The organism is Actinoplanes derwentensis, from assembly GCF_900104725.1.
GTDB classification, from domain to species: Bacteria; Actinomycetota; Actinomycetes; order Mycobacteriales; family Micromonosporaceae; genus Actinoplanes; species Actinoplanes derwentensis.
Genome location: NZ_LT629758.1, coordinates 4,407,843 through 4,465,513 on the forward strand (window position 1 = coordinate 4,407,843; position 57,671 = coordinate 4,465,513).

Below are 57,671 nucleotides of genomic sequence, written 5' to 3' on the forward strand. Positions count from 1 at the left end.
ACGCCGCCCCGAACCTGACCGTCGCCGCGTACTTCACCTCCACGAAGCTCCTGGAGTCGAACCCGGACGTGGTCAAGCGCTTCACCGAGGCGGTCAACGAGTCGCTGACCTACGCCGACTCGCACCCGGACGAGGTCCGCGCGATCCTGGCCGACTACACCAAGATCGACGAGAAGCTCCGTGCGTCGCTGGTCCTGCCGAAGTGGCCGACCCAGATCAACGAGGCCTCCGTGCAGACCCTGTCCGACCTGGGGTCCAAGGACGGCATCTTCACCGGCGCCCCGGACCTGGAGAAGCTTCTCCCGTGACGACGGTTCGCCGTGACGGCCCGGCCCGGCCCGGCGACCCCGTACTGCTGGGGGTCGCCGGGCTGGCCGGGTTGCTTCTCGTAATGGAACTGGCGCCGCGACTCGGCCTGGTCGACGACCGGTACCTCCCGCCGGCCAGCCGGATCGTCGCCGCCCTGGTAACCGAGGCCGGCACCGCCGTGTTCTGGGCGGCGCTGTGGGAGACGCTGTTCGCGTGGGCGCTCGGGCTGACGATCGCGGTCGCCGCCGGGGTGCTCGCCGGCCTGGTGATCGGCTCGGTGCCGGTGCTGCGGGCGCTGACCGCCTCGACCATCGAGTTCCTGCGCCCGATCCCGTCGGTGGCGCTGATCCCCCTCGCGGTGCTGCTCTACGGCACCGATCTGGGCTCCACGCTGATGCTGGTCTGCTACGCCGCGTTCTGGCAGATCCTGGTGCAGGTGCTGTACGGGGTGGCGGACGTCGACCCGGTCGCGTTCGAGACCGCGCGCAGTTTCCGGTTCTCGGCGTGGGCCCGGATCCGGTACGTACTCTGGCCGACCGCTCTGCCGTACGTCTTCACCGGTGTGCGCCTGGCCGCGTCGGTGGCCCTGGTCCTGGCGATCACCGCCGAACTGGTGATCGGCTCGCCCGGCCTCGGTCAGGAGATCGCGAACGCGCAGGCGTCCCAGGCGATTCCCACCATGGACGCGCTGATCGTCGTCACCGGCGTGCTCGGCGTGCTGATCAACCTGCTGGCTCGTACCGGCGAGCGCCGCCTGCTCGCCTGGCACCAGTCAGTCCGTGGTGAGGTGACCCTTTGAACGGCGTACTCAAAGCTCTGGCCCTGCCTGTCGTCCTTTTCACCGGCTGGTGGGTGCTCAGCGCGGACAGCGAGAGCTTCTACGCTCCCCCGCTGTCCCAGATCCTGACCGCGTTCGGTGACACCTGGACCCTCGAACAGCTCAAGGCCGACGTGCTGCCCAGTCTGCTGCGCCTGTTCGCCGGTTTCCTGCTGGCCGCCCTCATCGGTGTCGCGGCCGGGGTGGCCATCGGGTCGAGCCGGCGGTTGCGTGCCGTGACCGAACCGGTTCTGGAGTTCTTCCGGGCCATCCCGCCGCCGGTCCTGGTCCCGGTGATCATGCTGTTCGCCGGGATCGGCGACGCGATGAAGGTGATCGTGATCGTCTTCGGCTGTGTCTGGCCGATCCTGCTGAACACGGTGGAGGGTGTCCGTGCCGTGGACAGCGTGGTCCTGGAGACGGCCCGCTCCTACGGCGTCACCGGCACCGCCCGGATCACCCGGGTGATCCTCCCGTCGGCGAGCCCGCAGATCGCGACCGGACTGCGCCAGGCGCTGTCCATCGCGATCATCCTGATGGTGATCAGCGAGATGTTCGCGGCCAGCAACGGCCTCGGCTTCACCATCGTGCAGTTCCAGCGCAGCTTCGCGATCCCTGAGATGTGGAGCGGGATCATCCTGCTCGGCCTGCTCGGCTTCGGGTTGTCGCTGCTTTTCCGGCTCGCCGAGCGGCGGGCGTTGCGGTGGTACGAGGGCCTGCGTGCTGCGCAGCGGTCGAGCTAAGCCGTTGTCGAGTGGTCTTCTCGACAGCGGCCCGGGCTGTAGATCTTTATCGAAGTCAGATGGAAGGCGCCGATGCTTGAAGTAAAGGGCCTGCGCAAGGTCTATCGGTCCGGCGAGCGTGAGGTGGAGGCGCTTCGCGATCTCACCTTCACGGTGGCGCAGGGCGAACTGGTCTGTCTGGTCGGCCCGTCCGGGTGCGGCAAGACGACCCTGCTGCGCTGCGTCTCCGGCCTGCTCGACCCGACCGGTGGCGACGTGCGCGTCAACGGCAAAGCGGTCGACGGGCCGCCGCTGGGCATGGCGGTGGTCTTCCAGGAGTACGGGCGCAGCCTGTTCCCCTGGATGAGTGTGCGCGACAACGTGGAGTTGCCGCTCAAACAGAAGCGGGTGCCGAAGCAGCGCCGCAACGAACTGGTCGAGCAGTCGCTGGACGCGGTCGGGCTGTCCGGCTCGGAGTCGGCGTACCCGTGGCAGCTCTCCGGCGGCATGCAACAGCGGGTGGCGATCGCACGGGCGGTCGCCTACGAACCGCAGACGTTGCTGATGGACGAGCCGTTCGCCGCGGTCGACGCGCAGACCCGCGCCGACCTGGAGGACCTGGTCCGGCAACTGTGGAAACGGCTCGGCGTGACCATCCTGTTCGTGACCCACGACATCGACGAGTCGGTCTACCTGGGACAGCGGGTGGTGATGCTGTCGTCGTCGCCGACCGTGGTCCAGGACGACCTGATCATCGACCTGCCGGCGGAACGGGACCAGCTCACCACCCGGGCCGACCCGCGGTTCATCGAGTTGCGGACCAAGGTCTACCAGCAGATCCAGTCCGCCAAGAAGAACGCGGGCTCGCGCTGAACTGCGGAGTCATCCGAGAATAGGTATTGATTGGTATGACTACCGAGCGGTAGTCCGGTGCGATGCTCGCCACGACCGTTCCCCTCAGTACACGGAGGACCACCCCGTGCGAGCACTCTCCGTCCTCGGCGTGGCCGGGCTGATCGCCGGCGGCATCGCCGTCGCCAGCCCGGCACAGGCCGCAGCGGCACCGGACATCCCGGTCGCCAACGTGAAAGCCCACCTCACCCAACTCCAGAGCATCGCCACCGCCAACGGCGGCAACCGGGCCCACGGCCGCCCCGGCTACCTGGCCTCGGTCACCTACGTGAAAGGCCTGCTCGACGCGGCCGGGTACACCACCAGCCAGCAGTCGTTCACCTACGGCGGCGCCACCGGATACAACCTGATCGCCGACTGGCCCGGCGGCGACACCACCGACACCCTGATGGTCGGCGGGCACCTGGACAGCGTCACCGCGGGCCCCGGCATCAACGACAACGGCTCCGGCTCGGCCGGCATCCTCGAAGTCGCTCTCCAGGTCTCCCGCTCCGCCTTCCAACCCGACCGGCACCTGCGTTTCGCCTGGTGGGGCGCGGAAGAACAGGGCCTGCGAGGATCGACCGCGTACGTCAACTCGCTGACCACCGCGCAGAAGGCGAACATCGGCGGATACCTGAACTTCGACATGATCGGCTCGCCGAACCCGGGCTACTTCCTCTACGACGGCGACAACTCCGACAACACCGGCTCGGGCCCCGGCCCCACCGGATCGGCCGAGATCGAAGCCAACCTGGCGGCCTACTTCACGTCGATCGGCGTACCGACCCGCGGCACCGACTTCGACGGCCGCAGCGACTACGGCCCGTTCATCGCGGCCGGCATCCCGGCCGGCGGCATCTTCACCGGCGCCGAAGGCACCAAGACCGCCGCGCAGGTCACCCTCTGGGGCGGCACCGCCACCCGCTTCGACCCCTGCTACCACGCGGCCTGCGACACCACGACGAACATCAACGACACCGCCCTGGACCGCAACAGCGACGCCATCGCCAACTCGGTGTGGACACTGTCCGAGTCCGGCGGCACCACCCCGCCGCCCGGAACCACCGTCTGGTCCGACGGCCTGGAGACCGCCACCGCCTGGACCACCAGCGGCACCGCCACCGCCGGTCTCTTCGAACGCGGCAACCCGGAAGCCACCACCAGCTCCGGCGTCGCCACCCAGCTCGACGCGGCGGCCGGCGGCAGCTACGCCCTGGTGACCGGGGCCACCGCCGGAGCCAGCGCCGGCGCCAACGACTTGGACGGCGGAATCAGCACCATCACCTCGCCGGCGATCACCCTGCCGTCCAGCGGCACGCTGACGCTGAGCCTGTCCTGGTACCTGGCCCACCTCAACAACGCCACCACCGCCGACTACCTGCGGATCCGGGTGGTCTCCGGCACGACCACGACGACGCTGCTCACCACGACCGCCTCGGCGGCCAACAAGGCGGCGGCGTGGACCACGGCGACCGCCAACCTCACGGCGTACGCCGGGCAGTCGATCCGTATCCAGGTCGAAGCGGCCGACGCCGGAACCGCCTCACTGATTGAGGCGGCCGTCGACAACCTGGCGATCACCAGCTCCTGAGTCCCGTTCCCGAGACGTCCCGCCCGCCGGCCTCAGCCCCCGGCGGGCGGGATCCTCATTCCCCGCGCCACCCTCACAGCGCTTCACCCTTCGCGGCGCCTCACCTTCCGCGGCGGAAACCCTCAGCCTCGTGTGCGCCCGGCCGATCAGGGACCTCAGCCCCCCGACCACGGCCAAAGGAGCAGATAGATGACGCAGCCCGCCGGATGGTATGCCGATCCGAGCGGCCTGCCGGCTCGGCGCTGGTGGGACGGCAGCCAGTGGACCGACCACATCCAGCCGGGTGGCGCCCCGATGCCGCCGCCCAACGGCTACTTCCCACCGGTCCCACCGAGCGGTCCGGCCACACCCGGCGCGCACACCGACAAACCCGAACAGTTCCCGCTGTACGCGTCCCAACCGGCTGCCTTCCAGCAGAGCGGCCCTCCGGCCGGGCCGATCGCCCAGCCGGCCGCGCATCCGGACGCCCCAGTCCAGCACCCGGAAACCCCGACGCTGCACCCGGACGCCCCGGCCCCACCGCCCAAGGCCCCGGCCCCACATCCCGAGGTGCCGACCGAGCCTTACACGATCCCGCCGGTCGACGCGGTCCCACTCCCGATCCCAGCACTCAACCTGACCGCGCCCGATCCCGGCACGCCCGGCCCCACCGAGCCCGGCCCGGCAGCCGTCGACAGCGGCTTCACCCGGCAGCAGCGGACCGCCGGGTTCATCGGGCTCATCCTGATCGCCGTCCTGGTCCTGGCGCTGACAGCGGTCATCCTGTTGGCGTGATCGCCGCGCACGGCCGGCCTCAGTCGCCGCTCAGGTCGCGGCTGATCGCCCACGCCGCGGGCACTGCCGCCGCCGCGGTCCAGCCCAGCAGCACCAGCAGGGCTTTGGTGTTGCCACCGGCCGCGAGCATGAACGACGCGAACGGCAGCCCGCCGTCCCCCTTGTTGATCAGCAGCTCGGCGAAGAGCACCCAGCCGAACAGGCCCGCGAACAGCCACAACGGCCGACGGACCACGGTCACACAGAGAGTCCCGAAGATCGACATAACCGGCGACACCAGAACCGTCGACCAGTACTGCCCGGCGTCGGCGTCGATCAGCACGGCCAGCCCGCTGCCGGCCGCAAGCACCAGCCCGTACAGGGCCGACACCAGACACTGGGCGGCCAGCACTCGCCAACGGTGCGGGCGGCTCAGGAACAGCAGAATCGCGGTCCGGTGCTGATAGTGCTGCGCGGTCACGATCGCCGCCAGCCCGAACGCCCCGATCCCGGCGAACAGCGACCAGAAGTTCTTGTCGAACCACCCCATCAGCGCGGCCAGCAACGCGAACCCGAACAATGCCAGCCACGACGACTGAATGCTCACCCCGCGGTACAGCTCACTACGAACGACGGCGATCATCGGCCCTCCGCCACACTCAAGAAGACGTCCTCCAGGTGCTGGGTCTCGGCCATCAGCTCATAGACCGCGACCTGCACCGCCAGTGCCAGATCACCGGCCTCCTCGGGAGTCAGACCGGAAACGATCAAAAGATCATTTGCTGGTACGACCGTCGCGCCCGCTTTCTCGTACGCCTCCGCAAGCCGCGTTTGATCTGAGCCCCGCACCCGCAGCCGCGCGGTGCCGGACAGTTCGGCCAGCGGGGCGGACGCCAGGATCCGGCCCTGGCCGATGATGACCACGTCGTCGACGACCTGCTCCAGTTCGGCCAGCAGGTGGCTGGAGATCAGCACGGTGCCACCGTTGTCGGCGTGCGCCCGCAGCATCTCCCGCAGCCAGGCCATCCCCGGTGGGTCGAGGCCGTTCGCCGGTTCGTCGAGGACCAGCACGTTCGGCTCACCGAGCAGCGCCGTCGCGACCGCCAGCCGCTGCCGCATGCCGAGCGAGTAGTCGCCGGTCCGTTTCGTCGCGGCGTCCTCCAGGCCGACGTACTCCAGCAACGCCCCGACCCGGTCCCGGCCGACGCCGCCGAGCAGCGACTGGGTGACCAGGTGGGCGTAACCGGACTGGCCGGGATGGCTCAGCCCTTGTTCCAGTACCGCGCCGACATGGGTCAGCGGCCGGTCCAGGTCCCGGTACCGTTTGCCGTTGATCAGCGCGGAACCGCCGGTGGCCCGAGTCAGACCGAGCAGAATCCGCAGCGTGGTACTCTTCCCGGACCCGTTCATCCCGAGCAGCCCGGTGACCCGCCCCGGCTCCGCGGTGAACGTGACATCACGCACCGCGTCCATCCGGCCGTAGGTCTTCGTCAATTCCTTGATCTCGATCATCGCGGCGATTCTCCCGGAACCTGTCAAGCGGCAGCGCCCCATCGCCCACCAGCACCAGCCCTCCCCGCCACCCGGGACGACCGTCTCCGGACACCCTGGGCAGCCGCCTCCGGCCGTCCAAAGTGACCGATCATGGATAGAGGGCTGTTTCCCGGCTCCCGGAGCGCTAACGTGGCCCACCACGCTGTTCGGTATGTCCCGGCCACCGCACGGAAGGACCTCATGTCCGGAAACGGTCCACCGGCTCACCGCGCTGCGGGCCCGGCACAGCGCAACCGGATCATCGCGGTCGGCGCGGGCCTGCTGCTGGCGCTGATCCTGCTCTTCTCGCTGCTCGCCTTCTGCACCGACATCGGCGGCGACGATCCACCGATCGCGGGACCGGGCAGCAACTCGCCTTACCCGCCCGGCACCAGCCCCGGAAACGGTGGCCCAGGAAGCAGTCCTGGTACCGGCGGCCCCAGCAACGGCAATCCTGGGACCAGCCCTAGCAACGGCGGTCCGGGCAGCGGCGGCCCAGGCAGCAGTCCGGGCAACGGCGATCCTGGTACCAGCAGTCCTGGTACCAGCAGTCCTGGTACCAGCAGTCCTGGTACCAGCGATCCTGGCCCCGGCCCCGGCAACGGCGAGCCTGGTACCGGTAGTCCTAGCACCGGCCCGGGCAACGGCGACAACGGCGAGCCGACCACCGGACCGGGCAAGTCGCCGACGCCGTCCGGCGGAGTTGATGCGGGCGGTGGTGGCGAGATTCCCGGACGGCGGATGGCATTGCTGGTGACGGGTGTGTTTCTGCTGCTGACAGCGGCCTCTGCCGCCGCGTACGCAATCCGCCGCCCTCTGCACCACCGCTGAACCGCGACATGTCCGACAATGATCAACCGGCGGCCCGGGCCGCGGTCTCTGCATCCGCACCCGCTCACCCGGCCCGGGGTGGTTCGTTCCGGATCCGGGATCCCCGGGCCGCGGCGCTCGCCGTGGTGCTGGCGGTCCTGGGCACGCTGACCACCACGCTCGGGCTGACCACCGAGGACTCCGCACCACTTCCGGTGGCCGTCGCCCCCACCGAGGGTCCGAAGAGACCGACCGATGGTGCGGAGAGACCGGAAGACCCGGTGCGACGCGCAACCGGTTCAAACTCACCAGCAACCGGTTCAATTCGACCACCGGCCCAGGCCGGGACCGGGATGGGACGGTCGGTTCCGGTGCGGCTGCGGATTTCGGCCATCGAGGTGGACACCGAGATCATGACGCTGGGGCTGCGGGCGGACGGGACGCTTCAGGTGCCGCCGTTGCGAGGGGACGCGCCGGCCGGCTGGTACCGGCATTCGCCGACGCCGGGTGAGGTGGGCGCGTCAGTGCTGGCCGGGCATGTGGACACGGCGCGGGACGGGCCGGCGGTCTTCTTCCGGTTGCGGGAGCTGGCGGTGGGCGATCCGATCGAGGTACGCCGCAAGGACGGCACCGTGGCCCGCTTCGCCGTGGCCCGGGTGGCGGTCTACTCGAAGCAGGACTTCCCGACCGGCGAGGTGTACGCGCCGCTGGATCGTCCGGGGCTGCGGCTGATCACGTGTGGCGGGGTGTTCGACCGTGGTGCGGGCAGTTACCGGAGCAACGTCGTGGTGTTCGCGGACGCGGTCACGTAACCGGTTCCGCCCGCCTTTTCCGCCGGTCGGGTTCCGGAACCCGAGGGGTTCGCCCGGATAAGACCGGCTTACCGGATCGGTCTGTTTGACATGGACCGTCGGCGATTGGTTCTGTGACGGGCATCATTGCGATCTTGTTACGGAAGGAACGCCAACCGCATGACGAGACTCCGCCGTTCCGCCGCGGTGGCCCTCGCTGCCGGGCTCACGCTCGCGGTAGCACCGGGCCTGCCGGCCTACGCCCACGGCGCGGCCGGCACTCCGAACCTCGGCCCCAACGTCACGGTCTTCGACCCGAGCCAGCCGGTCGCCGACATCCAGGCCACTCTGGACGCGACCTACGCGAAGCAGGTCGACAACGAGATGGGCACGGCCCGGTACGCCTACCTGTTCAAACCCGGCACCTACGGCACCGCCGAGCAGCCGTTGCAGATCAAGGTCGGGTACTACACCGAGATCACCGGTCTCGGGGCGAACCCGAACGACGTGGTCATCAACGGCAAGGTGGAGGCGTACAACCGCTGCCTCGGCTCTGATCCGGCCAACCCGAACTGCATCGCCCTGGTCAACTTCTGGCGCACCCTGTCGAACCTGACCGTGCACGTCAACGGCACCGGCCAGGACGGCTGCCGGCAGACCGCGAACTTCTGGGCGGTGTCGCAGGCGGTCTCGCTGCGGCGCACCCAGTTCACCGGCGGCACCCTGTCGCTGATGGACTACTGCACGGCCGGCCCGCAGTACGCGTCCGGCGGTTTCATCGCGAACTCGAAGCTGCCGGCCACTGTCAACGGCTCACAGCAGCAGTGGCTGACCCGCGACAGCGAGGTCGAGAGCTGGTCGAACGCGGTCTGGAACCAGGTGTTCGCCGGGGTGAAGGGCGCGCCGAGCGAGGCGGACTTCCCCACCACGCCGTACACCACGCTGGACACCACTCCGGTCAGCCGGGAGAAGCCGTTCCTGTTCGTCGACGGCAAGGGCAAGTACCAGGTGCGGGTGCCCGCGGCGAAGCGGAACACCAGCGGCACCTCGTGGGACGACAGGTCCGGCCGTACCATCGCGCTGTCGGAATTCTATGTAGCCAAACCCGGTGACTCGGTCGCGAAGATCAACCTGCAGCTCGCGCTCGGCAAGAACCTGCTGCTCACCCCGGGCGTCTACGACATCGCCCGCAGCATCAAGGTGTTCCGCCCGAACACCGTCGTGCTCGGCCTCGGCCACGCCACTCTGACCGCGGTCGACGGTGCGATCCCGCTCGACGTGGCGGACGTACCCGGCGTGATCGTCGCCGGGGTGACCATCGACGCCGGGCTCAAGGAGTCGCCGGTGCTACTGCGTGTCGGCCGTCAGCACGGTCTCGGGATCAGCAGCTCGTCCAACCCGACGACGCTCAGTGACGTCTACTTCCGGGTCGGCGGCCCGCACATCGGCAAGACGAACATCGCCCTGGAGGTCAACAGCGACGACGTGCTGATCGACCACACCTGGGTGTGGCGCGGCGACCACGGCGTCGAAGGCTTCACCACCGGCGTGAACGGCGACACCGACCGCTGGCGCACCAACACCGGCCGCTACGGCGCCGTCATCAACGGTGATGACGTGACCGCGACCGGCCTGTTCGTCGAGCACTTCCAGAAGTACAACACCATCTGGAACGGCGAACGCGGCACCACGGTCCTCTACCAGAACGAGTTGCCGTACGACCCGCCGACGCAGGCCGACTGGGCCAACGGCACGGTCAACGGTTACGCCGGCTACAAGGTCGGGGCCAAGGTCAAGAGCCATCGCTTGTACGGCGGTGGCGTCTACGTCTTCAACCAGAACAACCCGTCCATCCGTACGGAGAACGGTTTCGAGGTCCCGAAGACCCCCGGCGTGAAGCTGCACCACATCATGACCGTCAACCTGAGCGCCGGAGTGATCGACCACGTGGTCAACGGCGTCGGCGCGGCGGCGGACATGACGAAGGTGGGCGCTCCGGTCTACGTGACCGACTACCCCGCGGTCCCGTAGACCGGCGCTGGTGGTCACCCGGTTACGGGGCGGGTGACCACCAGCGTTTCGCCGCCACCCAGCCCGCATGTCACGCAAGGTGCGCGTAACCTCACTGATCCGCAGTGGACCGATTTCGGGGAGCGGACGTGACGTCTTCTGTTTCTGCTTCGGATTCCGATTCCGATTCCGCCGGGGAACCGGAACTCAACCGGGTCATCGGCCCGGCGTTGTTGCTGCTGTTCGTGGTCGGCGACATTCTCGGCACCGGCGTGTACGCGCTGACCGGCAAAGTCGCCAACGAGGTCGGCGGCGCGGTGTGGCTGCCGTTCCTGCTGGCGTTCGCGGTCGCGCTGCTCACCGCGTTCAGCTATCTGGAACTGGTCACCAAATATCCGAAGGCCGCCGGGGCCGCGCTCTACACCCACAAGGCGTTCGGGCTGCACTTCCTGACGTTCATGGTGACGTACGCGGTGATGTGTTCCGGGCTGACGTCGGCGTCCAGTGCGTCCAAGGCGTTCGCGGGCAACTTCGGCTCGGCCTTCGACCTGTCCCCCGGGTTCTCCAGCGGTTTCGCGGTCACCGCCGTCGCACTCGGGTTCATCACCCTGGTAGCAGTAGTCAATTTCCGGGGTGTCGGTGAGAGTGTCAAAGCCAACGTGGTGCTCACCTGCGTGGAACTCACCGGTCTGCTGATCATCATCGGGATCGGCGCGTGGGCACTCGGCGGTGGCGACGGCGACCTGTCCCGGCTCACCGACTTCAACACCCCACCCGGCGAGAGCGTCGTGCTGTCCGTGACCGCCGGGACCGCCCTCGCGTTCTTCGCCATGGTCGGTTTCGAGGATTCGGTCAACATGGCGGAGGAGACCCGCGATCCGGTCCGGAACTTTCCCCGCGTGATGCTCCTCGGCCTCTGCGTCACCGGGGTGATCTACGTGCTCGTGGCGATCTCCGCGGTCGCCCTGGTCGCCCCCGCCGAACTCGGTGAAGGCGACACTCCCCTGCTCAAGGTGGTCGCGGCCGGAGCGCCCGGATTCCCACTGTCGGTGTTCGCCTTCATCACCATGTTCGCGGTGGCCAACTCGGCACTGATCAACATGATGATGGCGAGCCGGCTGCTGTACGGGATGGCCCGGGAACGGGTGCTGCCGTCGGTGCTCGGCCGGGTGCACCGCGGTAGACGTACCCCATGGGTGGGGATCGCCATCACCACTGTCATCGCCTTCGGCCTGATCTGGTTCGCCGACCTGACCGCCCTCGGCGGAACCACCGCTCTGCTCCTGCTCTGTGTCTTCGCCGTGGTCAACGTGGCCTGCCTGGTACTGCGCCGCGACCCCGTCGAGCACCGGCATTTCCGGGCACCGACCGTGATCCCGGTGCTGGGCGCCGCGGCCTGCGCCTTCCTGGCGAGCCCGCTCTCCGGCCGGGCCACCGCCGACTACCGGGTGGCGGGCGTGCTGCTCCTCATCGGAGTGGCGCTGTGGGTGCTCACCTACGCCGTCAACCGTTTCGTACCGGGCACGGTCTCCCGCCCCTGACCCTGCCCTCACCAGCACAATCCGGGCAATCACCACTGTCATCGCCTTCGGGACGTCCCACCCAGGCCAGCCTCAGGACCCCTCGTAGTAGCAGCTCAACAGGGATGTGGAAAGCTGCCCGCTACACCTGCACCCTCCTCTCCAGTCCGGAGGCCCAATATGGCATCATTCCTCTACCTTGTCGCCGGGCTCGCGATCGGCGTGATAGTCGGATGGCTGGTCTGGGGTCGACGCTCCGGCGCCACCACCCCGACCACCACGACCACGCCGGCCAGCTCGAAGCCCGCGACCTCGACGACCACCGCTTCCTCGGCTCCGGCGAAGTCCGCTGAGGACAAGCCGGCCGGTGTCACCGACACCGAGAAGACGGCCGTCATCGCGCCGGTCATCACCGAGCCGCTCACCGACACCACCTCGGCAACCGAGCCCGCCGCCGACGCCGACGCCGACAAGACTTCTTTCCTCTCGCCGGTCACCGACGCTGAGACGGCACCCGCCGCCTCGGCCGATGCCGACAAGACCACCGTCATCGCGCCGGTCGCCGAGCCCGTTTCGGAGCCCGTCGTCGAGCCCGTCGCGGACTTCGACGCCGACAAGACGGCGATCATCGTGCCGGCCACCGCGACCGAGACCAGCACCGACGCCGAGGACACCGCCGACATCACACCGGTTGCCGAAGCCGACAAGACCACGTTCCTCACGCCCGCCACCGTCACCGAGCCGACTCCGGTCGCCGAGGCTGAGTCCGACAAGACCACGGTCATCGAGCCCGTCTCGGCCGTTGCGGACGACGCGGACAAGACCACCTTCCTCACGCCCGTCGCGCCGGCCGACGCCGACGCCGACAAGGCCACCGTCGCCGAGCCGCTTCCGGTCGCCGAGCCTGCGGTTGTCGAGGAGGAGAAGACCGCCGTCCTGGCGCCGGTCGCGGTGGAGGCCGACAAGGAGCCGGTAGCCGGGACGGCCACCGTCACCGAGTCCGTCGAGGACGAGAAGACGGCCGTGTTCGAGCCGGTCGCCGCTGGTGAGCCCGCGCCCGCCGTGGTCGACGAGCCCGATTTCGAGGACGAGAAGACCGAGGTCATCGTGCCGGTCGCCGCTGAGGCGGTCACCGCCCCGGAACCGGTCGCCGCGCCCGAGCCCGTCGCCGCACCCGAGCCGATCGCCGCGCCGGAACCGGTCATCCCGGCTCAGGCGATCATCACCGCCGAGCCGGACCTCGTGGGTACGCCCGCGCCGGTCGCCCAGCCCGACGACCTGACGAAGATCCCCGGCATCGGTCCGAAGGTGGCGATCGCCCTGGCCGCGGCCGGCATCACCACCTTCGCCAAGCTGGCCGACGCCGACGTCATCAGCCTCAAGGCGGCGATCAACGCGGCCGGCATGCGCGGTTCGGCAAGCATCGCCACCTGGCCGGGCCGGGCACGCGAGCTGGTCGCTTCCGCTAGCTGACATCAGAACCACCGCGACAGAGGGCGTGGTCAGGTGCTCCCGGAGAGCACCGGCCACGCCCAGCGTGTTTCCGCCGGCATGTGGTAGCCGGCGAACCCCAGGCGTGGGTGGCGGGTTCGGGGTTTCCGGGGCGGCTCCGGACCGGTTGCGGTGAGGTTGTTACACAGGTCACTCACAGAAGTTGCAAGTCGGGAGTGCGGCGGACGATGTAACCGGCTGTCCAGCGAGTGATCGCTACCGGAGAGCAACGGAGGAGCCCCCGATGCAGGTGAATGCCGCAACCTTCTCGGAAAGCAACAGCCACGCCGCCTACAGCCGTCTGGCCGCCGCTCGCGCGCAGCTCATCACCGACCAGATCCCGACCGCTGCCCACAGCAAGGTGATCACCGCCGACCGGGCGGCGGTCGCCGACGCCGAGGCCGAGGTGGTCCGGATCGAGGCAGAGGTCTCCCGGGCGGGTGCGATGCAGGCCGGCGAGAACGCCAGCTTCCTGCGTAGCGGCCGTTTCATGGACGTCTACGCTTAGCCGGCCGACGGCCATCCCCACACGGGGATGGCCGTCGCCACACGGGTGCCCGTCGTCGCGCTGCGTGTTCGTGATCCGGGGCCGAGACTCGAACGTGGTCACCCGGCCGACACTGGATCCGGTGAAATCTGCACGGCCGCCGTGACTATGGCACGTTTGCGGGCAGAGCATGGATCGACACCCTTCCACTCCCGCGGTTCGGCAACATCACCGCAGGTAGATCGTCACGTGCGCATTCCGGATCGGACACCGCGCAATCGAGATCAACAACAGTGTGTCGTCAAATCACAGCGGTTCGTAATCAACTCGGGGTTTCGTGGGCGGCTTCGGCGTCGCACCATGGATGACGGGTGATGCAATCGATGAGCGGGCGACGACTGGCAGTGGTCATTAGCGTCGAGCAGCACGACGACCCCGTGTTGCGCAGGTTCGCGGTGCCGTCGGCTGATGTTCCGGCGTTCGTGGACGTGCTCGGGGAGCAAGCGCTCGGCGGGTTCGAGGTGGAGTTCCTGCGAGATCCCGGGGCGCGGGAGGCGTGGGGCCGGGTCAAGTCCCTGTTCGAGGGGCGTGACCAGGACGATTGTGTGCTGCTCTACTTCCGGGGTGTGATGCTGACCGGGCCGGGTGGCGGGCTGTATCTGGCCGCCGCCGACACCGTCATGGGCCGCCCCGCGGACACCGCGCTCGACGTGTCCCAGGCCGCGTCGCTGATGCAGCGCAGCCGCGCCGGGCAGGCCGTGGTGATCCTCGACGGCCGGACCGGCGGTCCCGTCGACGCCGGTCACCATTTCCGGGCCGCCCGCTCCGCCGAGTGGCAGAGCCGTGTCGTGATCGCCTCGACCGCCCGGCCCGAGCCCCCCACTTTCGCCGGGCTGATCGCCGACGGCGTCACCAGCGGCGCCGCCGACCGTGACCGCGACGGCTGGATCGGCATCAGTGAACTCTACGACCACCTGCGCGAACGCGACCCCAGCGCCCGGCAGTGGGTGTTCGGCTCCGGCCGGCAGCCGTGGCTCTCCCGGATCCGGCGCCCCGGCAGCGACCAGATGGCGTCGATCGCCCAACTGGCCGTCGCCGCCGCCGGCACCGACCTGTCCCGCGCTGTCGAAGCCCGCTCCGCCCTGCACGGCCTGTCCACCGGCGAGGGCCGGGTGGCAGCCGCCGCGACCGCCGCGTTGCGCCGCACTTCGGTCCGCCTGGCCGAACCCGCCCTCGACTTCGGCCGGGTCGCCCCCGGCACCCGCCAGCTGGCCGCGGTCGTCGCCGTGCAGGGCCCCCCGCTGTCCGCGGCGTCAGCAGTGACCAGCTCGACGGAGGGCTTGCACGCCCGCCTCGAAGGCGGCACGCTGCGGGTCTCCTGGTTCCCCACGGTGGGCCGTTTGAACGGCGCCGTCACCTTGGACGGCCCAGCCGGCACCGCACGCCTCACCGTCACCGGCGAGGTCTCGGAGGACTTCGACGTAGTCACCGGCGGCTGGATCCCGTCCAACGGCACCGGCGCTCAGGCTCAAGCCCTCCCACCCGGCCCCGGCGGTTCACCCACGGCCCGCCCCGAGGCGGCCACACCCGGAACAGCACAGCCATGGCCCACCCCAGTCTCTGGCGTCGGCTCTGGCGCTAGCCTCGGCCCCGGCTCGGTCACCGGCCCCACTTCTTCACCGGCCACCGGAACGCAGCCCTGGTCCACCCCCGAACCGGCATGGCACGGCCCTGACAGCCCGGCCCCGTCGCACAGTCCAGCATGGTCCGGCGATGCCGGGCGAGCCTCACCACCGGGCGGTGGGCAGGCCTGGCCGGGTGAGACCGTCGCGGCGTGGCCCGGGGAGATGCCGGGACCAGCCGAGGCCTGGCCCGGGGAGACCGGCGCATGGTCCAGCGAGGCCGTCGGCGCCCCCGGCTGGCAGGACGCGGCCCGGCAGACACCACCGCCGATCCCCGACGGCCCGGACCAAGTCCCGGTCGCAGAAGGCAGCAGGCAACTACTTGACCCCGACCTTTCCGGTACGACCGGAGCACCCCGATTCGATCCGCACGCACCGACCAGCGGATCCGCTGCCCCGAGCCGGTTCGATCGGGATGACGCTCCCACGCCCGGATCAGGCACTCGGCCAGGCACTCCCTACGGCAGTCCCGCTGTTCCGGGAACACCAGCCGACGCCCCGTCCGCGAGCACTTCCCCATGGGCACCCATCAGCGGCCCACCGGCCACTCCCTCATACCGGCCCACGGGGCTCCAGCCGGGAGTCAGCCGACCCACAGGGCTCCAGCCGGGAAGCGTTCAGCCACATCGGCCCACCAGTAGTCAGCCCGGAGGCATCCGCCCCGCCAGCAGCCCGCTGGAAAGCAGAACACCGACTGCAGCCGGGAACTCCGATGACGAGCTACTCACCGCGCCGAAGGCCACAGTCCGGGGGACGTTTCCGCTCGCCGGAACAGCCGGCACCGGCCACCGCGGCGATCCTCTCGCCGAACGCACGAACGATGCTCCCGCTGAACGCACGAACGAGACTCTCGCTGGCCACCCGGGCGAATCTGCCGTTGGTACCGACTCGGCGAGCGACTCTGTCTCCAGGCCCGATGAGACGGTTGGCCCAGATTCCACCGCCACGCCGGTCGTAGTCGGTGATCCCCCTGAGGCGGAGGCCCCGGGGAACAACACGGGTTCGGAGACTGCGGCCAGGGCAAACGACACCGGGGAACCAAAAGCCGACACCGGTCCGCACACTCCGAGCGGCGCGATTTCAGGCAATGGTTCGGGGCCTGACGGTCCTATGGCGGAACCGTCCACCCGTGGCGTTTCCGAGACCATGTTCGGGACCAGTCCCTGGCCCGGCTCCGAGTCTCAGCAATCCACCGATGATTCGCGCAGCGCGGCTGTCTCCGAACGAACGGACACCTCCGCCCCGGACCTCAGCGGTTCGGGTGACGAACCGGCCGATGAGCCGGAGGCCTCGGATTCGAACAACATCCGGCAGCCGCAGGATGAGGCTTCGAGCGACACCGGGCAGCCGACGGACACCGCTTCCAGAAACAGCGGGGCGGACGGGCCGAGTCTGACGGAGCCGGGCAGTGAAGAACGTTCCCGGGAACATGTGGTCGATGCCGGGACCTCTGGATCGCTGCAGAGTTCGGCATCGGATCAGGGTGACGTCAGACGGGACACCGGATCGGCTGCGGGAGGCTTCGTCGGCTCGTGGTCCACAAGCTGGGGAAAGACCGACCCGGCCGGAGCATGGCCGGCGGCTGGCCGGAAGCCGGGCCAGTCTCCGGAACAGTCGGCTGTCTCTGAGTCGTCGGCCGCCATACCCGCCACCGAACGCGGCACGATCTCCGAATCCACCGAGACCAGCAGCCCTGAGCCCACCGCGCCCAATACCGACGCGGCCGAGGCCGGCACGTCTGAACGCGGCACGTCTGAAGGCGATGCGGACAGGGTCGGGCGTCGTGAAGCAGTGGATGGCGGCATAGCGGGAGGCTTCGCTGGAGATGGCGGGCATAGCCCGGCCGGGCCGTGGCCCGGCGGCGGATCGTGGCCTGACCGTCCAGCCGGAGCAACCGGAACGGCTGGAGCAACCGAAGCAACCGGGAATGGTGTGGCCATTCCGGCTCAGCGACGGCCCGCGGAGGATGACCGGCCGTCTGGTGGCAGCGCGTCGGCGGAACAGGACGGAGCAGGTCAGGGCTGGTTCGCGGGGACGAGAGCCGGCTCGCCGGTGAATGCCGACGCGGCCAGTGACACGGAAGCAGGCGACGGTTCGCGGTCGAGTACCACTCCGGTGGAACCGGTATCTGGAACAGATGAGGAACCCGCGATTTGGGCCACTCCGGATGCCGACGATCGGGCTGGGGCTGAGACCTCGAGGACGGCTTCCGGAAGCGCGGCAGGAGTCTCGCCTGGAGACGGACCGGGGGAGGCTACTGCCGGAACCGGAACCGAACCAAGGATCGCGGAAGACGCCGCCGAGAGCGGAACGGGTGTGGAGGCTGGGCCCGGTATCCAGCGTGGCGGGGTGGCTGGACCGTGGGGATCACTGCCTCCGCGAGCGGAGACCGGAACAGGGGCAGGGGCAGGGGCAGGGGCAGGGGCAGGGGCAGGCAACCATGGTCGGTCAGCGGATAGCTGGCCGGATTCGGATGCCACCATGGCCTGGGCCGAGGAGCGGGCTCCTTCATCCGGTGTGCCATGGCCGGGCTCGACTTCGGAAGCCGGCCAGCCAGGACAACCGGCGCACTCGGGGCAACCGGCCGGCGATCCGGAGGCCGCTCGGCAATGGCCCGGCGACCGGGGCGGAAGCGGACAGTGGCCCGGCGATCCGGAGGCCGCCCGGCAACGGCCCGGCGGCCGTGGCAGTGCCGGGGAAGGGCACGGCAAAGACCAGGCGGATGGCGGCGGTTCGGCTGGAGGTTGGCCTACCTCGCCGGTGGCGCCTTGGCCGAGTTCTCCGGCGGGGGCCTGGCCGGCTACGGATTCGTGGGCTCAGGGACCGGGGGGTGCTACTCATCCGCAGGGCGACGATGTTCCGGAACAGCCGGGAGGTGGCTATCCCCGAGGCCGCGAAGACCACGAGGCTGCCACCGGCCGGTTCGGTGGGAACTTCGCTGCGGGTCCGGCTGATGGTCCTACCGGGGCCGGCGGATTCGGGGCGGGAATAGCGGGAAGCGGCTTCCCGGCAGCACCCAGCGAAACCGGCTATCCCCGCGGATCACATGGCGCCGATGCCGGTGGGTATTCCGTGGGGGCGGGCGTGGGTCCGTACCCGCAAGGGGTTGAGGAGAAGCGGAAACCGGGACGGCGGCGCATTGCTGTTGTCGCGGGGGTGGTGGTGGTTCTTCTGCTGATTGCCGGTGGGGCGTTTGCGGGGGTGCGGTTCGCGCGGGATCGGGCGGAGACAGCGGCTGCTCCGGGGGATCCGGCGCCCACGGTGACCGCGACTGAGGACGAGCAGCCCGCCGGGGAGGAACCGACTGCTCCGGCGACGGATCCGGCGGGGACTCAGTCGCCGGTGGCCAGTCTGGCGAAACCGGTGGTGCTGGAGCAGATCAAGCTCGGCCGGGAGCCGGAGGGTGTGGCGGTGTCGCCGGACAACCGGACGCTCTATGTGGCTGATCAGGGTTCCAAGGACGTGCATTTCGTGGATGTCCGGTCGCAGAAGAGCAGTGCCATCAAGGTGCCGAACACGCCGCGATTCCTGGCTTTGTCGGCGGACGGGAAGCGGCTTTATGTGTCGCTGTTCGAGGACAACTTCACCGGTAACGGGATGGCGGTCATCGATACCGTGAACCGGTCTCTGGTGAAGACGATCCGGACTGGACCGCGGCCGTTCGAGCCCGCGGTGGCGCCGGACGGCAAGGTGTGGGTGCCGATTCACAACGGGGCCCGGGTGGAGATCTATGACGATCAGTCGCTGACGGAGGCGGCGCGGATCTCGGTGCCGCCGAACCCGCATTGGATCGTGTTCACCCCGGACGGGAAGACTGCTTTCACCGCCAATCACGAGTCGAGTCAGCTGTCGGTGGTGAACGTGGCGGACCGGTTGGTGCTGAAGAACTTCAAGGTCGGTAAGTCGCCGCACGCGCTGGCGGTGACGCCGGACGGCGCGCAACTGGTGGTGACGAACTACGACCTGGACACGGTGGAGGTGTACGACTCCGGTGATCAGCGCCTGGTCCACAAGATCAAGGTGGGTAAGGAACCGCAGGCGGTGATGATCTCCTCGGACGGGAAGCACGCCTACATCGTGAACGAGGGTTCGGACAGCCTGTCGGTGATCGATCTGGGCACCGGCAAGGTGGTGTCGACGGTCGACGTGGGCGACAGTCCGCGGGTGAACGCGCTGTCACCGGACGGTCTGCGACTCTATGTGACGGACGGACGGGGCAAGACGGTTACCGTTCTGCGAACGACCAAAGAGTGACGATTCCCTGGTAGCGTCGCGCCATGTCGACGGATTCCGGGGTTTCTCGCGGTCTTCTCAGCACGTTGTCGGGGCGGGAGCTGGCCACCTACGCCGACCGTCATCGCGGTTCGCGGGCGGCCTACACGCGGGCGGATCACCTGTTCGGCCGGGTTCCGATGACCTGGATGAACAAGGCGGCCGGGCATTTCCCGATCTACCTGGACACCGCGCGCGGGAACCGGATCACCGACGTCGACGGCAACGAGTTCATCGACTTCGCCCTGGGTGACACCGGTGCGATGGCGGGGCACTCCCCCGGCCCGGTGGTCGAGGCCGTCACGCGGCGGATGGCGGATCTGGGCGGGCTCAGCACGATGCTGCCGACCGAGGACGCGACGGTCGCCGCTGCCGAACTGGCGCGTCGTTTCGGCGTACCGAAGTGGAGTTTCGCCCTGACCGCGACCGACGCCAACCGGTGGGCGATCCGCCTGCTCCGGGCTGTCACCGGGCGTTCGAAGATTCTGGTCAACAGCTACTGCTATCACGGTTCGGTCGACGAGTCGCTGATCGTTGTCGGTCAGGACGGGCGCGGGGTGAGCCGGGAGGGCAACGTCGGCGCGCCGGTCGACGTGACGATGACGAGCCGGGTCGCCGAGTTCAACGACCTGGCCGGGCTGGAGCGGGAGCTCGCGCACGGTGACGTGGCGGCGGTGCTGATGGAACCGGCCCTGACGAACATCGGCATCGTGCTGCCCGACGACGGTCATCTGGCCGGGGTGCGGGCGCTGACCAGGAAGTACGGCACCTATCTGATCAACGACGAGACGCACACGTTCTCGGCCGGGCCGGGTGGGGCGACCGCGTTCTGGGGACTGGATCCGGACGTAGTCACGATCGGTAAGGCCATCGGTGGCGGGGTGCCGGTCGGTGCGTACGGTCTCGCCGACGACCTGGCCGAAGCGCTCGCCGGGCGCGGTGACCTGGACCTGATCGACATGGGTGGGGTCGGCGGCACCCTGGCCGGCAATCCGGTGTCGATGGCCGCGACCCGCGCGACGCTGACCGAGGTCCTCACCGCCGAGGCGTTCGACACGATGATCGCGACGGCTTCGGCATTCGCCGACGGACTGATCAAAATCATCAGCGGGTACGGGTTACCGTGGTCCGTCAGCCGCCTCGGCGCCCGGGTCGAGTACCGGTTCACCAGTCCCGCCCCGCGCAACGGCACCGCCTCGGCGGCCGGAGCGGACGCCGAGCTGGAGGATTTCCTGCACCTCTACCTGGCGAATCGGGGTGTGCTGCTGACGCCGTTCCACAACATGGCGCTGATGTGCCCGCAGACCACTCTCGCCGACGTGAACCGCCACCACGAGATCTTCGACGCGGCTTTGACGGAGCTGACGAGCTGAAAGCGGTGAAGGAGCCGACGAGCTAGAAGCGGTTCAGGGTGAACCGGGGCTCCGGGGCGGCGTCGCCGATCGCCAGGGCCGCGGTCATCTCGCCGGTCAGGGCGGCGAACTTGGCCCCGTGGCCGGAGCACGGCGAGAAGGCGACCGCGACGCGGATGTCGGACCTCGGATCGCTGCTCATCGGGCCATTCTGGGGCGTCTCGCGATCCGGGACTGTGGCAGGGTGACGGCATGGGATTTCGTGACTTGCACTCGGCCGGGACCTTCCTCATCCCCAACGCTTGGGACGTGGGTTCGGCCCGGTTGCTGGAGTCGTCCGGATTCTCCGCGGTGGCCACCACCTCCTCGGGTCTGGCCGCCAGCCTCGGCAAACTGGACCAGCAGGTGACCAGGGACGAGCTGGTCACGCACGTGGCGGCGGTGGCGGCGGCGCTCACAGTGCCGTTGAGCGTCGACGGGGAGCGGCTGTTCGACGACATCACCGGGACCGTCGAGCTGCTCGCCGAGGCGGGGGCGGCCGGTGTCTCCATCGAGGACTACGACCCGGCGACCGACACGATCGACGAGTTCGAGGCGGCTGTCGAGCGGGTCGGCACGGCCGCCGAAGTCGCGAGGAGCAATGGGCTGGTGCTGACCGCGCGGGCCGAGAACCTGTTGTACGGGCGGACTGATCTGGACGACACCATCGCGCGGCTGGTGGCGTTCCGGGACGCGGGCGCGGACGTGCTGTTCGCTCCCGGCCTGGTGTCGGCCGGCGACATCGAGCGGGTGGTCACAGCGGTCGCCGCGCCGGTCAACGTTCTGATCTTCCCGGGCACCCCGAGCGTGCCGGAGCTGGCGAAACTCGGGGTGCGGCGGGTGTCGACGGGTGGTTCGCTGGCGTGGGCGGCGTACGGCGCGCTGCGGGACGCGGCCACCGAGCTGCTGGAGTCGGGGACGACCGGTTACCGCGCCCAGGGCCTGACCTCTAGCGAGGTGCGGGCGGCGTTCGGTCGCTGACCCGGTTCTCGGACAGCGCGAGTCCGGCGCGGTGCAGCAGGGTGTCGGCGTCGGTCTCGCCCGGTTCGGCCACCGCGACGCCGAATCCGGCTCGGGGCTGCACCATCAGGTCACCGATCAGCACCGGCTCGCGCATGGCGTCCCGGATCCGGGTGACGACGGCGTCGGCCTGTGCCGGGTCGTTGATGTCCTGCAGGACGATCGCGAACATGTCGCCGCTGATCCGGGCCACCAGGTCGGTGCCGAGGACGTTGGCCCGCAACATCCGGCCATAGGCCCGGCGCAGCTCGTCGCCGTACTCGGAACCGTCCAGATCGGTCAGCACCACGGCGACCGTCTTCGGGCCGCGGGCGTTGCGGGCCAGTGCCACGGACAGCCCGGTGTGCAGGCCCCGCCGGTCGAACAGCCCGGTCAGCGGGTCGGTGCCCGGTTCGGGGATGTCGAACCGGTCGGCCGCGGCGTCCCGGAGCTGGGCCAGCGGCGCGAGGGCGAGCAGGAAGTGGGCGACCAGCAGGCAGGAGTCCACCAGATCACCGCCGGGGCTCTGCCGGACGCTCAGGTAGACCTCGCCGCCGACGGTGGCCAGCGCGGCCGCGGTCAGCAGCCAGGACCGCCAGGTCAGCCGGGACAGGCCGAACACCGCGACCGGGACGAAGGCCAGCAGCGCCACGTCGGCCGGTGACGGGAACGGGTAGTCCTCGGCCGGGAAGACCTGCCGCAGCAGCCCGGAGGTGGCGAGCAGCGCGAACGCCACCGCCATGATCCCCCAGCCGCGGCGGGCCGCCGGATGCCGCCAGGCGACGACGGCCGCGGCCATCGCGGTCACGTCCAGGGCGAAGAGGGTCAGCGCCACCTGTGTCTGTGTGCCGACCATCTCCGCCTCGGCGTGCACCGAGATCAGGGTCGCGGCCAGGCCGATCCCCAGCAACAGCGTGAATGCTCCGAGTCGGGACATCGCACCTCCCATGCAGGACTTTTCGGGCCGCTCATCGGTGTCCCGGGTCCGGTCATGAGAAGTTCTGGGCGCGGGTCGTGTGCGCGGTCACAAAATCCAGGTCGACATCAAAACCCAGACCAGGCTTGGTGGGTACGTCCACCAGGCCGCCGTGGCAGACGATCGGCTCGGTGGTCACGTCGCGGGCGTAGTACTTGGCCGAACCGGAGACGTCGGACGGCAACGTGAATCCGGGCAGCGAACTGAGGGCCACGTTGGCGGCCCGGCCGACACCGAACTCGTGCATGCCACCGCACCAGAGCGGGATGCCGTGCCGGACCGCCAGGTCGTGGGCTTGCAGCGCGCTGGTGAGACCGCCCATCCGGGAGACCTTGAGGTTCACGATCCGGGCCGCGCCCAGGTGCAGTGCGGTGGCCAGGTCGCCGACCTCCTCGATCGACTCGTCGAGGCAGATCGGGGTGGTGATCCGGTCCTGCAGTGCGGCGTGGGCGAGCAGGTCGCGAGGTGCGTAAGGCTGTTCGATCATCGACAGTCCCCGCTGATCCAGTTCGCCGAACACCGACATCTCGCCCGAGGGGTAAGCGCCGTTGGCGTCGACGTGGAGCAGCAGGTCCGGATATCTCTCTCGCACTGCCGTGACCGGTTCCACGTCCCAGCCGGGAGCGATCTTGAGTTTGACCCGCCGATAGCCCTCGGCCACCCGCAGCCCGACCTGTTCCAGCAGGTCGTCGATGGTCGGCTCGATCCCCAGTGACACGCCGGCTTCGACCTTCACCCGCTCTCCCCCGAGGGCGGTCGCCAGCGGTACGCCCCGCACCCGCGCCCACAGATCCCAGGCGGCCATGTCGAACCCGGCGCGGGCGAAGTAGTTCCCGCGCACCACCGGCAGCTCGGACGGATGCTCCCAGGCGGCCTTCAGGATCATCGGCGCGAGATGGTCCCGGGCCACCGCCCAGCAGCTCTCCACCGTCTCGGCGCAGTAGAACGGCCCGCTCGGCGACGCGATCTCACCCCACCCGGTGGCGCCGTCGGTGTCGATCAGGGTCACCAGGATGTGTTCCAGCTCCCGCTTCGCGTGCGAGCTGGTCTGGAAGCGGTGCACGAGCGGCAGCCGGACCCGTCGCAGTTCCACCCGCTCGATCATGTGGTCTCCACGTAGAGTCCCAGGCCGGCCGCGAGAGCGTCCCGGTCGCGCAGCCGGCGGCCGGCGCCTTTCGAGCTGGCGATGGTCAGGGTGGCGAGCAGGTGCAGGGCGAGCGCGACCGAGGTGGGCGAGTTCGCGAAGGAGGCGCTGTCGGCGCCGATCACGATGCTGGTGGTGGCGACTGCGGCCAGGGGTGCGTCGTCGGCGTCGGTGATCAGGACGAGCTGGCCCTCGTTGCACACGTACGCCTCGGCGACCTCGACGGTCTCCCGGCGGTAGCGTGACATCGACACGGCCACGAGCAGGTCACCCTGACGGACGTCGCTGAGCACGTCCAGGGCCCGCAGTGAGCCGTCGCCGACCAGGTGCACGCCGGACAGCCCGGCGCTGAGGTCGGTGGCGAGCATCGACGCGTACGCCAGCGACTTGCCGTAACCGAGCAGGAAACGGCGCCGGGCCGACACGATCAGGGCGGCGGCCTGCTCGATCGCGTCGTGTTCGGCCGCCCAGGCCAGGGCTTTCTCGAACTCGGCACGCTGTTGTTCCAGAACACGCTGCTTGAGCACCTGCGCGGACCGCCGCTGCACGTGCCGGTCGAACCGTTCGGACGGGCTGGTCACGACGCCGCCTCGAACAGGTAGGTGGCCCGGCCGGACGCCTGGACCACCCCGGTCAGCCGGGCGCCGGAGGCGAATCGCTCGCGCAGCCGGGCCCGCAGAGCCGCCCGGTCGGACCGTCGCGGCGCGGCGATCCGGGAATCGGCCGGGGTGTCCACCGGCGGGAGCGGGGCGCCGGGTTTACGGGCGTGCCACAGGTCCCAGCTGACCAGGACACGGTCGGTGTCGTCGCCGTAGTAGTCGGGCCGGAACCGGATCCCGGCCGCGCCGAGGACGGCCAGATTGAAGTGGGCGTTGCGTAACGCGTACGGATCGAAGGTCCATCGCATGGTCCGCGCGCCGGTCGCCCGCGCCACCTCCGCCTGGGCCTGTTTCAGCTGGCGGCCCACCCCGGAACCCTGGGCGGCGGGGGCGACCACGGCGGCCTGCGAGTAGTGGTACAGCTCGCCGCCGTCGACGGCGGCGAAGCCGTAGCAGAAGCCGATCACCGTGCCGTCAGAGCCGAGGGCTCCGATGACCGAGCCGGAGTTCTCCCGCAGGGCGGCGAGCAGGCGCGGGTTGACCCCGAACTCGGGCTGCTGGTAGCCGAAGACGGATCGGTAGAGCGCCGACGCCGCGGTCCACTCGGCAGCCCCGTCGAGCTCGCGTACCACCACTTCCATGACCGCCCCCCGTCAAAGATACGAAACGTATAACCATCATCGTGGCAATATCCACGCTCGTTGACAATGGGTTCGGTGCGACTTAGCGTTCGGATATGCTGGAGACGCTGCGCCGGTACACGTTGCTCGAGTCGCCCACCGGAGACGCCCGGCGACTGGCCGCCCTCGCCGAGGCGCTGGAGGCCGACGCCGCGCGGGCCGGTCTGCACACCGCCCGGGAGGCCCACCCGACCGGCGACCATCTGATCTGGACGCTACCGGCGCGCGACGTCACCGGGCCGCCGCTGCTGTTCCTGAGCCACTACGACACGGTGTGGCCGGTCGGCACTCTCGCCGAGATGCCCTGGTCGGTGACGGGTGACGTGGTGCGCGGGCCGGGGGTCTACGACACCAAGGCCGGTCTCGTCGCCCTGCTCACCGCGATCTCCCAACTTCAAGGTCCACATCCGGCGGTACGAGTGATCGTGGTCGCCGACGAGGAGATCGGCTCGCCGACCGCCGGTGACCTGGTGCGCTCCGAGGCGGCGAAGTCGTCCGCGGTGCTCGGCCTGGAACCACCGCACCCCGGCGGCGACCTGAAGACCGGCCGCCGGGGCAGCACCCGGGCCCGCATCGCGGTGACCGGAGTGGAGGCGCACGCCGCCCTCGACCCGGACGCCGGGGCCAGTGCCATCGACGAGCTGGTGGACCAGCTGATCCGGGTGCGTGCGCTGGTGTCGGCGCGCCCGGTGCTGCTGAACACCGGAACGATCGCCGGTGGCGGCCGGACCAATGTGGTCGCCGGCCGGGCGCACGCCGACCTGGGATTACGGTTCACCGACCCGGCCGACGAGGAAGCGGTGCTCGGCGCGCTGCGGGCCCTGGACCCGATCCGCCCGAAGGCGTCGGTCACCACCGAACTACTGTCGCATCGCCCCACCTGGCAGCCCGGCCCGGCCGGTGCGGCACTGCTGGACCGGATCCGGGTGATCGCGGCCGGTGCCGGGCAGACTCTGAACGGCCACCCGGCCGACGGTGCCGCCGACACGAACACCACCGGTTCGCTGGGCCACCCGACGGTCGACGGTCTGGCCCCGTGGGGTGGGGGCGCGCACGCCCGTACCGAATGGGTCTCGGCGACCGGTTTGGCCGCCCGCACCACCCTACTGGCCGCGATATTGACTGATCTCGTTTAATGATGTGAACCGCGGGTAATCCCCGGACGGCTACTCCGTCATAGGGGGCATCCATGTTGAGTGACGACGACCGTCGCGTCATAGCCGAGCTGGAACAACGGGTCATCCTCAGCGACCCGGACTTCGCCGCGCGGATGGCCGAGCCACCGTCGGAGGTCCGCTTCCCGGCCGTGGCGGTACTCTGCGCCGGCCTGTTCGTCCTGGTCCCACCGGTCATGCTGCTGTTCGGCTGGCCCGGCCTGATCATCGTGGTCGACCTGTTCATCGCCGCTCTGGTCGCGGTGCTGATGCGCCGCCGGCATCGCTGAGCGCCGGTTCTCATCGGGTTCTCATCGACCTGTGTTTCGATGACAGCACCATGAACGCCCACGTCCTCGTCGTCGACGACCAGCCCAACATCCTCGACCTGCTGCGGACCGTGCTCACCTTCCACGGTTTCACCGTCGGCACCGCGGCCACCGCCGCCGAGGCCGTCTCCGTAGCCACCGCCCACCCGCCCGACCTGGTGCTGCTCGACGTCATGCTGCCCGACGGCAACGGCCTGGACGTGTGCCGGCGGCTACGCGAACAGGGTTGCGACGCCGGGATCATCTTCCTCACCGCGCGGGACGGCCGCACCGACCAGCTGTCCGGGCTGGCCTGGGGCGGCGACGACTACGTGACCAAACCCTTCGACGTGGAAGTGCTGCTGGCCCGGGTGCGCGCGGTGCTGCGCCGGGTCCGGGGTGGCGAGCCGACCCGGACCGACCCGGTGCTGCGCTACGCCGACGTCGAGCTCGACCAGGAGACCCTGCAGGTGCGCCGGGCCGGGGAACAGGTGACGCTCTCCCCCACCGAGCTGCGGCTGCTGCGCTACCTGCTGGCCAACCCCGGCCGCGTGCTGTCCCGGGCGCAGATCCTGGACGCCGTGTGGGAATACGACACGACCGCGGTCTCCAACGTCGTCGACACCTACGTCGGCTACCTGCGCCGCAAACTCGACCGGTTCGGGCCGCCACTGATCGTCACCCACCGCGGCTTCGGTTACGCGTTGCGCCAATGAGCCGCCGTTCGCTGCGGTTCACCCTGATCGCCGGAGTCGCGGGACTGACCGCGGCGGCTCTGCTGATCACCTGGCTGACCGCGGCGGTGGCGCTCCGGTCGTACCTGATGAAACAGACCGACGAACAACTCGCCGCCGCGGCCGTCCTGGTCCGGCAGCGTGCCGCGCTGATCCCGCCCGGCGGTGACGGCTCCGAACTGCGCTCGGCGATCTCCGTCACCGAATACCTGATCGAGTTCCGGCGCACCGACGGGCACACCGTGCGGCTCTTCGGCGGCACTCCACTGCCCGCGACGCCACTGCTGGACCACGCCGCGACCGCCGAGGCCGGACCGCAGACCGTGCAAGGTTCCTACCGGGTCCAGGTAGTGCCGGTCGCCACGGGTCTGGTGCTGCTCGGCCTTCCCCTAGCGCCGGTACGGGACACCGTGACCCGCCTCGCCCTCACCGCCGCGATCACGTCGACCGTGGTGTTGATGCTGCTCACCGTACTGGCCCGCTGGCTGGTGGCCCGCCGGTTACGCCCGCTCGACGAGATCGCCGCGACCGCCGGGGCCATCGCCGGCGGCAACCTGGACCGCCGGGTCGGCGCGCCCCCGCCCGGCTCCCCCGAAGCCCGCACCGAAGTCGGGCGGCTGTCGGTGTCCGTCGACGGGATGCTCAGCCGGATCCAGGCCGCGATGGCCGTGCGGGAACGCTCCGAACAGCGGATGCGTGCCTTCGTCGCCGACGCCTCGCACGAACTGCGCACCCCGGTCACCTCGATCAGCGGCTACCTCCAGCTCATCCGCACCGGCGTCGTCGACCTGGCCGACCGCCCGGACGTGCTGCGCCGCCTGGAGCAGGAGGCCGGGCGGATGGGCGCGCTCGTCGACGAGCTGCTCTACCTGGCCCGGCTGGAGTCCGATCCCCCGCCCCGCCGCGGCCCGGTCGACCTGGCGGCACTGATCCGGGACGCGGTCGCCGACGCCCGCGCCATCGAACCGGACCGTCCCCTCGACGTCACGGTCACCGGCCCGGTGACCGTCACCGGCGACGAGAGCACGCTGCGGCAGGTGCTGGCCAACCTGCTCGGCAACATCCTCGCCCACACCCCGGCCGGCACACCCGCGTCGATCACCGCCCATCTCGTCGGCGGCCCACCCGAGTCCGCCGTCACCCGCCCCACCGGCGGCACATCCGAGTCGGGCGCCGGTGGCACACCTGGCTCGCCGTCTGCCGGTATGCCGGGTTTCGGGGTGCCCGCGGTGCGGGTCGAGGTCACCGATCAGGGGCCGGGTCTGCCTCCGGCGTCGGTGGCCCGGGCGTTCGAACGCTTCTGGCGGGCGGACACGTCCCGCGCCCACACCGGTGGCGCCGGCCTGGGCCTGGCCATCGTCGCCGAGGCGATCCACGCCCACCACGGCACCACCGGAATCACACTCGGTGACCCGGGACTGACGGTCTGGTTCGAGGTTCCCATCTGACTCTCATCCGGTTCGCATCGAGCCGTCACCGGCCGCTGATGCCATGGGTGACGTGCGAAAACCACTGATCATCATCGGGGTGACGGCCGGCTGCCTGCTCACCGCGACCGTCGTCGCCGACCGGGCGGCCGCGTCGATCGCCGCCGGGCGCCTGGCCGCCCAGGTCCGCTGCGCGGCGGGCCTGTCCTCGGACCCGTCCGTCTCCTTCGGCGGCGTACCGTTCCTGGACCAGCTGGCCCGCCGCCGCTTCGACAGCGTCCGGCTGACGGCCGACGCGGTCCCGGCGGGCCGCTTCCGGTTGTCCGTCGAGGTCGACGCGGCACAGGTGAGCCTCCCGGCGACCGGCACACCGTCCGCAGAATCCATCAGGGCCACGATCACCTTGCCGTACGGGGATCTACACGCCCCCGCCCCCACGCCCTCCATCTCCCCCATCGCGATCACGGCAACCTCCGCCTCCGCCACCAGCTCCCGATTCCCCGCCGCAATCCCGCCGGTCTCCTCTTCCTCCCATTCCTCCCTTTCCTCCTCGTCTTCCGCCGCCGCCTCGACTTCCGCCTCCGCGGCCCCGAGTCCTGCCGTGATTCCGCCGAGTTCCGGCGCTGCGGATTCCGGCACCGTTCCGGGCCTGCTCTCCGGTCCGTTGTCCACGGACGGCGCCGGGCATCTACTGATCCCGATGACCCGGACGATCCTGGGACGCGAATTGCAGGTGACCGTGATCGCCACCCCGGAGATCACCGACGGCCGGCTGCGGATCCGCCCGGACGAGGTGGAACTGCCGGTCGCCGGTATCCGGTTGCCCGCCTCCCGTTTCGGTGACGGAGCGAACGCCCCCACCATGGACCTGCCCGAACTGCCCGCCGGGCTGGCCTACACCGGTGCCGAGGCCGCGATCACCGGCCTCCGCCTCACCATCACCGGCGACAACGTGACAGCCGATGCCCTCACCGGCGACGCTGTAACAGCCGGCGCTCCCACCGGCGGCTCCTCCTGTTCCACCGAGGGCGGGGTTGCCGGCAGGTTCGGTGTGGGCGAGGGTGTAGGCGGCGGCTCGGGCCGCTACTCCGGAGGTGCCGCATGAGTGCCGCTCGTGCGGGAGGCCGGATCCATCGGCTGTTCACCCGGGCCGGCTGGTTCGCGGTTCGGCGGCCCTGGTGGACGGTCGCCGGATGGCTGCTGGTCACGGTGGCCGTCGCCGGGTCGGTGCTGGTGTTCGGGTCAGCGGTGGACGACGACACCACGTTGCCGGGAACCGCCGCTCAACACGGGCGGGATCTGCTGGACGAGCATTTCCCCGGAGCGGGCGGCGCGAACGGCACCGTCATCCTCCGCTCGGCCGGCGGACCACTGGACCCGGCCTTGACGGCCGCGGCGGCGGACCGGATCAGCGGACTCGACCACGTCACTTCGGTGACGCCGCCCAGTGTGGGGGCCGGTTCGCTGACGGCGGACGGCGGCACCGGGTACCTGGCGGTGCAGTTCGACGTGAGTCCACGCGACATCAGCGAAGAACTGATCGGTGAGGTTCTGGCCGCGGCGGAACCGGCGGCGGACACCGTGTTTCCGGGCGGGACGCTGGCCCGTGGCGAGGCGGACACCCGGCGCAGCGAGGCCCTCGGCATCGGGGTGGCACTGGTGGTGCTGATCGTCGCGTTCGGCGGGCTGGTCGCGGCCGGACTTCCGCTGCTGACCGCGCTGCTCACCCTGGTCTGCGGACTCGGTGTGATCGGGCTGGCCGGGCATCTGACCGCGATCCCGGCGGTGGCCACCACGGTGGCCACGATGATCGGGCTGGGCGTCGGCATCGACTACGCCCTGTTCATGATCACCCGCTACCGCACCCTGCTCACCGACGGTGTCCCGATCCCGGAGGCGATCGTGGCCACGGTCGTCTCCTCGGGCAGCGCGGTGGCCTTCGCCGGCGGAACGGTGATCGTCGCCCTGGCCGGCCTGGCCGTAGCCGGAGTACCGATCCTGGCCACCCTGGGCTGGACCGCCGGCCTGATCGTCCTGATAGCGGTAGCCTCCTCGATCACCCTCCTCCCCGCCCTGCTCGCTCTACTGGGCCCCCGCGTCAACGCCCTCCGCCTCCGCCGCCAGCCACCGGCTCCACCCCCTCCCGTCACCACCCCCGCGCCCGCCTCCACACCCACCTCCGCGTCCACACCCGTGTTCGACTCCGCTCCCGCACCCACTTCCGCTTCGGCCTCCGCCGCCGCGACGGATACCGGGCGTGGTTCGGCGTGGGGAAATCTGGCGGACCGGGTCACCCGGCGACCCTGGCCATGGGCACTGGTCAGCGTGGCTTTGCTGTTGGTGGTGGCCGCACCGGTGACGGCGATGACGTTGGGCCAGACGGACGCCGGTGACGATCCGCCGGGCACCGCGGCCCGGGCCGGATACGACGTCATGGCCGAGGAGTTCGGGGCGGGCGCCACCGGCCCGATCATCGTGGTCGCCGAACTCTCACCCGCCATCCCGGCACCGGCGGCGGGCAGCACCGCCACCACACCCACCGGCGGCACCATCACCCCACCACCACCATCAGCAACCGTGAGCAGCGCAACCGGGACCGGTGCCACCGCACCGTCAATGCCCGCGAGCAGCAGCGCCACCGCACCACCCGCCGCTGACGGCAAGACCCTGGTGGATGCTCGGGTGGAGGCGTTGTCCGCGGCCGTCGCGGCAGTGCCGGGTGTGGTGCGGGTGCAGCCCGCCCAGGTGTCGGCGGACGGGTCGGCCGTGTCGGTGCGGGTGATTCCGGCGGACAGTCCCGGGGATCCGGGGGCGGTGGCTACGGTTCGCGGGCTGGAGCAGGTGTCCGTGCCGGGAGTTCGGGTCTTCGTGACCGGGGCCACGGCGGCCAAGGCTGCGCTGGCCGAACGGGTCGGGGACCGGATGCCGTACGTCATCGGTCTCGTGGTGGTCCTTGCCGCCCTGCTGGTGCTGGCCGCCTTCCGGGCGCCGGTGGTCGCGGTCAAGGCGGCCGTGATGAATCTGTTCTCGGTGGCCGCCGCCTATGGAGTGCTGACCGCGGTGTTCCAGTGGGGGTGGGGTGTGACGCTGCTGGGGCTGGACGGGCCGGTGCCGATCGAGTCCTATGTGCCGATGCTACTGTTCGCGCTGCTCTTCGGGCTGTCGATGGACTACGAGGTCTTTCTGCTCACGGCGGTGCGGGAGTCGTGGGACGCGACCGGCGACAACCGGCGGTCGGTCCGGGAGGGTCTGGCCGGCACCGGCATGGTGATCACGTCAGCGGCGTTGATCATGGGGTGCGTGTTCGCGAGCTTCGTGCTTGACACCAGCCCGATCGTGAAGATGACCGGGCTGGGGCTGGCCGTCGCGGTGGCGATCGACGCCACGGTCATCCGGGGTGTGCTGGTCCCGGCCACGATGGCGCTGATGGGCCGGGCCAACTGGTGGACACCACGGTTCAGCCGGCGGTGACCGTGGTGGCCGTGATGACGCCTTCGGAGTCGGGGACGCCCTGGACGGTCACGGCCACGCCGGCGAGGAGCTTGTCCAGGGTGACAGCTTGGCTGAGTTTCACCGTGGTGGTGCCGGCGGTCCGCACGGTCACCGTCTCACCGGCCGCCGTCTCCAGGTAGAGGGTGGTGCCGTCCACCAGCTTCACCGTCCCGGTGGTGCCGACGGGGGTGGCCGGGGCGCCGCCGGGAGCACCGGACGCGTTTCCCCGGCCACCACCGAAGCCGCTGGGCATGCCCGCGCCGCCGGGAAAACCGCTGCCGGGCTGCGCCGACGTGGACGAGGTGGTGCCCCAGCGTTCGTGCGCCTGGACACCGCCGAGGAAACCGCCGATCAGCAGGGCCGCGCCGAGCAGGGCGATGGTGGTGCGGTTCCACCATCGGCGCGGGGCGGCCGCGGCCAGGGCTTCGGTCAGGCCGGACGGGGTTTCCGGGCGGGACAGGACCTCGGTGTCGTGGTCGGAGGAAGTCACGGCTCGGGCCCCTATTCGTAGCGGAGTGCGTCGATCGGGCGGAGGCGGGCGGCGCGGGCGGCGGGCAGGCCGCCGAAGAACAGGCCGATCACCACGGAGACTCCCAGGGCGAGCGCCACCGAACTGGGCACGATCACCGGTTGCACGCCGACGATCGAGAACCGGCTGCCGATCATCGCGGCGGCCACCCCCAGGCCACCGCCGATGACACTGAGCAAGGTGGCCTCGATCAGGAACTGGGTGAGGATCACCCGGCGCGGGGCGCCCAGAGCTTTGCGGATGCCGATCTCCCGGGTCCGTTCGGTCACCGTGACCAGCATGATGTTGGTGATGCCGATGCCGCCGACCAGCAGACTGATCGCGGCCACCGCACCGAGCAGCGTGGTGAACGTGTCAGCGGTCTCGGTCTGCGTCGCCAGCAGCTGGGAGGCGTTCTGGATGCGGTAAGCGGTACCGTCGGTGGTCGCCGGGACCCGCTGATCCAGGACGGTGGCGATCTGCGCCTGGACGGTGTCGACCTTCGACGAGTCGTCGGCTTCGACCAGGATCGAGTTGAGTGACCCGTACCCGGAGAGGACCTGGCGGACCGCACTGATCGGGGCGACCGCGGTGTCGTTGGCGTCGCTGAACCCGGTGGAACTCTTCTCGTCTAGCACCCCGACGACGGTGAACAGCGCGCCGCCGACGGTGACCTGCAGACCTACCGGGTCCACCCCGGAGAACATCTCCTCGGCGACGGTCTGCCCGATCACCACCACCCGGCGGGCCTGGGCCTCGTCGTCGGCGGTGAAGACCGCCCCCGCCGCGACCGGGAAGTTGGAGGCGGCGAACCAGGCCGGGGTGGTGCCGACGAACGTGCTGACGGCGTGTTCGTCGCCCTCGTAGGTGAGGGTGGCAGCGGTGCTGACGACCGGCGAGACCGACCGGACGTCCGGAGCGAGATTCGGATCGGCGAGGGCGTCGGAGACCCGCATGGTCAGGCCACCGCTGCCCCGGCTGGTGCTCATCACGGTCAGGGTGTTGGTGCCCAGAGCCTCGATCCGGGTGGCGATCGCCTGAGCGGAACCGTTGCCGACCGCGACCAGCAGGATCACCGCGGCGACCCCGATCAGGATGCCCAGCATGGTGAGGGCGGACCGCAGCTTGTTGGCCCCGATGCCGCGCAGCGCGAACCGGACGATCTCGGCGAAGTTCATCGGGTGGCTCCCGCCGCGTGCCGGCCGGCCGGCTGCTGTCGCGAGTCGGCGGTGACCCGGCCGTCGCGGAGCTTGATCAGCCGGTCGGCGCGGGCGCCCACCTCGTCCTCGTGCGTGATGATCACGATGGTCCGGCCGGCCGCGTTCAGGTCGTCGAGCACCGCCAGGACCTCCTCGGTGGCGTGACTGTCCAGGTTTCCGGTGGGTTCGTCGGCCAGCAGCAGCGCCGGTTCGGTGACCAGCGCGCGAGCCACCGCGACCCGCTGCTGCTGGCCGCCGGAGAGCTGGTTGGGCTCGTGGTCGGCGCGGTCGGCGAGACCCACCAGGTCCAGGGACAACAGGGCGCGGCGGCGCCGCTCAGGACCTTTCATTCCGGCGTACGCCAGGGGCAGCTCGACGTTCGCGACCGCACTGGTCCGCGGGATCAGGTTGAACGACTGGAAGATGAAGCCGATCAACCGGTTCCGGGCCAGGGCGAGCTGCTCGTCGCTGAGCCGGCTGACGTCCACCCCGTCGAGCAGGTAGCGGCCGGTGGTCGGCACGTCCAGGCAGCCCAGGATGTTCATCAGCGTCGACTTGCCGGAACCGGACGAGCCCATCACCGCGACGTACTCGCCCTTGTCCACCGACAGGGTCACGCCGTCGAGGGCGCGCACTTCGGTGTCGCCGACGCCGTACACCTTGGTCAGCGCCCGGACGTCCAGGACCGGCAGCATGGTCAGCGCCCGCCCGTTCCGCCGCCGGGCGGGCCACCGTTGCCGCCGGTCCCGGGGAACCCGCCGCGCGTGTTCGTGGTGGTGGTCGTGGTGGTGCTCTCCGGGATGACCACCCGCTCGCCGGCGGTCAGCCCTTCGGTGATCTGCGAGGCGTCGTCACCGGCCAGGCCGATCTTGACCTGGCGGACCTCCTGCTGACCGGCCGTGGTGAGGACGGTGACGGACTTCCGGTTGCCGGTGGTGCTGATCGCCGCCGAGTTGACCATGACGGCGTCCCCGACGGTGCCGGTGACCACCGCGACGGTCACGGTCTGACCGGGTTTGACGCCCGCCGGCGGGGTCGGCAGGCTGATCGTGACACCGTAGGTGACGACACTGTTCGTGGTGGTCGCGGTCGGGTCGACGGCGGTCACCCGGCCGGTGGCGGTGGCGCTCTGCAGCGCGTTCCACACGATGGTGGCGGTCTGGCCCACCTTCAGTTCGGTGGCGTCCGCTTCGGGGAACGCGGCGGTGATCTGCAGCTTCGACAGATCCACCAGGTCCACGAAACCACCGGTCGAATCCTGCCCGGAGACCGTCGACGATCCGCCCAGGGTGCCGTTGATCGCGACCACGGTGCCGGCCATCGGGGCGACCAGACGGGTCCCGGCGACCGCGGCCTCCGCCTCGTCGACGGCGATCTCGGCCTCGGCGACCGCGTTGGTGGCGTTCCCGGTGTCGGTGCCCGCGGTCTCGGCCCGGTCCAGGGAGTCCTCGGCGGCCTCCCGGTTCGCCTCGGCGAGCGCCAGGTCGCGCTGGGCGTCAGTGGGGTCGACCCGGGCGAGCAGCGCTCCGGCGGCCACCGCCTGCCCCACCTTTGCGGTGATCTTGGTGACGGTGCCCGCGGTGGTGAACGTGGCGGTGGCGGTGGCGGCACTGGCCACCGAGCCGTCCGCGGTCACCGTCTTGGTGACGGTGCCCTGCGAGACGGTCACCGTCCGGGTCCCGGAGGCGCTCACCAGGGTCGTCTCGGAAGTGTCCCGCAGCAGGACCCAGCCCCAGAGCCCCGCACCGACGATCAGCAGGGCCAGCAGGGCGTTCACTGCCGTACTGGGACGGCGAAGCGCTTTCACACCCTCATCATGCCTTCCGGGCGGTTCGTGCCGCTTGTTATCGGAAAGGGTTCACCAGGAACGGACGACCTGATCGCCCACGGACAGCCCGTCGAGGATCTCGGTGTACTGATCACCGCGGAGCCCGACCGTCACCAGCCGCTCGGCCGAGCGGTTACCGCTGCGCACCAGGACCGTCCCGGCACCGGTGGAGACGTCGTGCACGGCCGTCGACGGCACTCGCAGTGCGTCGGCCACCTCGCCGGTGCGCACTTTGACCTGGGCGCTCTGGCCGACGAGCAGACCGTCCGGCGATGCGGCGAAGGCGAGCAGGACGCCGTACCGGACCAGGGTGCCGTCCGACGTCCCGGCCGGATCGACCTGGACCACGGCGGCGTCGAGCCCCGCGTCCGCACCGGCCAGCGTGACGGTGGCGTTCTGCCCGACCGCGAGCGAGCCGGCGTCCGCTTCCGGAAAGTCGGCCCGCACCTGCATGGTGTACGTGTCGGCCAGGCTCACGAATCCGGCACCGCTCCGGACCTGGTCACCGACACTGCCGGAGACCGCGACCACGGTGCCGGCGATCGGGGCGGTGATGGTAGCGCCGGCCCGCGCCGTCGTCGCCTTCTCGACAGCGCGGGCGGCCCGGTTGACCTGCTGCTCGGCGGTGAGAACCGGGTCGTTGCCGCGGTCCGGGAACCCCTGGGTCGCGCAGGGCGTCGCGGAGACGGCCGAGCCGAGATCGATCTCGTAGGTGGCAGTGACTTCGACGTCGGCGGCAGCAGCGGCAACGTCGGCTGCGGCGGCAGCATCGGGGGCAACGGGGACAGCTGCGGGGGCAACGGGGAGAGCGGGGACAGCGGCGGCAGCGGCGGCCGGGGTGGATCTGGCCGGGCGGGCGCAGGTGGTGGCGCTTGCGGTGGTGTGGGCGGTGACCACCTTCGCGGCGGTGAGCCGGGTTCGGGCCTCGGCCAACTGGGACTGGGCGTCAGTGACGGCGTCGGTGGTGTCGGTGCCGTCCAGCGTGGCCAGTTTCTGGCCCTTGACCACCCGGTTGCCGGGGCGTACCGGCACTGCGGCGACGGTGCCGCCCACCCCGAACGACAGGGCTCGGGTGGTGGCGGGTTCGACAGTGCCGGTGGTGGCTACGTCGAGCGTGATCGGGCCGCGGTCGGTGACGGCGACCACGATGGCCGCCGAGGTGGTCCGCTGCTCCTGATCGAGCGCGAGGATCACCCCGCCGGCGACCGCTCCCAGCACGACGATCACGGCCCCGATCCACCGTATGCGCCGGTCACGGCGGCTCTCCCGCGATTCGTCACTCATACATCTGGATTGTGGCGGCCAGTGGGCTGATCGTCCGTGGAATCCGGATTCCGGTGGCCACCGCATTCGGCCCGGCGGTCGCGGGTCGGCCTCGGGCCGCGCCCACCTCGCGGGGACGAGGCAGGGCTTTCGTGGGGCGTACCGGCAAAGGGGTTGCGGCTTTTTCTCCTACTGGTCGCCGCGCAGGTAGCGGGTGATCATGTCGACGAGTTCGCGTTCGAAGGTCTCGACCGGGACCGAACCGGGGGCCGCCATCAGTTTGTGGGTGTTCATCTCGATGGTGAACAGGATCAGGTCGGCGGCGGTGCCGACGTCGCCGACCCGGACGTCCGGGTGGCGGGCGAGCAGGTCACTGATCTGGGCGGTGCGGGTCCGGCCGTGCCGTTCGATGGTGTCGAGCAGTTCCTGGGACAGCGGCGCCTCTTCGATCATGATGCGCAGCAGTTGCGGGTCCTCGCTGTGGTTGTCGATCGCGTCGCGGACCATCGCCCGGACGGTGTCCTTGAGCGTGCCCGGCGCGAGGCCGAGCTGGTCGGCGCCGGTCCAGGTACCGCGGTCGATGTGGCGCACCAGCAGCTGGGCGAGGATGGCGTCCTTGTTGGGGAAGTACTGGTACAGCGAACCGATCGAGATGCGGGCCCGCTCGGCGATGCGGTTGGTGGTGCCGGCGGCATAGCCGAACTCGGTGAAAACGTGAGCAGCCGCGGCGAGGATGCGTTCGCGGGTGAGTTCGGCACGCACCTGACGGGGCTCGCGACGTGGCTGAAGTCGGCGGTCGGCCGGCGGCATCTCGGGTCCTTCCGGTGCTGGTGAAAGCGAGTAGCGCAATAGTTGAGCTATTGCTCACAATAGTACGGTGAGCAGCGAAGACAAACATCTCCTGTCGACCGTGGAGCAGATCGAGGCGACCGTCGGCAGTCCTGCGGCAGCGGTCATGCTCAAGCAGATCGGCGCCCTGGACGAGGGCTGCCGGATGGTTCTGGCCCGCAGCCCGATCGCGGCGTTCGGTTATCGGGACGCCACCGGCACGAGTACGACGACCTTCGTCGGTGGCCGTCCCGGCTTCGCCCGGATGCTGTCCCCGACCCGCATCGCGTTCGCCGCTCCACCGGGCGCCCAGGGGCCGGTCTCACTGTTCTTCCTGCTGCCGGGCGTCGGCGAGGTCCTGCGCATCAACGGAACCGCGCCCGTCAACGTTGAGCCGGGCGTCGATGTTGACGTGACCGTCAATGTTGAGGAAGCGTTTGTGCACTGCGCACAAGCCGTTCTCCGGTCCAGCCTGTGGCAGCCACCCGCCCCGGCCGTGGCCACCCCCGAGGTCACCGGCGACGGGCCCCTGGGCCGGTCGGGGGTCGCCGCGTTCCTCGCCGCCGCCCCGTTCCTCGCGCTCTCCACCTGGGGTGGAACCGGCAGCGACACCAGCCCGCGCGGCGACCAGGGGGCGGTGGCCTGGATTCTGGACGACCGCACGCTGCTCATCGCCGACCGGAAGGGCAACAAACGGGCTGACGCGCTGCACAACCTGATGCAGGACGACCGGCTCTCGCTGGCGGCACTGGTGCCGGGACGCGGCGGGGTGCTGCACCTGAACGGCCGGGGTGTCATCACCGCTGATCCCGAACTGCTGGCGACGCTGGCACTGCGCGGAATGCCACCGCACGCGGCGCTTCTCGTCGACGTGGAGCATGCCGAGGTGACCGAGAGCGAGGTGGTGGCCGGTTCGCGAATGTGGTCACCCGGCGCGCACGTCGTTCCCGGCGAGACACCGGACCTGATGGTGCTGGCCGGGGAGCATCTGGCGGCCAACGCGGGGCGGGGCGGGCGGCTGCTGCGGGCGCTCTGGGCGATTCCAGGCATCGAGCGACTGTTGCGGCGGGTGATGGCCAAGGCCTACCGGTCCGGTCTACGGAAGGAGGGTTACGCGCAGGACGGCGGGCTGCGGGAGGTACGTGTCGCCGAGATCCGCCGGGAGACGCCGAGCGCGGTCACGCTCGTGCTGACCGACGCTGCGGGCGGGTCGTTCGACTTCCGGGCCGGCCAGTTCTTCACCCTCGTCGCCGATCTGGACGGTCAGCCGGTGCGCCGGGCCTATTCGGCGTCGTCGGCTCCCGGCTCGTCACAGCTTGAGGTGACCGTCAAACGGATCGAGGGCGGGCGGTTCTCCACGCATGTGCACCAGAGTCTGCGTACCGGCGACCGGCTGGCGGTGCGTGGCCCGGCCGGCACGTTCCATCTGGCGTCCACGGCGGAGATCGTGCTGGTCGCGGCGGGCAGCGGGGTGACCCCGATGATGAGCATGATCCGCACGCGGCTGGCGGGTGGGGTTCCCGGCCGGATCGCGCTGCTCTACAGCAGCCGCAGCGAAGAGGAGATCATCTTCGCGGCCGAGTTGGGCAGGCTCACCGCCGAGCACCCGGGCCGGCTGTCGGTCACCCACGTGCTGACCGGCCAGAGCGGGCGGCTCACCGCGGCGGAACCGGCCCACGCGGGTGGGCGGCTCGACGGGGCGGGGATTCGCCACTGGATCGTGGGGGTGGCGCCCGCCGCTGACGCCCACTACTACGTGTGCGGTCCCGAAGCGCTGATGGACGCGGTTCAGGACGTCCTGACCGGTCTGGGAGTCGACGGGTCGCGGGTGCACAGTGAGCGCTACGCCGCCGGTGTGGACGCCGGGGGTGGGTCGGCTGAAACGCAGGAGCTGACCGTTGAACAGAACGGTCGTTCTCTCGGCACGACGACGGTGGCACCGGGGCATACGCTGCTCGACGCGGGGCTTGCCGCTGGGCTGCCGATGCCGTACTCCTGCATGGCCGGCGGCTGTGGCGAGTGCCGGGTTCGACTGATCGGCGGCACGGTCACCCGGACCGAATCGGACGGGTCCGTGCTGGCGTGTGTGAGTTGTCCCCTATCGGCGGTGAAACTCGATATCGGGCGGTGACCAGGGCGCCTAGGCTGCCCGGCATGACTGAGACGATGGTGAAGGTCGCCGGTGGCGACACGGTGTGGGCGGACGACAGTGGGGACGGTCCGCCACTGGTGCTGCTACACCCGGGGGTGGGTGACTCGCGGGTGTGGGATCCGATCCTGCCGGATCTACGGGGGCGGTTCCGAGTGATTCGCTACGACGCCCGCGGATTCGGGCGGTCGCCCGCACCCACCGCGCCGTTTGTGCTTCTCGACGATCTGGTAGCGGTGCTGGATCACTTCGGGATCGAGCGGGCCCCGATCGTCGGGTGCAGCCAGGGCGGGGACGCCGCCTTGGGACTGGCGATCACCCAGCCGGAGCGGGTGTCGGCTCTGGTGCTGCTCTGCCCGGGCATCTCCGGGTTCCCGGTTCCGGCAGCTCCGGCGGTGCGTGCCGCCTACGCCGAAGCCGAGAAACAGGGATTCGACGCGATGGTCGAGGTGGCGCTGAGTATGTGGGCGCGCGGCGAACGAACCCCGGAAGTGGTCGAGCAACTCCGGTCGGGGGTCCGGGGCTGGCTCGCCGAGAACGATCTGGAGCAGCCGAACCCGGACGTGTTCGACCGGCTCGGCGAGATCACCGCGCCCACTTCGCTGCTGGTCGGCGATCTGGACGTGGATTGGATCATCGACGCCGCCCAGCAGGCCGCGACGCGCATTCCGGGTGTGGAGTTCGTCGAGGTGCCGGGCGTCGATCACCTGCCGCCGCTGCGGATCCCGGAGCGGGTGCTGGCGCTGATCGAGGCCACCGTCAGCCGTTCGCGAGGATGATGACGTGCAGGTGACGGGGTCCGTGCACGCCTTCGACCCGGTTCAGTTCGATGTCGCTGGTGGCCGACGGTCCGCTGATCCAGGTCAGCGGGCGGCCCGGATCCAGCCGGGCGACGGCGTCCGGCACCGAGGCGACCACCTGATCCGGCCGCAGGACGATGACGTGCACGTCCGGCAGCAGGGTGATGATCCGCCGGCCCTGGTCGGGTGAGGCGTCCAGGACGATGGTTCCGGTCTCCGCCACGGCGACGGCCGCGGCGGTGAGGACGACGTCGGCGGCGGCGATGCGGTCCGGCGCGAGGTCGTCGTCGGTGAAGGCACCCTCCGGGCGCCACGATTCAGGCAGCCCGGCGGGTACGAGTACCGAGCCGCCCTCCCCCGCCAGCCGCTGCACGGTGGCCGCCACCTCGGCCTCGCCGACCCGGTAGACCTCGGCCTTGTAGTCGACGAGCCGGTCGATCAGCACGTCCAGATCGGCCGTGTTCGTGCCGGCCGCCCGGTACTCCCGTGGCACCTCGTCCACCACTGGCGCGTCCCGCAGGGCGGCCCGGATCCGGTCCAGGATCAGTTCTCGGGAGCTCATCAGCCCTCCTCGTGAGGTGCGGACGAGCCGGGGTGCGTCTCGGCCCACCAGTCGCGGAACGTCTGTTTCGGGAACTCGGGCAGGTCGCGGGTCGCGGTCCACCCGGTCAGCGGCGGCGGGAGCATCCGCCCACGACGGCCGGCGATCCGGGCCATCTTGGCGGCGCGCTGTGCGGACGCGTACAGCCGCGGCCGGTCCATGATCTTGGCGGCCGCGGACATGGCGGCGCGCTCAGCGGCCGGGTGTCTCACCTTGTTGCGCAGATGCACCAGCATCGACGGGATGTCGATCTTCACGGGGCAGGCGTCGAAGCAGGCCCCGCAGAGCGACGACGCGTACGGCAGCGACGCGTTGTCGGCGATCCCGGTGAGCTGCGGCGACAGCACCGCCCCGATCGGTCCGGGGTAGACCGACCCGTAGGAGTGCCCCCGGCCCGTTCATAGACGGGGCACACGTTGAGGCAGGCCGAGCAGCGGATGCAGTGCAGCGCCGATCGCCCGTCCGGGTCGGACAGGACCGCGCTGCGCCCGTTGTCGAGCAGCACGAGGTGGAGGTTCTGCGGCCCGTCGCCGGGGGTGACTCCGGTCCACATGGTGGTGTACGGGTTCATCCGCTCGCCGGTCGACGCCCGCGGCAGCAGTTGCAGGAACACTTCCAGGTCACGCCAGGTGGGCAGTACTTTCTCGATGCCCATCACGGTGATCAGGGTGTCCGGCAGGGTGAGGCACATCCGCCCGTTGCCCTCGGATTCCACGACGCCGAGGGTGCCGGTGTCGGCGATGGCGAAGTTGGCCCCGCTGATCGCGACCTTCGTGGACAGGAACGTCTCCCGCAGGTAGTGGCGCGCGGCGGCGGCCAGCACCGGCGGGTCGTCGGTCAGCAGCGGGTCGACGCCGGGCATGGCGCGCAGGAAGATCTCGCGGATCTCGGAGCGGTTCCGGTGGATGGCCGGGACCAGGATGTGGCTGGGTTTGTCGTTGCCGAGCTGCACGATCAGTTCGGCGAGGTCGGTCTCGATCGGGGCGATGCCGGCGGCTTCGAGGGCTTCGTTGAGGCCGATCTCCTGGGTGGCCATCGACTTGACCTTGATGACGCGGTCCGAGCCGGTCTGTCGCACCAGGTCGGTGACGATCTGGTTGGCCTCGTTGGCGTCGGCGGCCCAGTGCACCACGCCACCGGCGGCGGTGACCCGTTCTTCGAGCTGTTCCAGGAGCGCGGGGAGCCGGGACATCACGTCCGTTTTGATGGCCGACCCGGCATCACGCAATCGCTGCCAGTCCGGCAATTCGGAGATGACCCTGCCCGACTTGCCACGAATGGTGGTGGTGGCGTGGCGCAGGTTTCGCCGGAGCTGGTCGTTCTTGAGCGCTTCGCGGGCGGCGGCGGGAAACGGCTCGTCGCCGCGCAGATGCCCCACTCCGCGCGGAGCGGTGACCGGCATCCCGAGAAAGGTGGTCATGACGACTCCGTGGAGGCGAGGATCTCGGCCAGGTGAACCGTGCGCACCCCGGCACTCGACCGGGACAAACCGCCATTTATGTGCATGAGACAGGAGGTGTCACCAGCGGTGCACACCTCCGCGCCGGTCGAGACGACGTTGGTCATCTTGTCGGCGAGCATGGCGGCGGACGTCTCGGCGTTCTTCAGCGCGAACGTCCCGCCGAACCCGCAACACTGCTCAGCGTCCGGCAACTCGACCAGCTCCAGCCCTCGGACCTGCCGCAACAGCCGCAACGGCTTGTCACCGACCCGGGTCATCCGCAGGCTGTGACAGGTCGGGTGATAGGTGACCCGATGCGGATAGAACGCCCCGACATCCTCCACCTTGAGCACGTCGATCAGCAGTTCGGACAGCTCGTAGGTACGCGCGGCGACGTCTGCCGATCGGGACGCCAGCCCCGCGTCGCCGTATTTCGCGGCCACCATGCTGTGCTGATGCCGGATCGACCCGGCGCAGGACCCGGACGGGACGACGATCACCTCGTACCGGTCAAAGGTTGCCGCATATCGTTTGACCAGCGGTAACGCCTGCTCCTGGTAGCCGGTGTTGATGTGCATCTGCCCGCAGCAGGTCTGTTCGAACGGGAACACCACCTCGTGCCCGAGCCGTTCGAGCAGCCGCACCGTGGCCTTGGCCGCCTCCGGAAAGAGGGTGTCGGCCAGGCACGTGGCGAAGAACGCGATCCGCACCCTTCACCTCCCTACTCGCGTGGCGGCGTCGTCCCAGGCCGTGGAGACGACGGGCTCGTACCGCACGATCTGCTGAGTCTCGCGCACCAGCGCCCGCATCGCATCCAGTCCCCCCTCGACCACACCGGCGGCCCGCGCCTGCACGAGCAGGTTACCGATGGCGGTGGCCTCGACCGGACCGGCCAGCACCGGCAGCCCGCAGGCGTCCGCGGTCAGCTGGCAGAGCAGTTCGTTGCGCGCCCCGCCGCCGACCAGGTGCACCACGCTGACCTGACGTCCGGCCAGTTCCTGGGCCTGCCGGACGGCTCGCCGGTGGGCCAGCGCGAGACTGTCCAGGATGCAGCGCACGACGGTCGGCCGGTCGGCGTCGGCGGGCAGCCCGGCGGTCTTGCGCAGCCGGCCCGCCATGTCGCCGGGCGGCAGGAAGACCGGATCGTCGAGGTCGACCACATGCGCCAGTTCCGGTTTCGACGCCGCCGCGGCCAGCAGCGCGGGCAGGTCGGGCGAGCCCCACTCGCGCAGGCACTCCTGCAGCGGCCACAGCCCCATCACGTTGCGCAGGTACCGGATCGTCGAGTCGACGCCGCCCTCGTTGGTGAAGTTCGCCGCCCGCGACGCGTCACTGAGCACCGGATGGTCCAGTTCCAGGCCGACCAGGGACCAGGTGCCACAGGAGATGTACGCGAAGTCGCTCCCGTCGGCGGGCACGGCGACGACAGCGCTGGCCGTGTCGTGCGAGCCGACCGCGATCACCGGCGTGCCCTCGTAGAGCCCGATCCGGTCGCCGGGGTGCCGGATCGGGGGCAGCACCGTGGACCGCAACCCCAATTCGGAGATCAACGGCCAGGACCATTCGCGGGTACGTACGTCGAGCAGCCCCGTGGTCGACGCGTTGGTGTACTCCGCGCCGATCTCCCCGGTCAGCCAGTAGGCCAGCAGGTCGGGGATCAGCAGCAGCCGGTGCGCGGCGGCGTACTGGGCCGTCGGCTCGGCCGCGATCAACTGGTACACGGTGTTGAACGGCAGTGTCTGCAGCCCGCACACGTCATAGATGTCCCGCACCCGTTCGGCGATGCCGTCGGTGCGCGCGTCCCGGTAGTGCACCGGGTTGCCGAGCAGCGCGCCGTCGTCGTCGATCAGCCCGTAGTCGACCGCCCACGAGTCGATCCCGATCCCGCGTACCGGCCCGGCCTCACGTAGTCCTTCGACCACCCCGCGGTAGAGCGCCAGGATGTCCCAGTGCAGGGTCCCACCGACCCGCACCGGCTCGTTGGCGAACCGGTGCACCACGTCCAGTTCGAGCTCGCCCTGGTGAAAGCGGCCGACCACGACGCGCCCACTCGACGCGCCGAGGTCGACAGCCGCGAAAGCGTCGCTCATCGCAGGAACGCCGCGGCGACACCCGCGTCCACCGGAACGTGCAGGCCGGTGGTGTGGGTCAGGTCGCCACCGGTGATGGCGAAGACCGCGTTGGCGATGTGCACCGGCAGCACCTCACGCTTGAGCAGGGTGCGCTGCGCGTAGAACTCGCCCAGTTTCTCCTCCGGCACTCCGTAGACGGCGGCCCGGTCGGCGCCCCATCCCCCGGCGAAGATGCCCGATCCCCGAACCACGCCGTCCGGGTTGATGCCGTTGACCCGGATGCCGTGCGGGCCGAGTTCGGCGGCAAGCAGCCGGACCTGATGCGCCTGGTCGGCTTTGGCCGCGCCGTACGCCACGTTGTTGGGCCCGGCGAAGATCGAGTTCTTGCTGGAGATGTAGATGATGTCGCCGCCCATGCCCTGCGCGATCAGCACCCGGGCGGTCTCGCGGGACACCAGGAACGAGCCCTTGGCCATCACGTCGTGCTGCAGGTCCCAGTCGCGGGCGGTGGTGTCCAGCAGCGACTTCGACAGCGACAGGCCGGCGTTGTTGACGACCAGGTCGATCCCGCCGAAAGCCAGGACCCCTTGCCGTACGGCGGCAGCCACCGCGTCCTCGTCGGTCACGTCCAGGCTGACCGCGACGGCCACGTCCGGGCCACCGATCTCGGCCGCGACCCGTCCCGCCGCCTCGGTGTCCCGGTCACTGACCACCACACACGCGCCCTCGGACGCCAGCCGCAGCGCGATCGCCCGGCCGATGCCCGAACCCGCGCCGGTGACCAGGGCGATCCGGGTGGCCAGGGCTTTCGGCTTCGGCATCCGCTGGAGTTTGGCCTCTTCCAGGGCCCAGTACTCGATGCGGAACTTCTCCGACTCGTCGATCGGGGCGTACCGGGAGATCGCCTCGGCGCCGCGCATCACGTTGATCGCGTTGACGTAGAACTCGCCGGCCACCCGCGCGGTCTGCTTGTTGGCACCGAACGAGAACATGCCCACGCCCGGGACCAGCACGATCGCCGGGTCGGCACCCCGGATCGCCGGGCTGTCCGCGGTGGCGTGGCGCTCGTAGTAGCCGCGGTAGTCGTCGCGGTACGCCTCGTGCAGCTCCTTCAGACGAGCGACCACCTCGTCCACTGGCGCGTCCGGAGCGGTGTCCAGAACGAGCGGCTTCACCTTCGTACGCAGGAAGTGGTCCGGGCACGAAGTGCCGAGCGCGCCCAGCTCGGCCAGGCGCTCGCTGCCGGTGAACTCCAGGACCACATCGCTGTCGTTGTAGTGGCCGACCTGGGCGCGGTCGGTGGAGGCCAGACCGCGGATCACCGGGAAGAGCAGTGCGGCGCGCTCGTGCCGCTTTTTCTTCTTCAACGGCTTAGTGGTGAGCGCGCCGAACGGCTCCTTGCGGCCGTGCTCCGCGATGTACGCCGCGGCGGTGTTGATGATCTCGTTAGAGTTGGCCTCGCACTCCTCGCTGGTCGCACCCCACGCGGTGATCCCGTGACCGCCCAGGATCACGCCGATGGCCTGCGGGTTCGCCTTGTACGCGGCACCGATGTCGAGGCCGAGCTGGAACCCGGGGCGCCGCCAGTCCACCCACAGGACCCGGTCGCCGTAGATCTGTTTGGTCAGCGCCGGCCCGTCGGCGGAGGTCGCGATCGCGATGCCGGAGTCCGGGTGCAGGTGGTCCACGTGCGGGGCGTCGACCAGGCCGTGCATCGCGGTGTCGATGCTGGGGGCCGCACCGCCCTTGCCGTGCAGGCAGTAGTCGAAGGCGGCGACCATCTCGTCCTCGCGGTCCAGCCCCGGGTAGACACCGGTCAGCGCGCGCAGCCGGTCGAGACGCAGGACGGCCAGGCCCTTCTCCGTGAGTGTGCCGAGGTCGCCGCCCGAGCCCTTGACCCACACCAGGTCGACCGCTTCGCCGGTGACCGGGTCGGTGTCGGTGCCCTTGGCGGAGGTGTTGCCGCCGGCGTAGTTGGTGGTCTTCGGGTCCGCGCCGAGGCGGTTCGAACGGGCGATGAGATCGGAGACTACGGGGTTGGTCATGGAAGTCCGCTTCCCTTGATGGTGAAACGTTTCAGAATTACGGGTAGATTACGGCCGCCGTCAAAGCAGGTCAAGGGCGAACTCTCATACCGCGCACCGGGCGGCCGATTCTCCAGCCGTGAATACCATGTTCCCGATGACGCCCACGGCGCGAGCGGCCGTCGTCGCTCATCTCGAGGAACTCGAACTACTCACCGCCCGCGATTTCGAGGCGGTCTCCGCCCCGGCCGCGATCCTCGAACTGCAAGCCCGTGAGCACGGCTGGACCGACCTGGTCTGGCGCGCTCAGCTGATCATCGCCGACGTCGCCGGCCGCCGCGGTGACGTCGCCGAGCAGGGCCGGGTCGCCCGCCGGGCCAACCTGTGGGCCGAGGAACACGGCGACGAATTCCTCCTCGCCCGCAGCCACCGGTTGCTGTCGATCGTCTTCCGGCGGCTCGGCGACCCCGCGCAGGCCCTCGTGCACGCCGTCTCCGGACTGCAGCACGCTGACGGCATGCCCGACCGGCTGCGCTGCAACCAGCTCATCACCCTCGGCCTGGTCCTCGACCTCAACGGCCGGTTCGACGACGCCAAACGCCGGTTCACCGAGGCCATGCGGATCGCCGACGAACACCACGACACCCATCAGGCGCTCACCGTGCTCAACAACATGGCGTTCACCGCGTACGAGAACGAGGACCCCGACGAGGCGAACGCCCTGGCCCGGCAGCTGGTGGACGTCGCCGGCCGGGGCGGGATCCCACTCGACGGCCTCCACCTGGACACCCTCGCCCGCATTCTGATGATGCAGAACCGCTGGGACGAAGCCGAACGGATACTCCAGCCACTGATCGACGACCCGGACGGCCCCCTGCACAGTGAGGGCGACAGCCTGCCCGAATGCCTGCTCACCCTGGCCGAGATCTACCGGGCGCAGGGCCGGCACGCCCTCACCGGCGAGACCCTCGACGCCGCCGGCCGGCTCTGCGAGGAACGCGAACTCGGATCGATCGCCGCCCGCGTGCACCGGGCCCGCGCCGAATGGCACGCCACGGCCGGCGACTACCGCAAGGCGTACGAGGCGTATCAGCGCTTCCACGCCCTCACCGTGACCTTGCACTCGGCCGAACGGGAGGCCCGCGCGTACGCCATGCAGGCGCTGTTCGAGGCCACCGAGGCCCGCAAAGCGTCCGCCCAGTTCCAGGAGATGGCCGAACGCGACGCCCTGACCGGCCTGTTCAACCGCCGTTACCTGGACGGGAAACTGTCCGCGACGGTGGCCGCCGCACGCCGTACCGGCGGCCCCCTGTCGCTGGCGATCATCGACCTGGATCACTTCAAACGTGTCAACGACACGCTGTCGCACGCCGTCGGCGACGCGGTGCTGCGCGAGATCGGCACCCTCCTGAACACGTTCGGCACCGGCCCGGAGATCACCGCCCGGCTCGGCGGCGAGGAGTTCGTCCTGCTGCTGCCCGGCATCGCGGCAGCGGCCGCACACGCCCGCTGCGAACAACTGGTCAGCCTGATCCGCAACCACGACTGGAGCCCGATGACGGGTTCCCTTCCGGTCACGGCGAGCATCGGCCTGGCCGTCAGCGAGGCCGGCGAACTCCCCCCGGACGCGTTGCTGGGTCACGCGGACGAATGGCTCTACCAGGCCAAACGCAACGGCCGGGACCAGGTCCAGGCCGATCCGGCCGCCGTCCCCCTCGACATCACCTGACGTCGCCGAGCGTCGCCAGGAAGTCCTCGAAAGCCTGGTTCACCCGCTCCACGTCGCCGGTGGACTCGAGGTCCAGGATCAGGCCCCGGATCACCGCGAGCACCAGCGTGCCCAGCTCGGGACGGCCGATGCTGCGCATGCCCTCCGCCATCGGGCGCAGCCAGTCGGTGGTGGACTCTCGCCGGAAACCCGGCCACAGCTTCTCCCCGGCGTCCTCGCGCAGCCTGCCGAACATGCTCAGGAACGGGCGCCCCGCCGGACCGGTCATCGCATGCCAGGCCCGCCGCAGGGTGACCGGATAGGGCTCGCCCGGCCGTGGGGCCAGCAGGTCACCGAAGTAGTCACGCTGCCGTCGCCGGGCCCGGCCGAGGGTCTCCCGCAGCAGCGCGTCCCGGGTCTTGAAGTGGTAGATCAGCATCCGGGTCGACGTGCCGGCCGCCACCGCGAACGGTTCCAGCCGCTCGGGCAGCCCGTGAACGAGCGCGTGATCCACGCAGGCGTCCAGGATCCGGTCCCGGATCTCCGGTTGTCTCTGCCGCCCCATGCCCGGAACTTTTTCACGTAACGGCGAGTACGTCTACCGTTGATCGCAGTGATCGCCGAGTCTCATGGGAGCTGGTTATGCGCGTGGTCTTCGTTCACGGGGCTTGTGTCCGGGACGGCTCGTGGTGGTGGCATCCGACGGCCGCGCTGCTGGCCGGCCGTGGTGTCGAAAGCGTCGCCCCGGAACTGCCGAGCTGCGACGGACCGCCCGGCTCGGGCCTCGACGAGGACATCGCCGCGGTGCGGGCCGTCCTCACCGGCAGCGACGAACCGACGGTGCTGGTCGGGCACAGCTACGGCGGGATCGTGGCGTCCGCGGCGGCGGTCGGCGCCCCGGCGGTGCGGCACCTGGTGTTCGTGTCGAGCTACCTGCCCGAGCCCGGTGAGTCGCTGTCCTCGTTCGGGGCCCCGGAGCCGCCGCCGTTCCTGGACTTCGACCCCGACGGGGGTACGTTCACCGCCCGGCCGGAACTGTTCGCCGACACATTCGTGCAGGACTGCCCGCCGGAGATCGTCAGCGCGGGCGCGCAGCGGCTGGTCCGGCAGAACATCGCGGTGCTCCAGCAGCCGGTTCGGCAGGTGGCGTGGCACGACCTGCCCACGACCTATCTGGTGTGCACCGAGGATCGCGGCACCCCGGCGGAGACGCAGCGCGAGTTCGCCCGGCGCGCCGACACGGTGATCGAGGTGAAGGCCGGTCACCATCCGTTCCTGTCCGTGCCGGAGACGGTCGCCGAAATCATCGGGAACCTGTCAACGCGGGAGGCCGCTCAGGGCGTTTCATAGGGCGTGACGTTCGAGGAGTACGCGTACGCCCGCGGCCCGTCGCTGGTCCGGCTGGCCCGGCTGCTGACCGGCGACCAGCACCGGGCCGAGGACCTGGTGCAGGACGTCCTGGCCCGCGCCTACGCCCGCTGGCGGCGGATCGCCAGAACCGAACAACCCGACCTCTACGTACGACGGATGCTGGTCAACGCCCATCACTCGTGGTGGCGCCGCCGCAGCAGCCACGAGGTGGCCGTCCCGGCGATCGCCGACACTCCCAGCTCCACCGACGCCACCGCGGACCTGGCCGAACGCGACGCCCTGTGGCGGCTGGTCCGTGCCCTGCCGGCCCGCCAGCGGACGGTGATCGTGCTGCGCTACTACGAGGACCTGGACGACACGGCCATCGCCGGGATCCTGGGCTGTTCCACGGGCACCGTCCGTACCCACGCCAAACGCGCCTTGACCACCCTCCGGGCGGTGACCGGTTCGCCCGCCGCCCCGGCATCGCCCACCGCGCCGATGGGAGCCCGCTGATGTCGCACGACCTCGACGACCGGATCGCCGCCACCCTTCAGGGCCGGGCCGGGGGCGAGATCGACCCGGAGCCGCTGGTCCGTAAGGCCCGCGAGCACGGCGCGCGGATCAGGCGCCGCCATCGGGTGATCAACGCCGTCGCCACCGCGGCCCTGACCGTGACTTTGACCGTCGCCGTGCTGGTGACCCCGGACGTGTCCCGGACCGGCCGGACCGGGGTGGCCGTGCCGCCTCCCCCTGCGACCGGTGTGTCCGGGGCGGCGGCAAGTCCCGGCCTGGTCGGCGGCGACCCGGCGACTCTGCACTTCACCGCCGCCGAACTGGTCGCCGGGGCCGAGTCGGTGACGTGGGGCGCCGGTGAGGGGGTGGAGAGCGTGGAGGCGCGCGGTGCGGACGTCTCCTCGCTGTTCCTGTTGACCCGCACCGCGAAGAAGCTGGACGAGGCGGACCGCACGCTCGGTTCCAGCGGTGAGCCGGTCAGCCCGGTGGACGTCCTCGTCGCAGATCGTCCGGCCCGGGTGTGGCAGGACGGTGACCACGGCGACGGCGGCAACTGGACCGTCGAATGGCAGCCCACCGGCGGGCTGTGGGCGCGGCTGCAGATGGTCGGATCCGGTCAGCCGGAGTTGCTGGCGGCGGCCGCGACCCTCCGGTTCGACGCGGCGACCCGGTGTGCGCTGCCGTTCCGGTTGACGGTCGTGCCAGCCGGGATGCGCGTCCTGTCGTGCAGTGTGACGCTCGGTTCCCGGGGATTCTCGGAAGGTGTGACGCTGGTCGGCGACGACGAACGCTGGTTCAGCGTCCGGGTCGAGGAGCCCGGTGCCGGCAACCCGGCGGCCGAGGTCGACGGCGCCCTGACCGCGGGGCCCTACCAGGTACGGCGGGCGGAGACCCGGGTGCTGCAGACGGTCGCCGGTGGTTGCTATGTGGGCCTGATCCGGGACGGCTGGGGCTCGTGGGCGAAGGGCGTCACCGAACCGGAGGCCCTGTCGGTGCTGGCCGGTTACCGTCCCGCCGAGAACCTGAGCGACCCGGCCCGCTGGTGATCCGCCAGGTCGTTCTCGGCACCGGCCGCCGGGGTGGACCCGGCGGCCGGTGACCGTCACGCCGGGGCGGGCAGGTTCTCGCCGCCGTGCCAGGAGGTCCACAGGGCCGAGTACGGGCCGTCGGCGGCGACCAGTTCGTCGTGGGTGCCGAGTTCGATGACGCGGCCGCCGTCCATCACCGCGACCCGGTCCGCGTCGTGGGCGGTCTGCAGGCGGTGCGCGATCGCGATGACCGTGCGGTCGTGCAGCACCGCCGCCAGGGAGCGTTCGGCGGCACGGGCCGCAGTCGGGTCGAGCAGGGCGGTCGCCTCGTCGAGGATGACCGTGTGCGGATCGGCGAGGACCACCCGGGCCAGCGCGAGCTGTTGGGCCTGCGCGCCGTCGAGCGGGTGTTCACCGAGGTCACGGTCGAGGTCGGCGGCCCAGTCGGCGCCGACGGTGCGCAGAGCCTCGGCCAGCCGCTCGTCGGGGGCGTCGGTCATCAGGTTCTCCCGGAGCGTCTCCCGGAAGACGTGGTGTTCCTGGGTGACCAGGACGACGTGCCGGCGCAGTTCGTGCGGTGGCAGGTCGGCGATGGGGACGCCGCCGACGGTGACGGTCCCGGCGGTGGGGCGTTCGACGCCGGCGATCAGGCGTCCGAGGGTGGATTTGCCGGCGCCGGAGAGGCCGACGACGGCGAGCCGTTCGCCGGGACGGACGGTCAGGTCCACGTCGTGCAGGACATCACGGCCCTGGTCGTACGCGTAACGAACGCCCCGTACCTCGATCCGCTCGGTCTCCGGCACCCGGTCGGCGAACGGTGGCGGGGCGGGCACCGCGGCGATCCCTTCGACGCGGGAGAAGGCGGCTCCGGCGCTCTGCATCTGGTCGAGGTAGATCAGGATGCTGTCGATCGGGCCGACGAGCTGGCGCAGGTAGAGCACGGCCGCGGCGACGGTGCCGAGGGTGACCCGGTCGTCGAAGTAGAGGAACCCGCCGAGGAGCAGCACCAGGACGGCGGGGACCGCGTACGACGTCTCGGCCACCGGGAAGAAGACGCTGCGCAGTCGCAGGGTGGCCAGCCGGGTGCGCCGGGTCTCGGTGAGGGCCTCGTGCCCGGCGGCGAGCCGGTGCTCGGCGAGCCCGAACGCCTCGATGGTGCGGGCTCCGGCGGTGGTGGCGGCGAGTTCGTCGGCGAGCCGCGAGTTGGCCTCGCCTTCGACCAGGTAGGCGGCACCGGCGCGGCGCAGGTACCAGCGGGTGACGAACCAGATGCCGGTGAAGCCGACCACGCCGACCAGCCCGAGGACCGGTTCCAGGACGAGCACCGCGATGATCAGGAAGACGCCCTGGACGACGGCGACGAAGATGGTCGGCAGGATGTCGCGCAGCGCGGTGGCGATGGAGTCGACGTCGGTGCTGCCGCGGGCGGCGAGGTCACCGGCGGGGACTCGTTCGATGACGGCGGCGGGCAGGTTGACAGCCCGTTCCAGGAAGGTCTCCCGGATCCGGGCGGCGGTGCGCTCGCCGAATCGGTACGCCACCGCGAGCGCCCACCGCGACAGCAGCAGCTGGACGATCGCGCAGGCCAGCACGGCGAGGGCGAGCCGGTCGACGTGGCTGTCACCGCCGCCGGTGGTGACCGCGTCGATGACCCGGCCGAGCAGCCAGGGACCGCCGAGCCCGGCCAGGGCGGCGAGGGAGCTGAGGGTGACCATGCCGGCCACCACCCGGCGGTCGGCGGCGACCAGGGCGACGACAGCGCGGCCGACCCGGCGTTGATCGGCGATCGGGAGCTTGTGGTTCATCGGTTCACCAGTGCCCGGTAGCCGGATTCGGTGGCGAGCAGTTCGCGGTGGGTGCCGGAGGCGGCGACCCGGCCGTCGACGAGCCAGTGCACGGTGTCGGCGCGGTCCAGCAGCACCGGTGAGGTGGTGGCCAGGACGGTACCGCGACCGGCGCGGGCCTGGCTGAGCCGGTCGGCGATGGCGGCTTCGGTGTGCGCGTCGACGGCGGAGGTAGGTTCGGGGGCGAGCAACATCTCCGGGTCGGCGTAGACGGCGCGGGCCAGCCGGACCCGCTGCCGCTGCCCGCCGGAGAGGTTGCGCCCGCCCCAGGTCAGGGGCCGGTCCAGGTCGTCGCCGACGTCGTGGGCGACGGCGGTGGTCAGGGCTTGGCGGATCCGGCGGTCGTCGGGGGCGAGCCGGCCCGCGACGACCTCGCGCAGGGTGCCGGCGAACAGGTCGGCCTCGTGTTCGGTGACCAGGACCCGGTCCCGGATCTCGGCGACGGCGATGTCGTCGAGCCGGCGGCCGGCCCAGGTGGCCTCGGTCGGGCCGTATGCGCCGAGCCGGTCGAGGATCTCGGCGCCGTCGGCGGGGCGGGATCCGGCCAGGGCGGTGAACCGGCCCGGTTCGGCGCACACTCCCGACACCGGGTCGTGCAGGGCGGCCGGGGCCGCCGGGGCGGGTTCGCCGGACGGGTCGTCGACGGGCAGCCGCAGGAACTCGGTCAGCCGCCGGGCCGCCACCACACCGTGCGTGACGTCGAAGCCGACGAAGATGAGCACGTTCACCGGGATGACCAGCATGGCGGTGTAGCCGTACACCGCCATCAGTTGACCGGGGGTCAGGCCGCCGTCGACCGCGAGCCGCGCGGCCAGCCAGATCACCACACCGATGAAGACGGCCGGCAGGCATTCGCCGAGGGCGCCGATCCAGCTGGACGGGCCGCCCACCCGGTAACCCTGGTCCCGGAGCGCGGACGATTCGCGCTGGTAGCGGGCCAGGTGGAGCTCCTTGCCGCCGAGCCCGTTGAGGATCCGGAGGCCGCCGAGCACGTCGAGCAGCCGCCCGTTCACCGCGCCCTGCCGCTCCCGGTAGCGGGCTCCGGCGCGCTGGGTGCGGCGCAGCAGCGGGCCGACGATCAGCACCATCGACGGCACCCCGATCATGATCACCGCGGCGAGCATCCCGGAGATCCGGGACAGCATGACCGCGATGACGACGCAGGCCACCACCGACGCCACTCCGACACCACCGGCGTTCATCGCCCGGCCGATGGTCCACACGTCGGAGATGCCGATGGTGACCACCTCACCGGCGGTGACCCGGCGGGGCAGGGCCGCGCCGAGCCGGGTGGCGTGTGTCATCACCAGGTCTGCGGTGCGCATCGCGGCCGCCAGCCGCAGTCTTGTCATGCTGCGGTGCCGCATGATGCCGAGCCAGGCGCTGGCGACTCCGACGGCCAGGACCACGCCGGCCCAGGCGATCAGCACGGAGGGCCGGTGCGGCACCAGGCCACGGTCGATGGCCTGCGAGATCAGGTACGGCGTGACGGCCAGACTGGCGAACCACAACGACCCGAATATCGCGCCGAGCGCCACCCGGCCTTTCACTTGACGGGCCAGCCACCACAGGTATCTCACGGGTCCACGCGCATCCACGACCGCCATGCTGCCGCACCGGCACCCGGAAATGTCACCCGATTTTCACCGGTCCGGTCACTCGCCGGCGCACCGCGACCACCACGATGAAGGCCGCGACCAGCCCGAACACGCCCGCCAGCACGGTGACGCGGCTCAGATCGGCGGCATACGAATTCTGCTCGCGGAAGACCGTCCCGTAGATCGCCACCCCGAACGCGAACCCGAGCTGACGGAACGTGTTCAGTGCCCCACCGGCCATCCCGCTGCGGTCGCGGGGAACCTCGGCCAGCACCGCCGACGACAGCACCGGCATCACCACCCCGGAGCCGAGCCCGACCAGGATCAGTCCCGGGATCAGGGCGAACGCACTGTCGCTGACGATGGTCTGGGCGAAGGCCCCGGCGGCGATGGCCAGCAGTCCACCGCTGATCGTGATCCGCGGGTCGAAGCCTTGCAGGTGCCGGCCGGCGAACACGCCGACCAGCAGGGCCGCGCCGCTCAACGGCAACGCGCCGAGCAGTCCGGCGTCGACCGGGCCGTAGCCGAGCACCTGCTGCAGCCAGGTGGTGGTGAACGGCAGGTAGGCGAACGCGGCGGCCTGGCACAGGAACGCCGCCACGATCAGGCCGGTGAAGGGCAAGCGCCGGAACAGGTCCAGGTCCAGCATCGGATGCTCGGACCGGCGTTCCACCAGCACGAACACGGCGATCCCGGCGAATCCGGCGGTGAGCAGGCCGAGCACGGCCGGTGAGGTCCAGCCGTCGGCGGCGGCGCGGATCAGGGCGTAGACGATCGCGGTGGCGGCCAGGGTGAAGGTGACCGTGCCGGGGATGTCGAAACGGCCGGCGCGTTCGGCGCGGGACTCGGTGACCGTACGCAGGGTGAACCAGACCGCGGCGACGCAGACCGGCAGGTTGACCAGGAAGATCCAGCGCCAGTCGAGATGTTCGGTGAGCAGGCCGCCGGCCAGTGGGCCGGCCGCCGTGGCCGCGCCGCTGACCGCACCCCAGACGCCGAACGCGGTGCCCCGGTCCCGGCCCTGGTAGGTGACGTTCAGGATGGCGACCGTGGTGGCGAACATCGCGGCGCCGCCGACGCCCTGCACGACACGGGCGGCGATCAGGGCCGGGACGGTCGGTGCCAGCGCACAGAGCAGGGACGACAAGGCGAAGATCACCAGCCCGATGACGTACGTCCGGCGGCGCCCGTAACGGTCGGCGAGCGCCCCGGCGCCCAGCAGGAGGGCGGCCAGTGCCAGGGCGTAGCCGTCCAGGATCCAGGTCAGGTCGTGCGGGCCGGCTTTCAGGTGACCGGCGATGCTCGGCAGGGCGACGATCACGATGGTGACGTCGACCAACAGTAGGAAGGTGCCGAGACAGACGGCAATCAGGGGTGACCACTTACGCATGGGCCGAAGAATGCCGTGACTGCGGCGGTGTCAACGACGTTTTCCGATGATCGCTGCGGATCTCGACACCCGGTAGGCTCGCCTGGTGGAATTCGACATGCTGGATCAGCAGATCGTGCACGCGTTGCGCGTCGACGGGCGGGCCGGCTACCGGGAGATCGGCGCGGTCCTCGGTGTCTCCGACCAGACGGTGGCCCGCCGCTACCGGCGGCTGCGGGAGAACGCGGGGGTCCGGGTGGTCGGCCTGCCGAACCCGATCCGGCTCGGCTACGAGACGTGGATGCTGCGGCTGCACACCGGCCCGGACGTCGCCATGCCCCTGGCCCGGGCGCTGGCCCGCCGTTCCGACACGAGCTGGGTGACCCTGTCCTCGGGCGGCACCGAGATCTCCTGCAACGTCCGTGTCCCGGCGCATGCCGACCGCGAGTCGCTGCTGTTGGAGAAGCTTCCGCGCACACCCCGCCTGGTGTCGGTGAACGCGCACTGCCTGATCCATCATTTCGTGGGCGGCGCGGTCGGCCCGGACCGGCGCGACGACGCGCTGACCCAGGCTCAGATCGACACCCTGACCCCGGCCGGGGTTCCGGCGCCGCCGCCCCCGCCGTACTCGCACCGGGGCCCCGGCACGGTCCCGGGCAGCGCCGCCGATCCGGGCGACGGGCCGCCCGCCCCGTTGACGGTCGAGGACGAGACGCTGGTGGAGGCGCTGTCCCGGGACGGCCGGACCGGCTATGCGGAGCTGTCGGCGGCGACCGGCTGGCCGGAGTCGACGGTCCGCCGCCGGATGGTCGAACTGCGCCGCTCCGGTGCCCTGTACTACGACGTCGAAGTGAAGTCGTTCATGTTCGGCTTCCTCGCCCCGGTCCAGTTGTGGCTGACCGTCGCGCCCGCGCATCTGGCCGCCGTCGGGCAGGCGCTGACCGAGCACGAGGAGGTCG

The 57,671-nt window shown here is 70.5% G+C and carries 49 protein-coding genes and 1 pseudogene (2 of these 50 cut by a window edge); 28 read left to right on the forward strand and 22 right to left on the reverse strand.

Annotated elements, in window-relative coordinates:
* The 6 genes from BLU81_RS19500 to BLU81_RS48400 form a co-directional block, all read left to right on the forward strand.
* A protein-coding gene (locus BLU81_RS19500; protein ID WP_092545988.1) for an ABC transporter substrate-binding protein crosses the window boundary here: on the forward strand, positions 1–308 show its end. It extends 652 nt beyond the left edge of the window; only the last 308 of its 960 coding nucleotides appear in the window; the start codon falls outside the window, past its left edge; it ends in the stop codon at positions 306–308.
* A complete protein-coding gene (locus BLU81_RS19505; RefSeq protein ID WP_197686296.1) occupies positions 305–1,108 on the forward strand; it encodes an ABC transporter permease in 804 nt (267 codons plus the stop codon). Before BLU81_RS19500 ends, BLU81_RS19505 begins: the two co-directional genes overlap by 4 nt.
* Complete coding sequence (locus BLU81_RS19510; RefSeq protein ID WP_092545989.1) at positions 1,105–1,869, forward strand: ABC transporter permease; 765 nt, start codon at positions 1,105–1,107, stop codon at positions 1,867–1,869. Before BLU81_RS19505 ends, BLU81_RS19510 begins: the two co-directional genes overlap by 4 nt.
* Before the next feature lie 72 nt (positions 1,870–1,941).
* Positions 1,942–2,721 carry an ABC transporter ATP-binding protein gene (locus BLU81_RS19515; RefSeq protein ID WP_092545990.1) on the forward strand — a complete coding sequence of 260 codons (780 nt, stop codon included), beginning with the start codon at positions 1,942–1,944 and terminating at the stop codon, positions 2,719–2,721.
* A 106-nt stretch (positions 2,722–2,827) separates the two neighbouring features.
* Positions 2,828–4,333, forward strand: a complete 1,506-nt coding sequence (locus BLU81_RS19520; protein ID WP_092545991.1) for a M28 family metallopeptidase — start codon at positions 2,828–2,830, stop codon at positions 4,331–4,333.
* A 189-nt stretch (positions 4,334–4,522) separates the two neighbouring features.
* Complete coding sequence (locus tag BLU81_RS48400; RefSeq protein WP_157751682.1) at positions 4,523–5,107, forward strand: DUF2510 domain-containing protein; 585 nt, start codon at positions 4,523–4,525, stop codon at positions 5,105–5,107.
* Between the two features lie 19 nt (positions 5,108–5,126).
* Here BLU81_RS48400 and BLU81_RS19530 read toward each other — a convergent pair whose 3' ends face one another.
* Complete coding sequence (locus tag BLU81_RS19530) at positions 5,127–5,729, reverse strand: hypothetical protein (protein WP_092545992.1); 603 nt, start codon at positions 5,727–5,729, stop codon at positions 5,127–5,129.
* Complete coding sequence (locus tag BLU81_RS19535) at positions 5,726–6,598, reverse strand: ATP-binding cassette domain-containing protein (protein WP_092545993.1); 873 nt, start codon at positions 6,596–6,598, stop codon at positions 5,726–5,728. Before BLU81_RS19535 ends, BLU81_RS19530 begins: the two co-directional genes overlap by 4 nt.
* Before the next feature lie 222 nt (positions 6,599–6,820).
* On the opposite strand from BLU81_RS19535, the gene BLU81_RS48405 reads away from it, so the two are divergent.
* The 8 genes from BLU81_RS48405 to BLU81_RS19570 all read left to right on the forward strand — a co-directional run bounded on the left by BLU81_RS48405 (position 6,821) and on the right by BLU81_RS19570 (position 21,055).
* The gene (locus BLU81_RS48405; protein WP_157751683.1) at positions 6,821–7,450 is read left to right on the forward strand and encodes a hypothetical protein; all 630 of its coding nucleotides are present in this window, start codon (positions 6,821–6,823) and stop codon (positions 7,448–7,450) included.
* A gap of 8 nt (positions 7,451–7,458) precedes the next feature.
* The gene (locus BLU81_RS19540; protein WP_092545994.1) at positions 7,459–8,241 is read left to right on the forward strand and encodes a class F sortase; all 783 of its coding nucleotides are present in this window, start codon (positions 7,459–7,461) and stop codon (positions 8,239–8,241) included.
* A 159-nt stretch (positions 8,242–8,400) separates the two neighbouring features.
* On the forward strand, positions 8,401–10,251 hold the full coding sequence (locus BLU81_RS19545; protein WP_092545995.1) for an adenylyl cyclase: 1,851 nt from the start codon (positions 8,401–8,403) through the stop codon (positions 10,249–10,251).
* 128 nt (positions 10,252–10,379) lie between these two features.
* Positions 10,380–11,771 (forward strand): APC family permease, encoded by a 1,392-nt coding sequence (locus tag BLU81_RS19550; RefSeq protein WP_092545996.1) that lies wholly within the window; start codon positions 10,380–10,382, stop codon positions 11,769–11,771.
* Between the two features lie 159 nt (positions 11,772–11,930).
* Positions 11,931–13,223: a helix-hairpin-helix domain-containing protein gene (locus tag BLU81_RS19555; RefSeq protein WP_092545997.1), complete on the forward strand. Its 1,293-nt coding sequence runs from the start codon at positions 11,931–11,933 to the stop codon at positions 13,221–13,223.
* A 262-nt stretch (positions 13,224–13,485) separates the two neighbouring features.
* Positions 13,486–13,749, forward strand: coding sequence for a hypothetical protein (locus BLU81_RS19560; protein ID WP_092545998.1), 264 nt, complete (start codon positions 13,486–13,488; stop codon positions 13,747–13,749).
* Between the two features lie 353 nt (positions 13,750–14,102).
* On the forward strand, positions 14,103–19,664 hold the full coding sequence (locus BLU81_RS19565) for a beta-propeller fold lactonase family protein (RefSeq protein ID WP_092545999.1): 5,562 nt from the start codon (positions 14,103–14,105) through the stop codon (positions 19,662–19,664).
* Between the two features lie 23 nt (positions 19,665–19,687).
* Positions 19,688–21,055 (forward strand): transaminase, encoded by a 1,368-nt coding sequence (locus BLU81_RS19570; protein ID WP_092546000.1) that lies wholly within the window; start codon positions 19,688–19,690, stop codon positions 21,053–21,055.
* 22 nt (positions 21,056–21,077) lie between these two features.
* Here the strand turns inward: BLU81_RS19570 and BLU81_RS48410 are convergent, their stop codons facing one another.
* Positions 21,078–21,236 (reverse strand): hypothetical protein, encoded by a 159-nt coding sequence (locus BLU81_RS48410; RefSeq protein ID WP_197686298.1) that lies wholly within the window; start codon positions 21,234–21,236, stop codon positions 21,078–21,080.
* A 50-nt stretch (positions 21,237–21,286) separates the two neighbouring features.
* Between BLU81_RS48410 and BLU81_RS19575 the strand changes: the two genes are divergently transcribed.
* Positions 21,287–22,054, forward strand: a complete 768-nt coding sequence (locus tag BLU81_RS19575; RefSeq protein WP_092546001.1) for an isocitrate lyase/PEP mutase family protein — start codon at positions 21,287–21,289, stop codon at positions 22,052–22,054.
* Here the strand turns inward: BLU81_RS19575 and BLU81_RS19580 are convergent.
* From BLU81_RS19580 to BLU81_RS19595, 4 genes are read right to left on the reverse strand one after another with little or no spacing between them, the layout of a single operon-like run.
* Positions 22,023–23,009, reverse strand: a complete 987-nt coding sequence (locus tag BLU81_RS19580; RefSeq protein ID WP_157751685.1) for a GGDEF domain-containing protein — start codon at positions 23,007–23,009, stop codon at positions 22,023–22,025. The two genes, BLU81_RS19575 and BLU81_RS19580, sit on opposite strands and share 32 nt — an antisense overlap.
* A gap of 52 nt (positions 23,010–23,061) precedes the next feature.
* Positions 23,062–24,153, reverse strand: a complete 1,092-nt coding sequence (gene menC / locus BLU81_RS19585) for an o-succinylbenzoate synthase (protein WP_092546003.1) — start codon at positions 24,151–24,153, stop codon at positions 23,062–23,064.
* Positions 24,150–24,773 carry a MurR/RpiR family transcriptional regulator gene (locus BLU81_RS19590; RefSeq protein ID WP_092546004.1) on the reverse strand — a complete coding sequence of 208 codons (624 nt, stop codon included), beginning with the start codon at positions 24,771–24,773 and terminating at the stop codon, positions 24,150–24,152. Before BLU81_RS19590 ends, menC begins: the two co-directional genes overlap by 4 nt.
* Complete coding sequence (locus BLU81_RS19595) at positions 24,770–25,432, reverse strand: GNAT family N-acetyltransferase (protein WP_092546005.1); 663 nt, start codon at positions 25,430–25,432, stop codon at positions 24,770–24,772. The genes BLU81_RS19590 and BLU81_RS19595 overlap by 4 nt, the downstream gene beginning before the upstream one ends.
* 95 nt (positions 25,433–25,527) lie before the next feature.
* Here BLU81_RS19595 and BLU81_RS19600 point away from each other — a divergent pair, with 95 nt between their 5' ends.
* From BLU81_RS19600 to BLU81_RS19625, 6 genes are read left to right on the forward strand one after another with little or no spacing between them, the layout of a single operon-like run.
* Positions 25,528–26,607: a M20/M25/M40 family metallo-hydrolase gene (locus tag BLU81_RS19600; protein ID WP_092546006.1), complete on the forward strand. Its 1,080-nt coding sequence runs from the start codon at positions 25,528–25,530 to the stop codon at positions 26,605–26,607.
* Between the two features lie 53 nt (positions 26,608–26,660).
* Positions 26,661–26,915 (forward strand): DUF3040 domain-containing protein, encoded by a 255-nt coding sequence (locus tag BLU81_RS19605; RefSeq protein WP_092546007.1) that lies wholly within the window; start codon positions 26,661–26,663, stop codon positions 26,913–26,915.
* A 50-nt stretch (positions 26,916–26,965) separates the two neighbouring features.
* Complete coding sequence (locus tag BLU81_RS19610) at positions 26,966–27,649, forward strand: response regulator transcription factor (protein ID WP_092546008.1); 684 nt, start codon at positions 26,966–26,968, stop codon at positions 27,647–27,649.
* The gene (locus BLU81_RS19615) at positions 27,646–29,115 is read left to right on the forward strand and encodes a sensor histidine kinase (RefSeq protein WP_092546009.1); all 1,470 of its coding nucleotides are present in this window, start codon (positions 27,646–27,648) and stop codon (positions 29,113–29,115) included. Before BLU81_RS19610 ends, BLU81_RS19615 begins: the two co-directional genes overlap by 4 nt.
* A 52-nt stretch (positions 29,116–29,167) precedes the next feature.
* A complete protein-coding gene (locus tag BLU81_RS19620; RefSeq protein WP_157751686.1) occupies positions 29,168–30,199 on the forward strand; it encodes an LmeA family phospholipid-binding protein in 1,032 nt (343 codons plus the stop codon).
* A complete protein-coding gene (locus BLU81_RS19625; RefSeq protein WP_092546011.1) occupies positions 30,196–32,565 on the forward strand; it encodes an MMPL family transporter in 2,370 nt (789 codons plus the stop codon). The genes BLU81_RS19620 and BLU81_RS19625 overlap by 4 nt, the downstream gene beginning before the upstream one ends.
* Here the strand turns inward: BLU81_RS19625 and BLU81_RS19630 are convergent.
* The 6 genes from BLU81_RS19630 to BLU81_RS19655 form a co-directional block, all read right to left on the reverse strand.
* On the reverse strand, positions 32,552–33,076 hold the full coding sequence (locus tag BLU81_RS19630; protein WP_092546012.1) for a hypothetical protein: 525 nt from the start codon (positions 33,074–33,076) through the stop codon (positions 32,552–32,554). The genes BLU81_RS19625 and BLU81_RS19630 overlap by 14 nt on opposite strands.
* An 11-nt stretch (positions 33,077–33,087) precedes the next feature.
* On the reverse strand, positions 33,088–34,272 hold the full coding sequence (locus tag BLU81_RS19635) for an ABC transporter permease (protein ID WP_092546013.1): 1,185 nt from the start codon (positions 34,270–34,272) through the stop codon (positions 33,088–33,090).
* Positions 34,269–34,988 carry an ABC transporter ATP-binding protein gene (locus tag BLU81_RS19640; protein ID WP_092546014.1) on the reverse strand — a complete coding sequence of 240 codons (720 nt, stop codon included), beginning with the start codon at positions 34,986–34,988 and terminating at the stop codon, positions 34,269–34,271. The genes BLU81_RS19635 and BLU81_RS19640 overlap by 4 nt, the downstream gene beginning before the upstream one ends.
* Before the next feature lie 2 nt (positions 34,989–34,990).
* A complete protein-coding gene (locus BLU81_RS19645) occupies positions 34,991–36,100 on the reverse strand; it encodes an efflux RND transporter periplasmic adaptor subunit (RefSeq protein WP_231954655.1) in 1,110 nt (369 codons plus the stop codon).
* Between the two features lie 51 nt (positions 36,101–36,151).
* Positions 36,152–37,405 (reverse strand): efflux RND transporter periplasmic adaptor subunit, encoded by a 1,254-nt coding sequence (locus tag BLU81_RS19650; protein WP_092546016.1) that lies wholly within the window; start codon positions 37,403–37,405, stop codon positions 36,152–36,154.
* Positions 37,406–37,573: 168 nt separating this feature from the next.
* Complete coding sequence (locus tag BLU81_RS19655) at positions 37,574–38,194, reverse strand: TetR/AcrR family transcriptional regulator (RefSeq protein ID WP_092546017.1); 621 nt, start codon at positions 38,192–38,194, stop codon at positions 37,574–37,576.
* Positions 38,195–38,261: 67 nt separating this feature from the next.
* Between BLU81_RS19655 and BLU81_RS19660 the strand changes: the two genes are divergently transcribed.
* Positions 38,262–40,343 (forward strand): FAD-binding oxidoreductase, encoded by a 2,082-nt coding sequence (locus BLU81_RS19660; protein WP_231954656.1) that lies wholly within the window; start codon positions 38,262–38,264, stop codon positions 40,341–40,343.
* A 23-nt stretch (positions 40,344–40,366) separates the two neighbouring features.
* Positions 40,367–41,140 carry an alpha/beta fold hydrolase gene (locus tag BLU81_RS19665; RefSeq protein WP_092546018.1) on the forward strand — a complete coding sequence of 258 codons (774 nt, stop codon included), beginning with the start codon at positions 40,367–40,369 and terminating at the stop codon, positions 41,138–41,140.
* On the opposite strand, the gene BLU81_RS19670 is transcribed toward BLU81_RS19665, so the two are convergent.
* The 5 genes and pseudogenes from BLU81_RS19670 to BLU81_RS19690 all read right to left on the reverse strand — a co-directional run bounded on the left by BLU81_RS19670 (position 41,121) and on the right by BLU81_RS19690 (position 47,320).
* Positions 41,121–41,723 carry a LutC/YkgG family protein gene (locus tag BLU81_RS19670; RefSeq protein ID WP_092546019.1) on the reverse strand — a complete coding sequence of 201 codons (603 nt, stop codon included), beginning with the start codon at positions 41,721–41,723 and terminating at the stop codon, positions 41,121–41,123. The genes BLU81_RS19665 and BLU81_RS19670 overlap by 20 nt on opposite strands.
* Positions 41,723–43,182 (reverse strand): annotated as a pseudogene (locus BLU81_RS19675) (LutB/LldF family L-lactate oxidation iron-sulfur protein). The gene BLU81_RS19670 and the pseudogene BLU81_RS19675 overlap by 1 nt, the downstream one beginning before the upstream one ends.
* The gene (locus BLU81_RS19680; protein WP_092546020.1) at positions 43,179–43,913 is read right to left on the reverse strand and encodes a (Fe-S)-binding protein; all 735 of its coding nucleotides are present in this window, start codon (positions 43,911–43,913) and stop codon (positions 43,179–43,181) included. Before BLU81_RS19680 ends, BLU81_RS19675 begins: the two are co-directional and overlap by 4 nt.
* Positions 43,914–43,916: 3 nt before the next feature.
* A complete protein-coding gene (locus BLU81_RS19685) occupies positions 43,917–45,293 on the reverse strand; it encodes a rhamnulokinase (protein WP_092546021.1) in 1,377 nt (458 codons plus the stop codon).
* A complete protein-coding gene (locus BLU81_RS19690; protein WP_092546022.1) occupies positions 45,290–47,320 on the reverse strand; it encodes a bifunctional aldolase/short-chain dehydrogenase in 2,031 nt (676 codons plus the stop codon). The genes BLU81_RS19685 and BLU81_RS19690 overlap by 4 nt, the downstream gene beginning before the upstream one ends.
* 136 nt (positions 47,321–47,456) lie before the next feature.
* On the opposite strand from BLU81_RS19690, the gene BLU81_RS19695 reads away from it, so the two are divergent.
* Positions 47,457–49,028 carry a tetratricopeptide repeat-containing diguanylate cyclase gene (locus tag BLU81_RS19695; protein ID WP_157751687.1) on the forward strand — a complete coding sequence of 524 codons (1,572 nt, stop codon included), beginning with the start codon at positions 47,457–47,459 and terminating at the stop codon, positions 49,026–49,028.
* Here the strand turns inward: BLU81_RS19695 and BLU81_RS19700 are convergent.
* Positions 49,021–49,572, reverse strand: coding sequence for a TetR/AcrR family transcriptional regulator (locus tag BLU81_RS19700; protein WP_092546024.1), 552 nt, complete (start codon positions 49,570–49,572; stop codon positions 49,021–49,023). The two genes, BLU81_RS19695 and BLU81_RS19700, sit on opposite strands and share 8 nt — an antisense overlap.
* A gap of 77 nt (positions 49,573–49,649) precedes the next feature.
* Between BLU81_RS19700 and BLU81_RS19705 the strand changes: the two genes are divergently transcribed.
* From BLU81_RS19705 to BLU81_RS19715, 3 genes are read left to right on the forward strand one after another with little or no spacing between them, the layout of a single operon-like run.
* A complete protein-coding gene (locus BLU81_RS19705; RefSeq protein ID WP_092546025.1) occupies positions 49,650–50,357 on the forward strand; it encodes an alpha/beta hydrolase in 708 nt (235 codons plus the stop codon).
* A 3-nt stretch (positions 50,358–50,360) separates the two neighbouring features.
* Positions 50,361–50,873 carry a SigE family RNA polymerase sigma factor gene (locus BLU81_RS19710; RefSeq protein WP_092546026.1) on the forward strand — a complete coding sequence of 171 codons (513 nt, stop codon included), beginning with the start codon at positions 50,361–50,363 and terminating at the stop codon, positions 50,871–50,873.
* Complete coding sequence (locus tag BLU81_RS19715) at positions 50,873–51,919, forward strand: hypothetical protein (RefSeq protein WP_092546027.1); 1,047 nt, start codon at positions 50,873–50,875, stop codon at positions 51,917–51,919. The genes BLU81_RS19710 and BLU81_RS19715 overlap by 1 nt, the downstream gene beginning before the upstream one ends.
* A 56-nt stretch (positions 51,920–51,975) precedes the next feature.
* Here BLU81_RS19715 and BLU81_RS19720 read toward each other — a convergent pair whose 3' ends face one another.
* The 3 genes from BLU81_RS19720 to BLU81_RS19730 all read right to left on the reverse strand — a co-directional run bounded on the left by BLU81_RS19720 (position 51,976) and on the right by BLU81_RS19730 (position 56,733).
* Positions 51,976–53,706: an ABC transporter ATP-binding protein gene (locus BLU81_RS19720; protein ID WP_092546028.1), complete on the reverse strand. Its 1,731-nt coding sequence runs from the start codon at positions 53,704–53,706 to the stop codon at positions 51,976–51,978.
* A complete protein-coding gene (locus BLU81_RS19725) occupies positions 53,703–55,283 on the reverse strand; it encodes an ABC transporter transmembrane domain-containing protein (RefSeq protein ID WP_197686442.1) in 1,581 nt (526 codons plus the stop codon). Before BLU81_RS19725 ends, BLU81_RS19720 begins: the two co-directional genes overlap by 4 nt.
* Positions 55,284–55,377: 94 nt before the next feature.
* Positions 55,378–56,733 carry an MFS transporter gene (locus tag BLU81_RS19730; RefSeq protein WP_092546030.1) on the reverse strand — a complete coding sequence of 452 codons (1,356 nt, stop codon included), beginning with the start codon at positions 56,731–56,733 and terminating at the stop codon, positions 55,378–55,380.
* 85 nt (positions 56,734–56,818) lie between these two features.
* On the opposite strand from BLU81_RS19730, the gene BLU81_RS19735 reads away from it, so the two are divergent.
* Positions 56,819–57,671: the 5' portion of an Lrp/AsnC family transcriptional regulator gene (locus tag BLU81_RS19735; RefSeq protein WP_092546031.1), read on the forward strand. The gene runs 182 nt beyond the window's last position; 853 of the gene's 1,035 nt are visible here — the first part of the coding sequence; the start codon lies at positions 56,819–56,821; its stop codon lies off the right edge, out of view.

Excerpts from the sequence above, each read along its gene's own strand:
- BLU81_RS19515 (WP_092545990.1), top strand. The coding sequence starts at position 1,942 with ATGCTTGAAGTAAAGGGCCTGCGCAAGGTCTATCGGTCCGGCGAGCGT.
- BLU81_RS48400 (WP_157751682.1), top strand. The coding sequence starts at position 4,523 with ATGACGCAGCCCGCCGGATGGTATGCCGATCCGAGCGGCCTGCCGGCT.
- BLU81_RS19530 (WP_092545992.1), bottom strand. The coding sequence starts at position 5,729 with ATGATCGCCGTCGTTCGTAGTGAGCTGTACCGCGGGGTGAGCATTCAG.
- BLU81_RS19535 (WP_092545993.1), bottom strand. The coding sequence starts at position 6,598 with ATGATCGAGATCAAGGAATTGACGAAGACCTACGGCCGGATGGACGCG.
- BLU81_RS48405 (WP_157751683.1), top strand. The coding sequence starts at position 6,821 with ATGTCCGGAAACGGTCCACCGGCTCACCGCGCTGCGGGCCCGGCACAG.
- BLU81_RS19540 (WP_092545994.1), top strand. The coding sequence starts at position 7,459 with ATGTCCGACAATGATCAACCGGCGGCCCGGGCCGCGGTCTCTGCATCC.
- BLU81_RS19545 (WP_092545995.1), top strand. The coding sequence starts at position 8,401 with ATGACGAGACTCCGCCGTTCCGCCGCGGTGGCCCTCGCTGCCGGGCTC.
- BLU81_RS19555 (WP_092545997.1), top strand. The coding sequence starts at position 11,931 with ATGGCATCATTCCTCTACCTTGTCGCCGGGCTCGCGATCGGCGTGATA.
- BLU81_RS19560 (WP_092545998.1), top strand. The coding sequence starts at position 13,486 with ATGCAGGTGAATGCCGCAACCTTCTCGGAAAGCAACAGCCACGCCGCC.
- BLU81_RS19565 (WP_092545999.1), top strand. The coding sequence starts at position 14,103 with ATGCAATCGATGAGCGGGCGACGACTGGCAGTGGTCATTAGCGTCGAG.
- BLU81_RS19570 (WP_092546000.1), top strand. The coding sequence starts at position 19,688 with ATGTCGACGGATTCCGGGGTTTCTCGCGGTCTTCTCAGCACGTTGTCG.
- BLU81_RS48410 (WP_197686298.1), bottom strand. The coding sequence starts at position 21,236 with ATGAGCAGCGATCCGAGGTCCGACATCCGCGTCGCGGTCGCCTTCTCG.
- BLU81_RS19575 (WP_092546001.1), top strand. The coding sequence starts at position 21,287 with ATGGGATTTCGTGACTTGCACTCGGCCGGGACCTTCCTCATCCCCAAC.
- BLU81_RS19580 (WP_157751685.1), bottom strand. The coding sequence starts at position 23,009 with ATGTCCCGACTCGGAGCATTCACGCTGTTGCTGGGGATCGGCCTGGCC.
- menC (WP_092546003.1), bottom strand. The coding sequence starts at position 24,153 with ATGATCGAGCGGGTGGAACTGCGACGGGTCCGGCTGCCGCTCGTGCAC.
- BLU81_RS19595 (WP_092546005.1), bottom strand. The coding sequence starts at position 25,432 with ATGGAAGTGGTGGTACGCGAGCTCGACGGGGCTGCCGAGTGGACCGCG.
- BLU81_RS19600 (WP_092546006.1), top strand. The coding sequence starts at position 25,528 with ATGCTGGAGACGCTGCGCCGGTACACGTTGCTCGAGTCGCCCACCGGA.
- BLU81_RS19605 (WP_092546007.1), top strand. The coding sequence starts at position 26,661 with ATGTTGAGTGACGACGACCGTCGCGTCATAGCCGAGCTGGAACAACGG.
- BLU81_RS19610 (WP_092546008.1), top strand. The coding sequence starts at position 26,966 with ATGAACGCCCACGTCCTCGTCGTCGACGACCAGCCCAACATCCTCGAC.
- BLU81_RS19615 (WP_092546009.1), top strand. The coding sequence starts at position 27,646 with ATGAGCCGCCGTTCGCTGCGGTTCACCCTGATCGCCGGAGTCGCGGGA.
- BLU81_RS19625 (WP_092546011.1), top strand. The coding sequence starts at position 30,196 with ATGAGTGCCGCTCGTGCGGGAGGCCGGATCCATCGGCTGTTCACCCGG.
- BLU81_RS19635 (WP_092546013.1), bottom strand. The coding sequence starts at position 34,272 with ATGAACTTCGCCGAGATCGTCCGGTTCGCGCTGCGCGGCATCGGGGCC.
- BLU81_RS19640 (WP_092546014.1), bottom strand. The coding sequence starts at position 34,988 with ATGCTGCCGGTCCTGGACGTCCGGGCGCTGACCAAGGTGTACGGCGTC.
- BLU81_RS19650 (WP_092546016.1), bottom strand. The coding sequence starts at position 37,405 with ATGAGTGACGAATCGCGGGAGAGCCGCCGTGACCGGCGCATACGGTGG.
- BLU81_RS19655 (WP_092546017.1), bottom strand. The coding sequence starts at position 38,194 with ATGCCGCCGGCCGACCGCCGACTTCAGCCACGTCGCGAGCCCCGTCAG.
- BLU81_RS19665 (WP_092546018.1), top strand. The coding sequence starts at position 40,367 with ATGACTGAGACGATGGTGAAGGTCGCCGGTGGCGACACGGTGTGGGCG.
- BLU81_RS19670 (WP_092546019.1), bottom strand. The coding sequence starts at position 41,723 with ATGAGCTCCCGAGAACTGATCCTGGACCGGATCCGGGCCGCCCTGCGG.
- BLU81_RS19685 (WP_092546021.1), bottom strand. The coding sequence starts at position 45,293 with ATGAGCGACGCTTTCGCGGCTGTCGACCTCGGCGCGTCGAGTGGGCGC.
- BLU81_RS19690 (WP_092546022.1), bottom strand. The coding sequence starts at position 47,320 with ATGACCAACCCCGTAGTCTCCGATCTCATCGCCCGTTCGAACCGCCTC.
- BLU81_RS19695 (WP_157751687.1), top strand. The coding sequence starts at position 47,457 with ATGACGCCCACGGCGCGAGCGGCCGTCGTCGCTCATCTCGAGGAACTC.
- BLU81_RS19700 (WP_092546024.1), bottom strand. The coding sequence starts at position 49,572 with ATGGGGCGGCAGAGACAACCGGAGATCCGGGACCGGATCCTGGACGCC.
- BLU81_RS19705 (WP_092546025.1), top strand. The coding sequence starts at position 49,650 with ATGCGCGTGGTCTTCGTTCACGGGGCTTGTGTCCGGGACGGCTCGTGG.
- BLU81_RS19715 (WP_092546027.1), top strand. The coding sequence starts at position 50,873 with ATGTCGCACGACCTCGACGACCGGATCGCCGCCACCCTTCAGGGCCGG.
- BLU81_RS19720 (WP_092546028.1), bottom strand. The coding sequence starts at position 53,706 with ATGAACCACAAGCTCCCGATCGCCGATCAACGCCGGGTCGGCCGCGCT.
- BLU81_RS19730 (WP_092546030.1), bottom strand. The coding sequence starts at position 56,733 with ATGCGTAAGTGGTCACCCCTGATTGCCGTCTGTCTCGGCACCTTCCTA.